The organism is Flavobacterium sp., from assembly GCF_021151785.1.
GTDB lineage: Bacteria > Bacteroidota > Bacteroidia > Flavobacteriales > Flavobacteriaceae > Flavobacterium.
In genome coordinates this window covers 1-46,660 of record NZ_JAGKWP010000004.1, presented here as the reverse complement: position 1 = coordinate 46,660, position 46,660 = coordinate 1, and the positions used below count along the sequence as shown (strand labels likewise).

Sequence of the window (46,660 nt, the reverse complement as noted above, 5' to 3'; positions counted from 1 at the left end):
AATGGGCTGTTTGGTTAGTTCATTGATGGTATTTTGGCACAAAGTATCTACTTTACCATCCCCATCAAAATCGCCAGTAATTGGTAGTTTTTTCAAATGAAAAAAAGTGTTTTTAAATCACTGTTTTTATATCTTGGGCTATTTTTATCCTTTTTATTGATGTTAAGTTGCATTCAATTGTATTTTAATGCCAATGATTTACTGGGTAAAAAAAATAGTGATTCTAATTATTGGTTAACCTTATCGAAGACCATTACACCAGATAATATTGGTAGAAAAGAATTATTGGGATTTTCATCTAGTAACATTAAAGAAATACAATCATGGAAAGGGGTAAAAAAAGTTTTTCCAATTTATTCTAATGATTTTAAAGTTTCAGCAGATGGAGGATCTTTTATTCCTTTTTATACAGACATGTATTTGGAAGCAATAGATAATGAAGCTATAGATGTAGCTGATTTATCAGAATTTCAAGTAAAAGATAATACGATACCAATTATTATCTCTAGAGAATATTTGAATCTTTACAATTATGGCTTTGCTTTGAATCAAGGATTACCACAGATTACGGAGGCTTTTGCTAAAAAAATAGAAGTCAATATTAATTTAACACTGAAGGAGAAAAATTTAAAATACAAGGGAAAATTAATTGGATTATCCGATAGAATACATTCAGTATTAGTACCTAAAACTTTTTTAGATTCTTTGAATACTACACAAGTTAAGTTTACTCATCCTGAGAAAGTTTATTCTAGGGTTTTGATAAAAGTGAGTGATGCTTCAGATGAAGAATTGATTAGCAAAATGAATGGAAAAGGATATGAATCTAATCAAGAATCCTTGCGTTCAGCTAAAATTAAAGGGAAGTTGTTTTTGGTACTTCAAGCCATTGCATTAATTGGATTGTTTATTTTTTTATTATGCATGTTCATGATTCTTAACACAATAAAAATTCAGTTTTTAGAACAAAAAGAATCGGTTTCAATTAAGTATACTTTAGGTTATTCTCCTAGGGCAATGGTTAATCAAATTAGTAAAAAGTTTAGTATTTATGTTTTTATTACAGTTTTACTATGTTTGATTGTTTTGTCTATTTTCCAATATTATTTTTCTAATGCAGCTATTGCTAATCAGATGTTGTCTAGCTTTATTGCTAAGGAGATTTGGTTTAGTTTAATCATTGTCCCTTTATTCGTCTATTTGGTTGTTAAAACAATTATATATAGATGGTTAATTTCATCTTGGAATTTTTAAAGAGAAAACAAAACTAAAAATAAACTGCCCAAAAAAAGATTTTATTTTTGGGCAGTTGTATAAAAGATTTAATTCTGGTTTAATTGATGACTAAGTTAATTTTTCCCCAAAGTTCATTATCAAATCCAGACATCGCAAAGTTACTTGAATCTGCGGCATCCCCCATTCGGATAATAACTAACTTTTTACTAGGAACAACATATATTTTTTGATCATTTTTGCCTAACGCACAGAACATATCAGCTGGAGCATTCGGAATCAAACTGCCGTTAAATGTTACTTGTGTTTGTGGCATATGATATGAACTTTCTCCGTTAATCCACCATAAATAACCGTAGGCTAAATTGATGTTTTGTGAAGTATGGGTTGCAGTATTAAAATAATTTGAATTAATAATTGTGGTTCCATCCCATTTTCCATTGGCTAAGGCTAATAATCCAAATCTTGCCATACTTCTAGTGTTACTCCAAAAAATGCTATTGCTGTATTGTTGTAACCACGTGCCAGTCATACCTATTTTATCTCTCAATTTTGTATTAAAATAATTAGACCACGACTGTCCTGAAGCTTGAGCTACTACATCTTGCAATTTTACATACACGTTATCGTATGCCCAACGTGTCCCTGCATCAGCTTTATAAACCAAACAACCAGGAGAAACACAGTCATTAATTGTTTCATCTGTGCTATTGTTATAAGCATCATCTAATCCTGATGTCATAGTTAATAAATGCTTGCAAGTAATTAGATTTTCCTTTGCTATCGTTTCAGAAGTCCACCCTGTTCCGATATATGTAGAAACTTTGTTATTGATGTTGATTAGTCCTTCTTGTTCTGCAATTCCAGTTACTGTTGAGGTTAATGTTTTTCCAGCACTTGCCCAATACCATGGTGTAGTTGCAGTATGTGTACCAAAATATTTTTCTAAAACAATTTTTCCATTGTGGAGTACAATAAAACTTTTACTATTTTTTAATTCTAGATAGTCGTATAACTGCTGTATATTATTAGTATTCCAACCTAAACTTTCAGGAGTTTTTGTTGCCCAATCGTCTGAGCCTATTGGTGGAAAATAAAGTGCTTCTTCTGCAGTTGAATTAGAATTTCCATTTTCATCATTGCTACAAGAAAAGGCAAGAAAAGACAAGGTTGCTAGTAGTAGATTTTTTATATTCATTTGTCATTTGTTTTTCTCTTAGACAGCATTTATTTATGAAGGTTTAATAAGAATTACATTTTTTTAGCCTCTTCCCAAAACACATCCATTTCAGCTAATGTCATTTCGCTTAATGGTTTTCCAATTTCTGTTGCTTTTGATTCTAAATATTGAAAACGCTTTATGAATTTTTTATTGGTTCGTTCTAATGCATTTTCTGGATTTATTTTTAGAAAACGCGCATAATTAATCATAGAAAAAAGTACATCTCCAAATTCAGCTTCAATTTGGTCATAGTTATTAAGTTGAACTTCTGTTTGAAATTCATTTAATTCTTCTAGGACTTTTTCCCATACTTGTTCTGGTTTTTCCCAATCAAAACCTACTCCTTTGACCTTTTCTTGGATGCGACTTGCTTTTACTAGTGCGGGTAAACTTTTTGGAACACCTTCTAAAACAGATTTTTTGCCTTCTTTTAGCTTTAACTTTTCCCAGTTTTGCTTGACTTCTTCTTCGTTATTTATAACTACATCACCATAAATATGAGGATGTCTTTCAATTAATTTGTCACAAATTCCATTGGCTACCTGAGCAATATCAAAGGCACCTATTTCACTTCCTATTTTGGAGTAGAATACGATATGAAGTAATAAATCACCCAGTTCGTTTTTAATTTCATTTAAATCTTGATCTAAAATAGCATCGCCTAATTCATAGGTTTCTTCAATAGTTAAGTGACGTAAACTTTCTAAAGTTTGTTTTTTATCCCAAGGACATTTTTCGCGTAAATCGTCCATGATATCTAAGAGCCTGCTAAAAGCAACTAATTGTTGTTCTCTTGAATAATGCATAAAAAGAAGTTTTGGTTGAAATCAAATGTAGATAATTTATGTGTATATACAAAAAAAACCCCGCAATAGCGGGGTTTTTTGGTTATTTAAAATTCTTTTATTAGAATTTATATGTTAAACCAAATTTAGCAGTTGTAAAGAAATTATCAAATACATTTACATTTGCATTAAATTCTGATACATTCTTAGCACCATCCCATTTTGTAGAGTTGTAAGATAAGATGTCAGTTAATCCAAAGTTAATAGCAAAACTTTCTGAAACGAAATAGTTAATTCCTAAACTAGCACCAGCATTGAATCCAGAATATTTAGCATCAGCTAAACCTGCTTTACCAGAAGTCATACCTAAACCTGCTTCAGCATAAGTTTTAAATCTTTGTCCTAAATCTAAGAAATAGTAACGTCCAAATACACCTGCATCAAAGTTTGAACTTTTGTCAGTTTCAGTTCCAGCAGTTTTTTCTTTGAAAGAACCAATTCCTAATTCTACTCCTACTGCAAATTTGTCACTTAAGAAATAACCAACTTTAGGATTGAATTCAAAGTTGTTTGTTTTAACTTCAGTGTTTTTGTCATTTGTAGAGTTTAACATTAAGTTACCTTCAACAATAACATTACCTTTTGAAAAACCAAATCCTTTTGATTCTTCTTGTGCGTTAGCAAAAGTAAAAGCTACTAAAGCTACAGCAGATAATAAAACTTTTTTCATACTTAATTTAATTTTAAAGTTATGGAGCAAAGATATATTGTTTTTTCAATATAAAATACAAAAAAAACAGACTTGTTAACAATTTTTTCAACAAAAAAATGTAAGTTATTTGATTTTCAGAATGTTATAAACTAGTTGTTTTTTCTACTATTTTGTGAAAATTAACATTTTTGATAGGGGAGTTATTAACAAATTGTTGAAAACTCGTTTCTAGTTTATGTTTGCAAAGTAAGAGAAAGTTTTAATGTAGATATATTTGCCTTTTAATTAACAAAATGTCAAAACAAAAAAACACTTCATATGAAGTGTTTTTAAAGTTGTGGGCGATGAGGGGTTCGAACCCCCGACCCCCTCGGTGTAAACGAGGTGCTCTGAACCAGCTGAGCTAATCGCCCTATTTAGTATAATAATTTGTTTCATTATTACGAGTGCAAATATACAGCGGTTTTTCATATTTGCAAGCATTATTTTTAAAAAATTGTAAATTAATTTTTAAGTTGCTCGTAGTCAGAAAAATAAAATTTAATTTTTTTTTAAATTAGTTCTGCTACTACAAATGTACTTCCTCCTACATAGATAATATCTTCTTTTGATGCTGTTTTTAGTGCTGCATTTTTAGCTTTCAATACAGAAGAATACGCTTTTCCAATTAAATTGTATTTTCCAGCTTCTTTTTGAAGGATTTTTTCATCTAAGCCCCGTTGTACTTTTGGCTTGCAAAAATAATACGTTGCATTTTTAGGAAATAAAGGGAGGATACTCTTTAAATCTTTATCATTTACTACACCTAAAACAATATGCAAACGTGATGGAGTTTCTTTTTCTAATTGATGTAATACTATTTTTAAGCCATGACTGTTATGGGCAGTGTCGCAAATAACTTTTGGATTTGTTTGTAAAATTTGCCATCGGCCTTTTAAACCTGTATTAGTTACTACATTTTTTATTCCATTTTTAATGTGTTCGTTCACTATATGGAAATGTTTTTTAGCAATTTCACAAGTGGCAACAACGGTTTTTTTATTTTTTATTTGATATTCACCTTTTAATTCAGAAGGGTAATCAGGAATGTTTTCATCTTCTACAAAAATAATTTCACTTGAACCCGATTTTGCTTTTTCAATAAATACAGTTTTAGTCTCTTTAGTGTATTCACCTATCACAACTGGAATATTTGGTTTAATTATCCCTGCTTTTTCACTCGCAATTGCTTCTAAGGTGGAGCCCAAAAATTGCATATGGTCAAATCCAATGTTGGTTATTACGGATACTAAAGGAGTAATGATGTTGGTAGAATCTAATCTTCCACCCATGCCTACTTCTATTATAGCAATATCAACTTTCTTTTCTGCAAAATATTGAAAAGCTAGTCCAACAGTCATTTCAAAAAAACTTAAATGATGATTCTCAAAAAAACTTTTATTTTGCAGTACAAATTTTTGAACATAAGCTTTACTGATTTGTCTGCCATTTATGGTAATTCGTTCTCTGAAATCTTTTAGGTGCGGAGAGGTGTATAGCCCAACTTTATAACCAGCTTCCATAAATACAGATGCTAGCATACTTGAAGTAGATCCTTTCCCGTTTGTTCCTGCAACATGTATGGATTTAAATTTAGTTTCAGGATTTCCTAGATGCTTGGTTAAAGCTAGGGTATTTGTTAAATCCTTTTTGTAAGCTGCCGCTCCTACATTTTGGAACATAGGTAACTGATTATAAAGCCAATTTAAGGTTTCAGTATAAGTCATAAAGGAATATTTTTGTTTTTTAAATATGCTAAAAACAATATTTTAATAAAATTTTAGTTTTACTATTTATAGAATACTGTATCTTTAGTGCAAATTTGAATATAAATATTAACTTATTCGTTTTATGATTGGATTTTTTTTACAAGCCACAGTTGATACTTTAGCGAATGCGGCAAATCAGGTTGCCAATGCAGCAGAAACAGCCAAACCAAATACTGAAATTTCAGTTTTAGAATTTATTTTTAAAGGTGGATTTTTTATTATCCCAATTGCAATTTTATTGTTCTATACGATATATGTTATTGTAGAACGTACTATGTATATTAGTAAAACCACTAAAACTGATAATTTTTTATTGAAAGAAGTACGTACCCATTTAAATAATGGTAATATAGAATTAGCTTTAGGGGCTGCCGAACGATTGGATAATGCCAATGCAAGAGTAGTAAGGGAAGGTGTTATGACTATTGGTCGTCCTATATCTGAAATTGAATCGAATATGGAGCGCCAAGCACAAATTGAATTAGGTGAAATGGAGAAGCGACTAGGGCATTTAGGTTTAATTGCGGGTATGGCGCCTACTTTAGGTTTCGTGGGAACTATTGGTGGTGTAATTAAAATTTTCTATAGCATTTCAATTACTGAAAATATTAGTATTGGTAATATTTCTGGAGGATTGTATGAAAAAATGATTTCGTCAGGCGCGGGTCTTATTGTTGGACTTTTTGCTTATGCCGGTTACCATTTATTAAATGGAAAAATTGATCATTTTATGTTAAATGTTCAAAAGCAAGTATTAGAATTTGTAAATATTATTCAAAGACCGAACCATGGCAATTAAAAGAAATAAACGTTTTCATGCAGAAGTTCATGCGTCCTCAATGAGTGACATCATGTTCTTTTTGTTGTTGTTCTTTTTGATCATTTCCACGTTGGCCAACCCCAATGTGATTAAAATGACTTTGCCAAAATCGAAAGTAAATGAGAAAACGAATAAACAACATGTGAGTATTTCGGTAACGGAAGAAAAACAATACTTTATTGATAAACAACCTGTCGCTTTTGAAGAATTAGAAAAAGAATTGCTGGCAAAAGTAGGTAACGATAAAGAACAAACCGTTGTGGTTCGAATTCCGTTTAATTTGCAAGTGCAAGATTTGGTAGATGTCCTTCAAATTGGTGTGAAGAATAACATGAAGTTTGTTATAGCAACTAATCCGAAATAATAGAGCTTTTTTGTCTTTCTGAACTTGTTTCAAAATCAAAATCCAATTGATTCGCATATCAAATTTTAATCAAGTTCAGAAGGACAAATGATTTTTTACCCAATTTTCACCGACGTCATACTTAATGAACCGGCTACAAACTTATCATTAAACAACAGTAATTCTTCATTGTTGTTTTTCAATCCTAAGGTGTATAATAAAGGTAAATAATGATCGGGTGTGGGTATGGCTAAATTCCATGCTGTACTGTGGTTTTGATAGTTAATCAACGATTTAAAATCCCCTTCTAACATATACTTATTGAAATCAGCATGTGCTTCTTTGGCCCAATCGTAAGCGTGATTATCTTTGTTAAAATTTGCCCAATCTACCAGTCTTAAATTATGAATGATGTTGCCGCTACCTATAATTAAAATGCCTTTGTTTCGTAAGGCTTGTAGTTTTTGAGCCAATTGAAAATGTTTTTCTGGAGCTAAACCGTAATCAATACTCATTTGGATTACCGGAATATTTGCGTTTGGATACAAGTGTTTAATTACACTCCAAGCACCATGATCTAGTCCCCAATCGTGATTTAATTCTACCTCTGTAGGCAGTAAAAGTTCTTTAGTGAATTGAGCCAATTCAGGTGAACCTTTAGCCGGATATTGAACTTCGAAAAGCTCTTTTGGAAATCCACCAAAATCATGAATCGTTTGTGGTACATCCATAGCGGTGACTTTCGTTCCTTTCGTGTACCAATGTGCCGAAATACATAAAATTGCTGTTGGAGTAGGGATGGTTTTGGCGATAGTTCTAAATCCAGCTACAAACTCATTTTCTTCAATGGCATTCATAGGACTTCCATGTCCTAAAAACAAGACAGGCATTTTTTCTGTATTGGGTAATTGATCTTTATAGTCGTAAAGTTGATTTAAATTTTTCATAGCATAAAATAGTGGTGCTAAACCTAAAATTCCTAAAAATTGTTTTCTGTTCATCTGGTATCAATTTTTAATTGATATTTGTATATACAAATGTATGAATTGTTTTTTAGAAATCTGTTAAAAAGTATTAAATTTTGAGCTACTCTTTTTTTTGTTATTATGATGTTTCTGAGACAAAAGAATTTCATTTTGTTATGTGCGGGCTATAACTAATAATTTTTTAACTTTGTGCAAACAACACAACAACATGTATAAATTACTTATCCGTCCATTACTTTTCTGTTTCGATCCAGAGAAAGTGCACTATTTTACCTTTTCAGCCTTAAGAGTAATCAATAAAATTCCGATTGTTTCTTCTGTTTTTAACTCGCTTTATCAATTCGAAGATAAGCGTCTGGAACGAGAAGTTTTTGGTTTAAAGTTTAAAAATCCGGTTGGGTTAGCGGCTGGTTTTGATAAAGATGCAAAATTGTACAAAGAATTGTCAAATTTAGGTTTTGGATTTATAGAAATTGGTACATTAACCCCAAAGGCACAAGACGGAAATCCTAAAAAAAGATTGTTTCGTTTGCAAGAAGACAGCGGAATAATTAATAGAATGGGTTTTAACAACGGTGGTGTTTTAGAGGCTGTAGAGCGATTAAAGAAAAACAACGGACACGTTTTAATTGGTGGAAATATTGGTAAAAATAAAGTCACACCAAATGAAAATGCTACAGAAGATTACGTAATTTGTTTTAATGCATTATACGATTATGTTGATTATTTCGTTGTAAATGTAAGTTCGCCAAATACACCAGGTTTAAGAGAATTGCAGGATAGAGAACCGCTAACAAAATTATTACAAACCTTACAAGATTTAAATAACCAAAAAACGGTCACCCTGAGCTTGTCGAAGGGAAAACCCATTTTATTAAAAATTGCTCCCGATTTAACTAATGAGCAGTTGTTGGATATTATTGCAATTGTAAATGATACAAAAATTGCAGGAGTTATTGCTACCAATACTACATTATCTAGAGAAGGCTTGCAATCGGTTAACAAAATTGAAGCGGGTGGATTGTCTGGTAAGCCATTAACGAAACGTTCGACTGAAGTCATTCGTTTTTTAGCAGAAAAAAGTAATCATGCTTTTCCAATTATTGGAGTTGGTGGTATACATACAGCAGAAGATGCTATTGAAAAGTTAAATGCTGGGGCTAGTTTATTACAGTTGTATACTGGTTTTATTTACGAAGGGCCGCAGTTGATTAAAGATATTAATAGGAAGTTGTTAGGTTAATTTGTCAATTCGACAATTTGCCAATTGTAAATTATTAGCATATTGAAAATCGACACATTGAAAATCGACACATTTAAAATTAAATAAATGAAACTCGTATTCGCATCCAACAATAAAAACAAAATAGCTGAAATTCAGCAATTAATTGGAGATAAATTTGAAATAGTTTCTCTTCAAGACATAGGTTGTACTGAAGATATTCCTGAAACCGCAGATACTATTGAAGGAAATGCTATTTTAAAGGCTCAATATGTTTATGATAAATATGGACTGTCTTGTTTTGCTGATGATACGGGTTTAGAGATTGATGCCTTAGAAGGGGAACCCGGTGTGTATTCTGCACGTTATGCGGGCGAACAGAAAAATGCAGACGATAATATGGCTTTGGTTCTTCAAAAATTAGAACATCAATCCAATAGAAGCGCTCAATTTAAAACCGTAATAGCTCTTAATTTTGGAAGTGAGCATTTCTTGTTTGAAGGAATAGTAAAAGGAATAATAACTCCCGTAAAGAGAGGGAATGAAGGTTTTGGTTACGACCCTATTTTTCAACCAGAAGGTTTTGATGTTACTTTTGCAGAAATGTCCATGCAGCAAAAATCGACTATTAGTCATCGAGGAAAAGCTGTAGAAAAGTTAATCAATTTTTTAAAAAGAATGATGTAATTACTCTTTGTAAAGTTGAGGTAAACTCCATTTATAATAGACAGCTAACAAACGCAATGTAATAATGAAAGAGGAGGTTAAAAGATAGAGTAGGTCTTGGTTTAAATGAAATTGTTTCAGGAAAAAATACAAACATCCTCCAGCAATACAAATGGTAGCATAAATTTCTTTTCTAAAAAGTACAGGGATTTCATTGCATAAAATATCTCTAATTACTCCGCCAAAACTAGCAGTCATTGTGCCAAGAGCAATGCAAATCATAGGGTCTAAATTTTTTAATATACCCTTTTCTATACCGATAATGGTAAAAATTCCAAGTCCTATTGTGTCAAAAAGAAAAAGAGATATTCTTAAACGATCCAATTTTTTTCTAAAAAGTAAGGAAATACAAACGCCAAGTACAACAATGTAAATGTAATGGGTGTCAATCATCCAGCCAACAGGAGTTTTACCAATTAAAATATCTCTTAGCGTTCCACCTCCAAGAGCAGTTACAAAAGCAATAACAAATACGCCAAAAGCATCTAATTTTTTGCTTAGTCCTGTTAAAACACCTGAAATTGCAAAAAACAGTGTGCCAATGATATCAAGAAGATGAAACATTTTTTTATTTGCAAAATTAGGAATCATTCTTGGTTATTGTTGCGTTTAATTGTTTTATTTCTATGGTTTAATAAGAATAACGATTGATTCTTTGGAGAAAACTTTCTAATTCTCATTGTGATTAGGTTGTAAATATCTGATTATTAGGATGTAAAATGGAAATAATTGGGAATAATTAGTAAAATCCATATATTAAGCGTACCTTTGCACCCAATTTAAAAATACAGAATGAATAAATTTGAGCAATTAGGGTTAAACGAATCTTTGTTAAAAGCAATAGGTGATTTAGGATTCGAAACCCCGTCAGAAGTACAGGAGAAAGCAATCCCACTATTATTGGAAGAAGACACAGACATCGTCGCTCTTGCCCAAACAGGAACAGGAAAAACCGCAGCTTTTGGTTTTCCATTAATCCAAAAAATTGATCCTTTCAACAAACAAACACAAGCTTTAATTCTTTCTCCAACGAGAGAATTGTGTTTGCAAATTACAAACGAGATTAAATTATACTCGAAATACATTGACGGTTTATATACCGTTGCGGTTTACGGTGGTGCGAGTATTAATGATCAAGCACGTGACGTAAAGCGAGGAGCCCAAATTATTGTGGCTACTCCAGGTAGAATGCAGGATATGATTAACAGAGGTATGGTGAATATTAAAAACATCAACATCTGTGTTCTTGATGAGGCGGACGAAATGTTAAACATGGGGTTCTATGAAGATATTACAAGTATCTTATCAGACACACCAAGAGACAAAAACACATGGTTATTCTCAGCAACAATGCCACAAGAAGTAGCAAGAATTGCAAAAGAATTCATGAACAAACCACAAGAAATTACAGTTGGACACAAAAATTCAAGTTCAGCTAATATTTCACACGAATATTATTTGGTTAATGCACGTGATCGTTATGAAGCGTTGAAAAGATTGGCTGATGCGAATCCAGACATTTTCTCAGTAATATTTTGTAGAACGAAAAGAGATACACAAGCTATTTCTGAAAAATTAATTGAAGACGGATATAATGCTGCGGCTTTGCATGGAGATTTATCTCAAGCCCAACGTGATGCAGTAATGAAATCATTCCGTGGTCGTCAAATTCAAATGTTAGTAGCAACTGATGTAGCTGCCCGTGGAATTGACGTTGATAATGTAACGCACGTTATTAATTACCAATTGCCAGATGAAATTGAAACCTATACGCACCGTTCAGGTCGTACAGGTCGTGCAGGGAAATCGGGTACTTCTTTTGTGATTATTACGAAAAGTGAAATCAGAAAAATTCACGCTATTGAAAGAATCATTAAAACGAAGTTTGAAGAAAAACCAATTCCTTCTGGAATGGAAATCTGTGAAATTCAATTATTACACTTAGCTAATAAAATTAAAGATACTGAAACAGATCATGCTATTGATTCATATTTACCGGCTATCTTTGATATTTTAGGCGATTTAGATAAGGAAGAGTTAATCAAAAGAGTTGTTTCTGTTGAATTTAACCGATTCTTAAATTATTATAAAAAATCGAAAGATTTAACTCAAATTCCAGGTAAAGGAGGAGAGGTTCCTACTTCAGGTGCGGTTCGTTACTTTATTAATATTGGAGCGAGAGACGGATTTGAATGGATGGAATTGAAAGACTTCTTGAGAGATACGTTAGAAGTTGGTCGTGATGACATTTTTAAAGTAGATGTAAAAGAAGGATTCTCTTTCTTTAATACAGATGCTGAATTAGCAGATAAAGTAATGTCTGTTTTAAATAATATTCAGCATAATGGAAGAAAAATCAATGTTGAAATTTCTAAAAATGATGGTGCTAAAAACCAAAATAGAAGAGATCATGGAGGAAGAGACAGAAAACGCGAAGGTGGTTTCTCTGGTAGAAGAGAAGGCGGACGAGACGGTGGAAGTCGTGAAGGTGGCTTTAGAAGAGAAGGTAGCGCACCAAGAGGTGAAGGTCGCTCAAGAAGAGAAAGTGGTAGCGAAAGACGTTCAGATTCTAGAGATAGCGGAAGAAGAAGTGAAGGTAGAGCTGATAGAAGAACTACTGGAGGCGATTCTAAATCGATATTTGATAAAGCAAAACGTTCAAGAAGAAGTTAATAAAAAAAATCCCGATTTACTCGGGATTTTTTTATAATCTTATGTTAAGTTCAAGGCTAATTTCATATTTTTAAATACTTTTGTTAAGTAATTATGATTTAAATGAAAAACCTAGTTTATTTTTTGTTTTTAATGTTGAGTTGTGGAACATGGGCTCAAACAGATACAACAACAATTAAAATAAAAGCAAAAATTATTAATAGTTCATCTAAAAAGGAAATAGCAGGAGTTACGGTTATTAATAAGACCAAAACAATAACTACAGTTTCTGATGATCATGGTAATTTTGAAATAGTAGCAAATCTAAATGACGTATTGTTTTTTTCCCATCTGGCCTACGAACACACGAAAGTTGAAGTTTCTTCTACTTGGATGCAAGCTAAGATTAAAACTATTACATTGTTAGAAAAAGTAAATGAAATAGAACCAATTTTAATTTCACACTTGTTACTTACTGGCTATTTACAAATTGATACCAAGCTTATTCCAATAAATGAGAACAAAAGATTCAATATTGCAGGTCTTAATTTAGGCTATGAGCCAGGAATGAAAGCTCCAAAAGCTACTCAAAATTTAATTAATGCCTTAACTAATCCAGTAGATTTAGTCTATTCCTTGTTCAATACAAAGAAAAAAGACATGGATAAATTATTGGAAATTAAAAAAGATGAGAACTTTAAAAAATTACTTAGCCAGCAATCAGATAGAGAAGCTATTGCCATGTTGTTACAAATGGACAAAGCAGAAATTGCTAAAATTTTAGAAAAATGCAACTATTCTAAGGTGTTTATTGATACAGCAAGTGATTTGCAAGTTTTAGATGCTTTAGCTACGGCTTATTCTGATTATCAAGTTTTAAAAGGTAAATAATAATGTTCCAAAGATTTTTTTATATCATTTCACTTTTGTTTGTATCTGTAGTTTTTTCACAAACTTCTTATATTCCTTTTCGCGACGGAAAAAAATGGGGGTTTTGTGATACCCTTGGAAAAATAGTTGTAAAACCTTATTTGGATACGATTCATGATGTTCAATATGATTATTTTTTTAAAAATGCTGCGTTTTTAGTTGAAAAAAATAAAAAGAAATTTGTTGTAAATGAGAGCAATCAACTAGTACTTCCTGTTGTAAATGACTACGATTCAATACGACTCAAAGAATTTGATGTTACGTATATTGAAGTGTATAAAAAAGGAAAATTAGGAATTGTAAAAGATTTAAAAGAAAAAGTTCCTTGTTTGTATGACGAAGTGGTTGTTGCCGCTAATGCAAGTTATTATGTCTATATTGGTAAAAAATGTGGACTTATAAATGAGAATAAGAAGTTAGTTATACCAGTTAGATTTGATGAAATTTCACCAATAGGAGAAGAAGTAATTGCAGGTAAAAATAAGTATGGTTGGGAAGCTGTTTTAGCAGATAAGACGCAAAGATTTTATGATGCAATTCAAACTGAGGAAGGTCAAGAAATGGTTGTTGGAACTAAAGAACTTGCAGGAGGTTCATATTATTCAGACAAAGAGCTTATTCAAATTAAGGATGAATTGAGTAAAAAATTTACTTATGTTGAATTAAAAGAGTATGATGATATTGCAATTATAGGAAATTCTAAGAGTCAGTTAGGCGTATACTCTTTAGAAAAAAAGAGTGTTATTATCAATCCTCAATATGAGTTTATTGAATTTGCTGGTGAAGATAGTGAAAAGCGACTATTTAAAGTCAAGTATCAAAATAAATGGGGATTAGTAGATGAAGATAGTAAGGTGTTTTTGCCAATTCAATATGATTCAGTTGATTTTAATTCGCGTTTTAATTTATTTATTATTTCTTTGAATAATAAAGTTGGTTTTAAAATACTTAATACAATTTATCCAACCGTTGAACCAAAGTATTTAAAAATTATTAAAAAACATAGTCTACAAGTTAATGATTCTTGGAATTTTTCTTTATTACAAGTTTTGACAGAAAAGGGATATGGTTTTGTAGGGGAAAATGGTGTTGAATATTTTAAGGATTAGATTCATGATATCTATTTTCAATAGCTGTTATGTCTTTAATAGATTTTCTTGTCCAGTCTAATCGTTTATCTATTATTTCCTCCTCAGTCAATTGCCATTCAATCGAAGATTTTCTAATTCTATTGGTTAAATCTTGTATGACAATCGCAGCAGATACAGAAATATTTAAACTTTCTGTAAAACCTACCATAGGGATTTTTAAAAAACCATCGGCCTGTTGCATTACTTCTTCGGATAATCCTAATTTTTCAGTTCCAAAGAAAATAGCTGATTTTTTTGTAATGTCAAATTCATCTAGTAGGCATGAGTCGTTATGTGGTGTAGTGGCAATAATTTGATAACCTTTATTTTTTAAATCGTCAATACAATTTTGAATTGTAGAAAAGCGGTTAATATCAACCCATTTTTCAGCGCCTAAAGCAATTTCTTTGTCGATTCGTTTTCCAAAACGTTGTTCAATAATATGTAATTCTTGTATACCAAAAACTTCACAACTTCGCATTACAGCACTAGTATTATGGAGTTGATACACATCTTCCATAGCAATAGTAAGGTGTTTAGTTCGGTTTTTCAAAACGTTAAGAAACCCATTTTTTCTGTTTTCAGTGATAAAACCTTCTAAATATTCTAGTAAAGTTAATTTGTTTTTCGGCATAAATTTCGATATTTATGCAAAAGTATAGTTTATATTTTACATGAAGAAATTAGTAGTATTAACAGGTGCCGGAATGAGTGCAGAAAGCGGTATTTCAACTTTTCGAGATTCCAATGGATTATGGGAAAATCATGATATTATGGAAGTAGCATCACCACAAGGATGGAAAAAAAATCCAGCATTGGTTTTAGATTTTTACAATAAAAGAAGGGCCCAATTAAAAGAGGTTACACCAAATGATGGGCATATAATTTTAGCTGAATTAGAAACTTTTTTTGATGTACAAATCATTACACAAAATGTTGATAATTTACATGAAAGGGCAGGGAGCACGAACATATTACATTTACATGGAGAGTTAACAAAAGTACGAGGAGAGTTTTCTGAAAATGAGAGTATACATTGGGAAGAAGATGTTTTATTAGGCCATGAAAATATTAAAGGAGAACAATTACGCCCAGATATTGTTTGGTTTGGTGAACCAGTTCCTAAATTTGATGAAGCAGTTCGTATTGCAGCATCAGCAGAAATGATGTTAATTATTGGTACTTCTTTACAAGTTTATCCAGCAGCTAGTTTGATGGAATATCCTAAAGCAAATGTTCCAATTATTTACATAGATCCAAATCCTGCATTAGATAGTTTCGATAAGCAAAGAGTCCATGTAATGCCAATGAAGGCAAGTGAGGGATTAGAGCTATTGAAGCAAAATTTGCTCTCAAAAAAACAATAAAAAACTATTAGTTTAATACTATTTACTGAAGTCGATTTACTAAATTTGCACCTTCTAATAAACAACACACAAATGCAACTAACTGAATTAAATGCTATTTCACCTATTGATGGTAGATATAGAACTAAAACGATTCCATTGGCTTCCTACTTTTCGGAAGAAGCGCTAATTAAATATAGAGTTTTAGTTGAGGTCGAATATTTTATTGCTTTGTGCAAATTACCTTTGCCTCAATTATCTGAAGTTAACCCAGATTCTTTCAAAGAATTACGAGCTATATATACTAATTTTTCTACTGAAGATGCACTTTGGATTAAAGAGACAGAAAAGACAACTAATCATGATGTTAAAGCTGTAGAATATTTTATAAAGAAACAGTTTGATGTTTTAGGTTTATCAAATTATAAAGAGTTTATTCATTTCGGATTGACTTCTCAAGACATCAACAATACGGCCATACCATTATCTACTAAAGAAGCATTTGAGAATGTATATTTACCTGGTTTAGTAGCTTTAATACAAAAGTTAAAAGACCTATCAGTAGAATGGGCAGATGTTCCTATGTTAGCCAGAACTCATGGTCAGCCAGCATCACCAACTAGATTGGGTAAAGAAATTTTAGTTTTTGTAGAACGAATTGAAGAGCAAATGCGCTTGTTGTTCAATATTCCTTTTGCAGCAAAGTTTGGCGGCGCTACAGGAAATTATAACGCTCATAAAGTTGCCTACCCAACGACAGATTGGAAGGCGTTTGGAACTAAGTTTGTGGAGGAAATTCTTGGTTTGAGACATTCTTTTCCAACAACACAGATTGAGCATTACGATCATTTTGCTGCTTTTTTTGATGCTTTGAAACGAATCAATACAATTTTAATTGATTTAGATAGAGACATTTGGACATATGTTTCTATGGATTATTTTAAACAAAAGATTAAGGCAGGCGAAATAGGTTCTTCGGCTATGCCACATAAAGTCAATCCTATTGATTTTGAAAATAGTGAAGGTAATTTAGGTATGGCTAATGCTATTTTTGAATATTTGGCTGCTAAGTTACCTGTTTCTCGTTTACAAAGAGATTTAACCGATAGTACAGTTTTAAGAAACATTGGTGTACCAATTGGGCATACCATCATTGCATTTGAAGCAACATTAAAAGGATTGAATAAATTGTTGTTGAATGAGGATAAATTTGCAGAAGATTTAGATAAGAATTGGGCAGTAGTTGCAGAAGCTATTCAAACTATTTTGAGAAGAGAGGGTTATCCTAATCCTTATGAAGCTTTAAAGGATTTAACAAGAACCAATTCGGTCATCAATAGAGATTCTATACACGCCTTTATTGAAACGTTAGATATTTCAGATAAAATTAAAACGGAATTAAAACAAATTACACCAAGTAATTATTTAGGTATTTAATTTTGTAAAAAAACAGCAATATGAACCCGATGATTTTTAAAAATTATCGGGTTTTTTGTGTTATTAAGATTATGTTTCTATTTTTGATAAAATCTTTTATGAGATGCACAAAGCCCTTTCAATCTTAACTTTCTTTTTACTAGTCTCTTGTACTACTGAAAAAAAATCAACACCATTATATAAACCAGGTGTAGTTATATCATTTGATGATGATTATGTTCAAGAATGGCATGACTTAGATGTGGCAATGCAAAAATACAATTGGAAAGCTACTTTTTGTGTTTGTTACATAGATTCATTAAATCCTAAACAAATGGGTCAATTAAAAAAGTTACAGTCCAAAGGAAATGAAATAGCAGGTCATGGTTATAAGCACAAAAATGCTAGAAATTATGTTTCCAAAAAAGGATTGGCTAGTTATTTAAAAAATGAGATTATCCCAATGGAGATGTCATTTAAAAAAAATGGTTTGATTTTAAATTCTTTTGCCTATCCATTTGGAGCTAATACCCCTGGAATTGATAAGGCATTATATAAACATTTTAAGATGTTAAGAAGAACGCACAGTGCATCGAAGCGTTTAAAGGAAAATAGTTGTTTCTTTGTAGAAAACAGTAAAACGGTTACAGGTTTAGGAATCGATAATAGTTATCAACATTATGATTTAGATTATTTTTTACGTGTTTTGAATTTTGCCAAAAAGAATAATAGAATTGTAGTTTTGTATGCGCATAAACCTGTACAAAAAGTTACAGGGACTTATCAAGTTGATTATAAAACGATTGAAACAATATGTAAATATGTAAAAGAGAATAATATGCAGTTTTATACACTTTCAGAATTACATCAATTTTTACCTGTAAATATAAAGTAGTTGTATGATTATAAAAAAACGACCAAGAAATTCTTGGTCGTTTAAAATGAAATATTATTGTTATTTCGAAAGGTTTTTCATTTCTTTCTCAATCATATCATAGAATTGATCAATTTTTGGCATAATGATAATTCTTGTTCTTCTATTTTTAGCACGATTCTCCACAGTATCATTATCAGCTAAAGGGATAAAATAACTTCTTCCTGCAGGAATTAATTGTTTTGGATTAACACCTAAATCGTTTTGTAGTACGCGTACAATTGAAGTGGCTCTTTTAACAGATAAATCCCAATTGTCTAATAATACAGTGTTTTTAATTGGCACATTATCAGTGTGACCTTCCACCATACATTCAAAGTCTGGTTTACTATTGATTACTTTTGCTACTTTACCTAAAACTTCTTTAGCACGAGTCCCTACTTCATAACTGCCAGATTTGAAAAGTAAATTATCAGCAATTGAAATCATTACAACGCCTTTTTCAACGTTAATTTTAATGTCTGGATCATCAATACCCACCTCACGTTTTAAACTAGTTACTAAAGCTAAAGTAACACTGTCTTTTTTGGTTAACGCATCTTGTAGACGAGAAATTTTTAAATCTTTTTCTTTTAAACTTTCAAGTGATTTTTCAAGATTTTGAGCTCCTTTTGTAGTCAAAACAGTCAACTCTTTAGAACTGTTTATTAAATCAGAGTTGTTTTTCTTTAAATAATCTACCTGATTGCTTAAAGCGTCCTTTTCAGCTAAACAGGCATTTAATTTTACCGTTGCTGAATTCAATAAATCTTGAGTTTCTTTTTGCTTTGCTTCTAATTCTGCATATTTCTTTTTAGAAATACATGATGTTAAAAGAAAAGGTACGGTTGCGGCTAATACTACAATTCTCTTCATAATAAATATGTTTTTTACAAAGTTACCTAGAAAAAATCATACCAAAGTGAGTATAAAAGTGAATTTTTAGTTAAAAATATTTTGTTTTTTATATTACGCTTTGATTTTTAATTAGTTGGAAACCCTTTTTCAATATTCGTGAATGTTTTTCTTTTCATAATAAAGTAGCTCCATACGATAGATTTGGAATGGTAGTAGTCTTTCTTTTGTGAAGTTCCTCTTTTTTTTAAGTAGGTAATGAGGCGTTTATAAAAACCAAAATGAGCTTCAATGATTGCCCAAGTATGTTTAAATTTTCCTTGTAACATAAATTGAATTCCTGCTATGCCATCAAGACATAATCGAACAAAAATTCTTTTAAATAAGGTACCTTTAGGCAAATTTTTTGTTAACATTAGAAGTGAATTTCGAAAATTGAGATATGTTTTTTTAGGATTCGCTTCATTCAATGTAGCACCACCTACGTGATACACAATTGAAGTGGGGCAATATTTTGCTCTATAACCCAAGTTATATGCTCGCCAACATAAATCAATTTCTTCTTGGTGAGCAAAAAAACCATCATCAAATCCATGTAAATTTTGAAAGACCTCTTTTCTAATAAAAAAGCAAGCCCCAGTAGCCCAAAAGACTTCTGTTTCTTGGTTATATTGGCCTAAATCTTTTTCTAATGTATCAAATATTCTGCCTCTACAATAAGGATAGCCAAATTTATCGATAAATCCGCCTGCAGCACCTGCATATTCAAAATATTCTTTTCTTTTGAAATCCATTAATTTGGGTTGAATGATACCAATATCGGGTTGGTTTTCAAAAATAGTAATTACGGATTTTAACCAATTTTGAGTTACTTCAATATCAGAGTTTACGAGTGCGTAGTAAGGTTCGTCTATTTGTTTTAGCGCTTCGTTATAGCCTTTTGCATAGCCATAATTTCCTTTGTTTTGAATGATTTTTATGGATGGAAATTCGTTTTTAACCACTTCAACTGATCCATCAGTTGAGGCATTGTCTGCTACATAAACTTCCGCTTCTGGAGAATATTTTATTACAGCGGGTAAAAACTGACGTAATAACTCTGCTCCATTCCAATTTAAGATAACTACAGCTATTTTTTTCAATTGACTCATTTTAAAGGTTTGTATACGGGTAATGACTGTAAAAAGGTATACTGTTCATTTTTGAAATCCATTTGACAAAAATAATGATTTAAACCATTAGTAACCATTAAATAATGGGCTTGTAAAATGAAATTATATCGGGCAATTTGGTCAAACGTTTGCTGATTAATAGTGACTTCTGGGGCTTTACATTCAACAATAATAGCAATATGGCCATTAGGTTGAAAAACTACAATATCATAGCGTTTATTCATTCCGTTGATTTTAACAATTTTCTCTACATTAATTAGCGAAATAGGATAATTCAATTCCTGAATTAAATACTGAATTGTGTGTTGACGTACCCATTCTTCAGGTGTTAAGACCAAAAATTTTTTTCTAATAGCATCAAAAATATAGACTTTATTTTCACTATTTTTGAACCGAAAGGAATAGTTGTTAAAATTCAATGTTTGCATTAAGCAAAAATACTAATTTCTATACTTTCACCAACTTAAAAACGGATAACTGTCCATAAATATGATCGATGTAAAAAATATTACGAACGAAATTAAAAGTAGAAATTTTAAGCCTATTTATTTTTTATGTGGGGAAGAGCCGTATTACATTGATAGAATTTCAGAGTTTATTGAAAAAACGGTTCTTACAGAAGATGAAAAAGCGTTCAACCAAGTAATATTGTATGGGAGAGACACGTCTATTGAAGAGATTGTTTCTACAGCAAAACGTTTCCCTATTATGGCCGACTATCAGGTTGTTATTGTTAAAGAAGCTCAAAATTTAAATCGAACTATTGATGCGCTTCAAGCTTATGCTGAACAACCACAACCAACGACTATTTTGGTTTTAGCCTATCGAGATAAACCTGATGGAAGAAAAAAAGTATTTAAAGTTATTAAAGAGAAGCATGTTTATTTTGAGAGTAAAAAATTATATGATAACCAAATTCCAGATTGGATTTCAAAAGTTTTAAAAGGTAAAAAATATGCCATTGAACCCAAAGCCGCTTTGATGCTAGCTGAATTTTTGGGAACAGATTTGGCTAAAATTGCTAATGAATTAGACAAACTTCAAATTATTTTTCCACAAGGACATACATTTACTCCAAAAGATATTGAAGTGAATATCGGTTTTAGTAAGGACTATAATGTTTTTGAATTAAAATCAGCATTAGCAATTAGAAATCAAGAGAAAGCTTATGAGATTATATATCATTTTGCACAAAATCCAAAGGACAATCCAATTGTTGTTATCACAGGTCAACTATTTAGTTTTTTTTCGCAACTGTTACAATTTCACGGTTTGAAAGATAGGTCTAATAAACGAGAAGTTGCAGCTAAAATAGGTGTTAACCCTTATTTTGTAGATGAATATTTTACAGCAGCAAGAAATTATCCAATGCGAAAAGTTAGTCAAATTATACAAGTACTAAGAGATATAGATGTAAAAAGTAAGGGAGTAGGAGCTGGCTCAATGAAAGAAGATGATTTGTTAAAAGAATTGGTATATAAAATCTTCAATTGATAGAGAAACAAGCATAAAAACAATGTCATTAATTAGAAAATTTTTTATTCAGTTTTAAATTGATTCAATTTTTATTTTTTTATTTAGTAAGAAGAGTTTTATTTATCATTTTTATTCAAAGTTGTTAGATGAGTTTCCCACTTGAGATGTAGTTTTAAAAAATAAAAATTACGATATTTGTTGCCCTTTTAAAGGACTCAAATCTAATCTATTGAATTATGGGAATGAATAAAAATACCGTTTTAGCAATTGCAACTTTTATCATGATACTAATGGGCTTATTGTTAATTGGCTTAGGTGTTTACCGGTATGCTGATGTAGCAGGTTGGGGATTTAGTGCTGTTGGCGTTGGTTTCTTTGCTATTGCTTGGGTGTTTAATGCACTTAAAGGTCGAGTGTAAATTAATAATGAATTAAAAAAAATAATTATATCTCATGTCAGACGATAAGAAAGTTATATTTTCAATGTCTAGGGTAAGTAAAACTTATTCTAGTTCAAACAAAACGGTTTTAAAAGATATTTATTTAAGTTTCTTTTATGGAGCTAAAATCGGTATTTTAGGTTTAAATGGAGCTGGTAAATCTTCTTTGTTAAAAATTATTGCGGGGGTTGACAAAAATTATCAAGGTGATGTTGTTTTTGCCCCAGGTTATACAGTAGGTTATTTAGAGCAAGAACCACAATTAGACGAATCAAAAACGGTAATTGAAGTAGTTCGTGAAGGAGCTGCTGAAATTTTTTCGTTATTAGAAGAATTTAATAAAATTAATGATGATTTTGGTCTGCCAGAAGTATATGAAGATGCGGATAAAATGCAAAAACTAATGGATCGCCAAGCGGAATTACAAGACCGAATTGATGCTTGTGGCGCTTGGGAAATTGATACCAAATTAGAAATTGCGATGGATGCATTGAGAACTCCTGAGGCGGATACACCCATTTCGGTTTTATCGGGTGGTGAAAAACGTCGTGTGGCTTTGTGTCGTTTATTATTGCAACAACCAGATGTTTTACTTTTAGATGAGCCTACTAACCATTTAGATGCTGAATCGGTACTTTGGTTAGAGCAACATCTACAACAATATGCAGGAACAGTCATTGCAGTGACACACGACCGTTATTTCCTTGATAATGTTGCAGGCTGGATTCTTGAATTAGATAGAGGTGAAGGTATTCCTTGGAAGGGGAATTATTCTTCTTGGTTAGATCAAAAATCAAAACGTTTAGAGCAAGAAGAAAAGCAAGCCTCTAAAAGAAGAAAAACATTAGAACGTGAGTTAGATTGGGTTCGACAAGGCGCAAAAGGACGTCAGGCTAAGCAAAAAGCTCGTTTACAAAATTATGACAAGCTACTAAATGAAGATCAAAAAGAATTAGATGAAAAATTAGAAATTTACATTCCAAATGGTCCACGTTTAGGAACTAATGTGATTGAAGCTAAGCATGTTGCAAAAGCTTTTGGTGATAAATTATTATATGATGATTTAAATTTTGTTTTACCTCAGGCTGGAATTGTAGGTATTATCGGTCCAAATGGTGCTGGAAAATCTACTATTTTCAGAATGATTATGGGTGAAGAGCAACCAGATTCTGGAACTTTTACCATTGGTGATACTGTTAAAATAGCCTATGTAGATCAGTCACATAAAAATATTGATGTTAATAAATCTATTTGGGAAAATTTTTGTGATGGTCAAGAGTTAATCATGATGGGTGGACGTCAAGTAAATTCAAGAGCCTATTTATCAAGGTTCAATTTTGGTGGAAGTGATCAAAATAAAAAAGTTGCAACATTGTCTGGGGGTGAGCGCAACCGCTTACATTTAGCAATGACTTTGAAAGAAGAAGGAAATGTTTTGTTGTTAGATGAACCAACAAATGATTTAGATATTAATACATTACGTGCTTTAGAAGAAGGATTAGAGAATTTTGCTGGATGTGCTGTGATTATTTCTCACGATAGATGGTTCTTAGACCGTGTTTGTACTCACATATTAGCTTTTGAAGGTGATTCTCAAGTGTATTTCTTTGAGGGAAGCTTCTCTGAGTATGAAGAAAATAAACGTAAACGACTTGGAAAAGAAGTTACCCCAACTCGAATTAAATACAAAAAATTAATAAGATAAATTATCAATAAGAAAGCCTTAATTAACAAAATAATTGAGGCTTTTTTTAATGTTTCACCTATTCTAGTTTTACATTTGAGTATAAGTAATTATTGCTATTGCAACTAAAGAGAGAAATAACCCTACATAATTCCATCGATTTACTTTTTCTTTAAATGCAATAATCCCAATTATACTTCCTAACACAATTACCCCCATATTCATACTAGCAAATACGGTTGAAGGCGTTGAAGATAGTACTTGATGTGCTTTTATGTAGAAGGAAATATTTCCAAAATTCAGAATACCAACACCAATTCCCCACCAAATATTCATGGGATGAAATGATTCTTTTCCTTTTAATAAATAATAGATAGAAATGAATATCGAAACAACTAAAGCACCTGGAAATACATATAATAGGATTTCTGTAAATTCTAATTCTTTTAAACTAGCAATTTTTTTAAATAAGATATCTATAATTCCAAAGCCAAATAAAACAAACGCTAAAAAAAACCATTTGTTTCTTTTAGCATATTCACCATCATTTTTACGGTAAAAAGTTAAGAATATGGCAAGAAATGCTGTGCCAATTCCTAACCATTTATAGGTTCCAAAGTTTTCATTCGCAATAAAATATGAAAATAAAAGAGATAAAAATAGAGACATCCGTTGCGCAATATCAGTTTTTACAATGCCACTGTATTTGATAGCCTTAGCTTGAAAAATAAAAATTATGGGTAACAAAAAACTTAAAAGTAGTATGATTGCTATGGTATTTGAACTGGTAAGCGTTTTTACTTCAGGTTGATAAACAAAATATGTGAGTAATGTGGCAATTACATAATTAAAGGTAATGATTTGGAAAAAACTATAAGGTTTCTTTTTGGCTAATTTTAATATAACTCCAACAAATACGCTACAAAAAACGCTAAGTAATACGTAAAGCATGCTCTTTTATTTTGTGTAAAATTACAAAAAAAAGCACCGATTTCTCAGTGCTTTTGTCTTGATTATTTTTGATTTTCAATCCATTTTCTAGCATTAACGAAAGCCTCAATCCAAGGAGAAACTTCATCTTTTTGCTCACGTTCAGGATAATAAGCCCAATTCCATGGGAAAATAGAACGCTCAATGTGTGGCATCATTACCAAGTGTCTACCTGTGGTATCGCACATCATGGCGGTGTTAAAGTCAGAACCATTAGGATTTGCTGGATATCCTTCATAAGCATATTTACCTACAATATTGTATTTTTCTTCCGTATAAGGTAACTTAAATTTACCTTCTCCATGAGAAATCCAAACACCTAGAGTCAAACCTTCTAAAGAAGACAACATAACCGAATTATTTTTCTGAATTTTTACAGAAGTAAATCCGCTTTCGTGTTTGTTTGATGTATTGTGATGCATTTTACCATGGATTTCATGTTCCGGATTAATTAATTCCAATTCCATTAATAATTGACATCCATTACATATACCTACAGATAAAGTATCTTCTCTTTTGAAGAAGTTTTGTAAAGCGGTGTTCGCTTTTTCATTATATAAGAAAGCACCAGCCCAACCTTTAGCCGAACCTAATACATCTGAGTTCGAAAAACCACCAACGGCACCAATAAATTGAATGTCTTCTAGCGTTTCACGACCCGAAATTAAGTCGGTCATATGTACATCTTTTACATCAAAACCAGCTAAGTACATCGCATTGGCCATTTCGCGTTCCGAATTACTTCCTTTTTCACGAATAATAGCAGCTTTTGGTCTAGAACCAACAGGAGCAATGTCACCCTGAGCTTGTCGAAGGGTTCCATCAAAACTGGCAGGGAATGTAAATGCTAACGGTTGATTTTTATAATTAGCAAAACGTGCCTCAGCCATTCCGTTTTTAGATTGTTTAGTATCTAATAAGTATGAGGTTTTAAACCAAGTATCTCTTGTTTCTGAGACAGAAAAATTAAACTGGTCCGCTCCATTTTTAATAGTAACTACATCGCCTTCTTCAACGCTTCCAATTTTAAATATTTCAATTTCATTATTTTTAAATGCAGCTTCAACTTCTTCATTTGCTTGGAAAACAACGGCAATATTTTCGTTAAATAACGTTTTTACAGTGTCTGATTCTCCTAAAACAGATAAATCATAATGAGCACCAACACCAACTTCAGCAAAAGATAGTTCTAATAAAGTTGTGATTAATCCACCGCTACCAACATCGTGTCCGGCATTAATTTTTCGTTCTTTGATTAAGTCTTGTAAGGTATTAAATGCCTTTTTGAAAAATTCAGCATTTTTGATTGTTGGCACTTCAGAACCAACTTTATTTAATATTTGATAAAAAGAACTTCCTCCTAATTTAAATGCATCTTGTGATAGATTTAAATAATAGATAGCTCCTCCGTTTCTTTTTAAAACAGGTTCTACTACTTTAGTGATATTGCTGCAATTTCCTATAGCCGAAATAATTACAGTTCCTGGAGCAATTACTTCTTCATTAGGATATTTTTGTTTCATTGACAAGGAATCTTTTCCTGTAGGAATATTGATGCCTAACTCAATAGCAAAATCGGAACACCCTTTCACCGCTTGGTATAAACGAGCGTCTTCACCCTCATTTTTACAAGCCCACATCCAATTCGCAGATAAGGAAACGGATTGTAAACCATTTTTAATTGGAGCCCAAACTAAGTTAGATAAAGCTTCACCAATTGAATTTCTGGAACCCGCAACTGGGTCAACTAATGCAGAAATAGGCGAGTGCCCAATCGAAGTCGCAATTCCTTCTTTCCCTTTAAAATCTAACGCCATAACTCCGACATTATTTAAAGGAAGTTGCAACGGACCTGCACATTGTTGCTTTGCCACGCGTCCGCCTACACAACGGTCTACTTTGTTGGTTAACCAATCTTTACAAGCCACAGCTTCTAATTGTAAAACCTGATTTAAGTAAGTTGGGATTTCTTTAGCAGAATATTCCGGGTTGGAATACGTACGATTTACGTTTTTATCAGTCATGATCGTTTTTGGAGAACTTCCAAAGAAATCTTCTAGAGCATAATCCATAGGTTTTGCACCAGTCGTTTTTGATTCGAAGGTAAAACGATGATCATTAGTAACATCTCCAACAGTATACATAGGAGAACGTTCTCTTTCTGCAATTCGTTGTAAAGTTTCTATATCTTTTTCGCCAATAACTAATCCCATTCTTTCTTGCGATTCGTTACCGATGATTTCTTTAGCTGAAAGGGTAGGGTCACCCACTGGTAATTTATCTAAATCGATAAGTCCGCCTGTTGCTTCAACTAATTCTGATAAGCAATTTAAGTGCCCACCTGCACCATGATCGTGAATAGAAACAATAGGATTGTTATCACTCTCAACTAAACCACGAATGGCATTAGCAGCACGTTTTTGCATTTCAGGATTGGAACGTTGTATGGCGTTTAATTCAATACCAGAACCAAAAGCACCAGTATCTGCAGAGGATACGGCAGCACCACCCATTCCAATTCTATAATTTTCACCACCTAAGATAACAATTTTGTCACCCGCTTGTGGCTCGTGTTTTTTGGCTTGCTCTAATTTTCCATAACCCACACCGCCTGCTTGCATGATAACTTTATCAAATCCAAGTTTGCGAGCCTCTTCTTCATGTTCGAAAGTTAAAATAGAACCTGTAATTAAAGGTTGCCCGAATTTATTACCAAAATCAGAAGCCCCGTTGGATGCTTTAATTAAAATATCCATTGGTGTTTGATACAACCATTTTCTTTCTTCCATTCCTTTTTCCCATGGACGTTCCTCGTTTAAACGTGAATAAGAAGTCATGTAAACCGCAGTTCCCGCTAAGGGTAACGATCCTTGTCCACCAGCTAAACGGTCGCGAATTTCTCCTCCAGAACCTGTAGCTGCTCCGTTAAAAGGTTCTACAGTAGTAGGGAAATTATGTGTTTCAGCTTTTAAGGATAAAACCGACTCAAATTCTTTTTCTTGGTAGAAATCAGGTTTGTCCGCGCTTTTTGGTGCAAATTGTGTGACTTTCGGACCTTTTACAAAAGCTACGTTATCTTTATATGCTGAAACAATATCGTTTGGATTCGTTTCTGATGTTTTCTTGATTAACTTGAATAGGGAAGTAGGTTGTTCTTCACCATCAATCACAAAAGTACCGTTGAAAATTTTGTGACGGCAGTGTTCCGAATTGGCTTGTGAGAAAGCAAAAATTTCTGAATCCGTTAGTTTTCTTCCTAGTTTAGAAGAAAGATTATTTAAATACTCTACTTCTTCAGGACTTAAAGCCAAACCTTCAGTTTTGTTGTAAGCATCAATATCCTCAATTTCTAAAATAGGCTCTGGTTGGATATTAATAGTATAAATGTCTTGATTTAATTCCGAATACTTTTGAGATAACATCGGATCAAAATCGGTAAAATCGGTTGTTACTTTTTGAAATTCTTCAATACGAATAATTCCTTCAATACCCATATTTTGAGTAATTTCAACAGCGTTAGTACTCCAAGGCGTTACCATAGCGGCACGGGGTCCAACAAAAAAATCCGATACTACGGATTTTTCAATTTTATGTGCGTTGCCAAAAAGCCAGTTTAATTTGTTGATTGTTTCTGTCGATAATTCGTTTTTTGCTTGTACAGCAAATACCGTATTGGATTGGTTTCCAAAGAAATGAATCATGTTGTGTGTTGTTTTGTATCATTATCAACCAAAATTTATTAGGCTGTAATGAGGTGTTGTTGTTTAGATTTGCAAATTTAATTAATTTACCTAAAAATCCCAATTTACGGAACAAATTTATAGGCACCTATATCAGAAGGATTTGTTCTTGAAAGACCTGTTATGTCATCAAATCCAGAATATGTAAAATTTGCATTTCCGATAGCGGCTGAGTTGGTTTGAATTTTAAAGTTGTTTTTATTTGTATTTTTAAAGTAAGGTAAATTAGAATTAGAGTTTGAAGCAAGAATACAATTTGAGTAGCTTGGGTTTGTAGAAAATTGGTACAATGGTTTATTGATATATTGATTATTAAAATCTACAAATTTGATTAAACAATTTGTAAATTGGTAGTTAAAGGTAGTAGTATTGTTTTTTTCTAATGCTAAGCTCATGTTTGAAGAACCATAAAAAATACAATTTTTAAAATTCGCTTGTTCCAAAATATAACTGCTACTTCCGTCATAATCATCTAATACTAAACAAGTTTGATTTGGTGAACCCCAATAATTTGCAAAAGTGCAATGTGTAAAATCATATTTACCTCCAAATGTGCAAGCTAAACTCGCCTGACCACAATTGTTAACTACTACGTTTTTACCTGTCATTTTACCTGTTCTGGCTAAAATTCCAACATTGGCACAATTATAAATTTGTACATTGGTCATATTAATAGTTGGAGTAGGAGTGCCATCGTTTCCTGAAATAAGCATGCCAACCGTGGCGTTTTTTATTGTAATATTTTCTAAGGAATTATTTTTACTTCCTGGTAAAAACCAAACAGTTCCCCATTGCCCAGGAACATCAGTATACACAGGCTCTAATCGATCGCCTTCAAAAATAACTTGATTTTCTAAAGCTTCCGTTGAAGAAATACCTCCATTGACATCTAAACTAGCATTTTCTGCTACAATTAATCCAGAATTTGCATGAAAATGAACGCGTGCACCTGGATCAATGACTAAAGTTTCATTTTCAGGGATTTTTGCATAACCATAAATTACATAAGGTTTAGTATTTGTCCAATGTAGCTCGTCTCCATTAGTTACGTCAGTGTGGCTTAAATTTGTACCAGTAATCGTCACAGGATTACCATCTCCATCAACACCTAATTGAATTTGTTCATAGGTATAATTGTTAGGACTTCCACTTCTTTCTGGATAAATAAATACGGCGTCTTGAATTAAAGTGACTAACTCCACTTTTTGAAAATTTGTAAAATCGCCAAATTGAATTTGATCAGTATATAAAAAATCAGTCGGATTAGCGTCTGCAACATCTGAAGTTACTTCTATAAAAACATACAAACTGTCATTAGCTAAAAGTTCCACATTGTCAAACTCTTTTCCTGGCATTCCATCCACCATTAATCGGTAATTAGAAGCCTGACCTTTTCCTAATCTAACTTTTGGAATTGAAATGTTTTTATTCGTAGTATTATACACTTTCAAAGTATACGTACTTGAACCAATATTTGTAAATACTGTATCTAGATATACGGTTTCTTTTGAAAATCTTAAGTTACCAATATTGGATTCAAACTCCATTTCTGAACGGCATGAAGTTAAAAAAATACTAAAAAAAGCTATAATAAGAAATACTATGTAACGCATAATGTAAATTTGAACTGTGTAAATATAACGATAAAACTGAAAAATTAATATGTAGGTATTGAAAAATACAACATCATTGAAATAGACAGTTTTAATTTTTAGTACAACTAAATTTGTAACTTTGTTAAAAAAAGAAACTATGATTATTCCTAAAGATGAAATGTTGAAATTATGTGCTGACTACTCAAAAAACACATTAATGGAAACATTGGAAATAGAATATATTGACGCAGGTGATGATTTTTTAACAGCCAAAATGCCTGTTAATCCACGAGTACATCAACCAATGGGTTTGTTGCATGGAGGAGCTTCTGTAGCCCTAGCGGAAAGTGTTGGAAGCGCTGCTTCTTTAATGTTTATTAATCCTGAAAAACAAGAAGTAAGGGGTATTGAAATTAGTGCTAATCACGTGCGAGCCAAACGGGAAGGTACAGTGTTTTGTACGGCCAAAATTATCCACAAAGGCGCGAGTATTCATTTATGGGAAATAAAAATTGTTGATGAACAAGACCGATTAATCTCAATGTGTAAATTGACCAATATGGTTTTATCTAGAAAAGAACGATAATGTTACTGTTAGAAAAGGCTTCTTATTATTTTTCCAAAAAACTACCTTTTGCACTTTTTGTAAAACCAAATCAAGTTCAACTTAATGGAGTTTTTCAAAGTACAGATGAATTAGTTGAATTTTCAGGACAAAAAGGCTTTGTATTTTCGGGTTTTTATAATACCAAAGATGTAGTGTTGCCGTTTGATTCTTGTGAAGTAATTCAAGAAAATTGGAGCTATGAAAAACAATACCAAGAAAGAATTTCTTTTTCTGATTCAGAGGGTGTTGAGTTTAAAAACTTGGTGCAAAAAGGAATAAATGCTATTGTTGAAAATCAATTTGAAAAGGTCGTTTTATCCAGAAAGATAGAAATTCCAAACGATGCCATAGATAGTATAGAATCCTTTAAGAATCTTGTAAATACTTATTCTTCAGCTTTTAGATATTTGTTTTATCATCCTCAAATTGGATTATGGATGGGAGCAACCCCAGAACAGTTGGTTAAAATTAAGAATGGGGAATTTTATACAATGGCATTAGCCGGAACTCAGCCCTACTCTGAACATATTGTTTGGGGTGAAAAAGAAATAAAGGAGCAAGAGTTGGTGACCGATTTTATCAAAAATCAAATCGAAGATAAAGTGAATACTATTAAAATTTCTGATGCTATAACACATCGAGCCGGTAGTATCGTTCATCTTAAAACAGATATTTCAGGTAGTATTAAATCTTCAATTCAACCATTAGATTTGGTAAAAGCCTTGCATCCAACTTCTGCGGTGTGTGGTATGCCTTTACAGCAAGCCCGAAGTTTTATTTTAGAACATGAAGGCTATGATAGGAAATATTATTCAGGATATTTAGGCGAATGGAAGGGGATGGAGAACTCAGATTTATTTGTAAATTTGAGATGTTGTGAATTTTTAGAGAATGCTGTTGCTGTTTATGTTGGTTGTGGGATTACAAAAGATAGCATTCCTGAACACGAATTTATAGAAACCTCTAATAAGTCAAGAACGATTGTATCGATTTTGGTTAGGGGTTAACTTTTAAACTTTAATAATACAAGTAATTGGAAATGAAATTAGATATTTTAGCTTTTGGTGCTCACCCAGATGATGTAGAATTGGGTTGCTCTGGAACGATTGCAAAAGAAGTTTCACTTGGAAAGAAGGTAGGAATTGTAGATTTAACTCGAGGAGAGCTTGGTACACGAGGTTCTAAAGAAATTCGCGATCAAGAGGCTATGGCTGCGGCTACTATTTTAGGTGTTCAGATTAGAGAAAATTTGAATTTCAGAGATGGTTTCTTCATAAATGATGAGCAACATCAACTTGAGATCATTAAAAAGATACGTAAATACCAACCTGAAATTGTATTATGTAATGCCATTGATGACCGTCATATCGATCATGGAAAAGGAAGTAAATTAGTAAGTGATGCTTGTTTTTTGTCGGGTTTAACTAAAATTGAAACGGAATTAGATGGAAAAAAACAAGAGGCATGGCGTCCTAAATTAGTTTATCATTATATTCAATGGAAAAATTTGGAACCCGATTTTGTAGTTGATATCACTGGATTTATAGATCAAAAAATGCAATCGGTTTTGGCTTATGGTTCTCAGTTTTTTGATCCTAATTCTAACGAACCTGAAACGCCAATAACCTCAAAAAACTTTTTAGATAGCATAAAATACCGCGCTCAAGACCTAGGAAGACTAGTAAATGTTGAATTTGCAGAAGGATTTACTGTGGAAAGATATTTGACTGTCAATTCGTTATCAGATTTGAAGTGATTTTTTTTAAAAAAGTTTTGCAAAGTACAATAATTGCTATATATTTGCACTCGTAAAAATGGTGATTGTAGCTCAGTTGGTTAGAGCGTCGGATTGTGGTTCCGAAGGTCGTGGGTTCGAGACCCATCATTCACCCTTAAGTCCTGAGAAATCAGGACTTTTTTTGTTTATGTACTTTTCTATTACATCATTTTGATAGAATGTTTTATCTTAGCTTAAATTGTTTTCATAAATGGCAAATTGGCAATCTTATATCAAAGAATATCAAAATTATTTGAAGTTAGAACGTGGTCTATCAAAAAATACTATTGAAAACTATACATTTGATATAGATAAATTAGTTTTGTTTTTGACTACTCATAAAATCGATGCTACACCTTTAACTATCCAAGAGGAAGAAATACAAGCGTTTATATATCAAATTGCCTCCCAACTTAATGCGCGTTCACAAACCCGAATAATTTCTGGATTAAAAAGTTTTTTCAATTATTTAGTATTTGAGGATTATCGTTCGAATACTCCAATGGAGTTAATTGAGGTTCCAAAGGTAGGAAGAAAATTGCCGGATACGCTTTCGACTGAAGAAATTGATTTTTTAATTGGAGCAATAGATTTAAGTACACCTGAAGGGGAACGAAATAAAGCAATGTTGGAAACTTTATATAGTTGTGGTTTACGGGTTTCAGAATTAATTTCTTTAAAAATTTCTGATTTGTTTTTTGAAGAAGGTTTTATAAAAGTTACAGGAAAAGGAAATAAACAACGTTTTGTGCCCATAAGTTCTTCAACTCAAAAATACATTGAAACATATAAAGATTTAATTAGAAATCATATTTCCATTCAAAAAGGATTTGAAGATACTTTATTTTTAAATAGGAGAGGAAAACAATTAACTAGAGCAATGGTTTTTACAATTATAAAAGATTTAGCTCTTAAAATTAACCTCAAAAAAACAATAAGTCCGCATACCTTTAGGCATTCATTTGCTACACATTTGCTTGAAAATGGAGCGGATTTACGTGCTATTCAATTGATGTTAGGGCATGAATCTATTACTACTACAGAGGTTTACATGCATTTGGATCGTAAGCATCTTGCTCAAGTAATGGAGGTATATCATCCTAGAGGAAAAAAAAGGTTTTAAATTTTATTTAGTTTTTCAGCGGCTGCATATAAAGTTTCTTCTGTTTTGGCAAAACAAAATCGCAACATGTGCCGATCTGTATGATCACTATAAAAAACAGATATTGGTATGGCAGCTACACTATGTTTTTGAATTAACTCTTTAGCAAAATCCAAGTCTTTTTTTGTTGATATTCTGCTGTAATTTACTATTTGAAAATAGGTGCCTTCACAAGGTAATAAGTCAAATTTACTATCTTTCATTAATTCTTGAAACAGATTTCTTTTTTGTTGATACATTTTTGAAATTGCTTCAAAATCAACAAGTTCTAAATATTCCGAGATGACATGTTGAGAGAAACTATTCACACTGAAAACTTGAAATTGATGTACTTTTTTTATCTCATTCATTAGTTGTGCTGGGGCAATAAGGTATCCTATTTTCCAACCTGTAACATGTAGTGATTTTCCAAATGAAGAAGCGATAATAGTTCGGTCAATTAATTTTGGACGTGTATTAAATGAAATATGAGGTTGTGAAAATGTTATATACTCATACACTTCGTCTCCTAAAAGCATTACATGAGGATGTTTTTCTAAAATAGTTTCCAGTTGTTCGAAATCAGTTTTTGTCCAAACTTTTCCTGTAGGATTGTGCGGGTTATTTATAATGATTAATTTGGTTTTAGAAGTAATAGCTTTTTCAATTTTATTAAAATCAGGAGTATAATCTTCTCTTAGTGAAACCCGTATAGGCTTGCCACCAGCTACTAATATTGATGGTTCATAACTATCATAGCTTGGATCCAATATCACAACTTCATCACCATTTGAAATGAAAGTATTAATTGTCGTGAAAATTCCTTGTGTGGCACCCGCAGTTATTATTATTTCTGATGAGAAGTTTATTTTTCGATTGTACTTTTTTTCTGTTTGCCAAGCTATTTTTTCTAATAATGATGGTACACCAGCCATTGGTGCATATTGATGGATGTTTTGTTTTATTAGGCGACTTGAAATTTCTAATAATTGATTATCCTCTGGAAAATTAGGAAATCCTTGAGAAAGATTAATAGCTTGGTAATCATTCGCTAACTGCGACATTACAGAAAAAATACTAGTGGTGATTTGTGGTAATTTTGACATGCAATAAAGATACAACTATTTATAATGTAGTGTAAAAAATAAACCAGCTTTTATAGGCTGGTTTATCATTTTTAGAAGATGTAAAATTACTTAACAATTAATTTTTGAATTTGTTTCTTACTGTTTTTTACGAGATAAATACCTTTTGCCCAATTTTTAGTATTAATAGTTAAAGCATTTTTCTCTTCAAGAATGAGTTTTCCTGTAAAATCAAAAATTTGTATATCCGAAGGTCTATTGAAATATACGACACCGTTTGATTCTGTGGGGTTAGGGAATAAATTAAACGTTGCTTCTTGAGATGTAAAATTAGGTACATCTAGTGTATTTGTAGCCACTTCAAATATTGTTATGGTACCACTAATCTCATTAGCAATTAAAATATAAGGAATTCCAGTAGGGCTATTTGTTGCAGAGATATAAGTGATTCCTTCAGGGCCATTATCTCCCCCGTAAGCTGAAGTATTTCTACTATTTTTATAATCTACAAAAGTAACATTATCAGGGTCGGTAATGTTATAAACCATGACACCGCCTACACGCTCAAGAGAAATAAAAGCAAAAGTTTGCCCCCCTATATTAGCAAGCGTTATTCCTTCTGGTTCAGGACCTTTTGCTCTACTTCTATTTTTTAAAGAATTACTTTCGTGATCAGAATTGAATAGAGAAGGATATTGTGTTGCTGTATATCTTTCAAAGTCATCACCACTATCAAAAACAATTTGTTTTGTATTTGTATTAAATATGGAGAATGAACGTGAACCTAAACAGAAAACAGATTCATATGCTGTGTCTGCATCTAGATTTCCATTTATATTAGTTACTCTAAATCTTCCTAAGTTATGATTTTGTTTTAAAATGCTTGCTTGAGGGAAGATAAATGTGTCAAGATTATATGTACTTGCACCAACTGTAGTTCTCTCAGTAAAACTACCATATTCTTTTTCGTCACCTTCATTTGCAGTTACAATATATGTTGTTCCGTTAATGGTATAATTAGCTAATGCATCAGGAATGTAGTAAGCTTGCATAGGCCAGTTAGCAATGAGAATTTGACCATTGTTGTCAGAAACATCAAAACCATTTCCAGGTAAACTTATGTCTTTTGTACCTAGGGCCCAAATATCAGAAATGGTGTTATTTGTTAGGTTAATTTCTGCAATAGCATTATTCTCCTGAAGTGTTACCCAAGCTTTTTGAGAGTCAGCACTTATTGTAATATATTCTGGTTCTAAATCTTGTGATAATGTACTAGTTGATTTTATTTTTCGTACGCCAGATGCTAGTAAAGGTGTTTCAACTGCATTGTAAGATGTAAAGTTGAGTGTTGTTACTTGGCTTTGTGAAATTCCAGTAATACCATTAGATATATCAATAATGCTAATGGAACCTTCTGGATCAATAGAATAGTCAGTGTTTGGTTGTCCTTCATTTGCTGTTAAAACCTTTGTGCCATCGGGAGAAAAAGTAATCATGTCAGGAAGTGCCCCCACAGTAACTTGCTTTAAAAAGACACCATTTGTATTGAAAAAAACAACCGAACCAGCTTGCGTTTCATCTGCATTTGGTGAAGCCACAGCAACAATTCCATTTTTTACAGCAACGCTTGTTACGCCTCCGTACACATTCATATTGATTGATGAAATTAAGGTTGGTGAAGCAGGATTGCTAAAGTTTATAATATCCAAGTATCCAGCAACAGCACTTGTGGTAAAAAGCCGTTGTGTTGCAGGGTCGTGTACCACAATTTCGCAAGTACTTGTATTACTTCCTGATGGATCAAAGCTACCTAAATAATTTAATTCTATTTGTTCTGAAGCAATTGGCGCCTGACTGTCGTTATCAATAATATAGATAGTAGAATTTGGAATTCCAGAAACAGTTAGTCCAATTGGGTTTTCTAGGCTTATGACTACATATTCTGCATGTTGTTCAGCTATGGTATCGTCAATAATTGTAATAGGTATATTTAGTGTTGAACCACTTGAATTATTTAAGTTGATAGTTTGTGTTGAAATAGAAAGATCATTAGCGTCAGCCGTACTAAAAGGAGCTGTTTTTACAATAATATCAATACTACTTGTAGCTGGATTAGTTATGTTGAGTACTAAATTTATAGTACCATCACTTTCTTGAGTAGTAACGAAATTTGATGCTAAAGATATACTTGTATTTGCTGTTGTGAAGCTGCTTGACTGCAACGTAGAAATCGCATTATTGCTCTCGTCTTCCACACTATTTGCTAGTAAAGCAATATAATACGTTTGATTATTTGATAGAATACTATTAGGTATTATCGTTATGACATTATTATCAAAAGTAGCGTCAAACGGAATCAAATTGCCAGAAGCATTATTCAATCTTAATTCTACTAGTGCATCAACATTTGTACTATTTATAGCTGAGTCATTGAGTAATCTAACATTTTCATTAAAGCTAATAGTAGGTTGAATAGATGTAGCTACGTTTGAAGCTAAAGGGGCAGGATTGAAAGTAGGAATAGGAGCTAAGTTATCTAAACCAGAACTAGGTTGCCCCTCTACAGTAAAATTATCAAATCTATTATTACCCACTATGCCACCTAAGCCTTGGGAAAAAGTTACTTTTAGTTTAAAATTTGGATTATTGTTCGCTCCTGAAATTGTAGAAAAATCAAGAGAAGCAAGTGCCGGATCTCCATTATTTGGCGTAATTGAAATATAATCAATAAAATCTGTTCCATTAATGCTATAAGCCCATTGTTGTATACCCGCACCAGAGCTTGATCGGCGTGTAGCAAATTTTATGATGATATTTTGATAACCTGTTGTTGGAATGTTAAACTGTAATGCTCCACCAATGGGATCATTAAAACGTAAATGACTACCGGAAACATCTCCATTTCTTGCATTTAAATTTTGAAGATTAAAATTTTGGCCAGTACCACCTGAAGCATCTATTGTGCTAATACCACCAGCTATAGCATTTAGTGCGCATCCTGAAATTAGAGAAACATTTGGAGAAGTTAAATTTGCAACGGAACTATTATTATTGAAATTCCAATAGTGCAATAAAGTTTGTGAAAAAACAGATGTACTGCAATGCAAAACGAGAACGAAAAGTAACTTAAAGATGTAATTCTTGAACATAGTTGTGTGTTTATATATTGCGTACAAAAATCCTTGTTAGATTTAAGATTACTGTGAATAGAACACTAAATCTGTTTTATGAGAAAATTATCAAATTGTTAGATGTTTTTTTTAAATTAATATATTAGTGAAATTGTATTGATTTCAATTTTTCAATTTGTTTACATTAAGGTTGTTTATCTTTGTTGAAAAAGATATTTTGAGAATAATTATTTTAACCCCAATGGAAATAGAGCGTGATAAAGTGTTAGCGGCTTTAGCACGAATAGAAAACAAAAAACACAAGTATGAAATATTTGTTTCAGGAATTGGAAGGGAAAGTACCGCTAAGAGTATGATGAATTTACCAGAACATGATGTTTGTATCTTGATGGGATTTGGTGCAATAGTTGGTAAAGTATCAAATTTACCTGAATCATTGCATTTGGGTAAACCAGTTGAGATAACAGAGGCCTCAATCTATGGTTATGAAGGAGGATTGTTTGAAAATGGCGCTCCAATTACGACAAGAGCTCATTTAAACTTACCTTGTTTACATTCTTTAACATCTGATAAATTTGTTAGAACAACAGATTTACCAGAAAAAATAGTGGTAAACATGGAAGATTATACTTTTATGTATTTAAAAAAACCACAAGATTTTATTGTTCGTATCATTTCTGATTTTTTACCTCACGAAACGGAGATTGATTTTTTTGAAGAAGTGAAGAGAATTGACTTTTTTGTAGCTCTTAATGAGATAAATATGAATTTAGAATAGGCAATTTTTATTAAAAATTATGTCATTAATAAAGAAGCCGTTTCTTAATAGAAACGGCGACTTTTCAAACAAACTAAACCAAAACATTGCTACTAGAAAGCATACTGGTTTTCAGTAATTAATTTTGCAGCAATTTTTTCTCTTAAAGCCACTACATTTGGCATATTTACATATTTTGTATAACGACGTAATCCCATTAACATCATACGTTGCTCGTCTCCTTCAGCAAAAGAAACAATTCCTTCTTTTCCTTTTTGAGATACAATATCAACTGCATGATATAAATATAACTGCGCCATCGCAATTTGTTCTTGTGCTTGAGATTCACCTACTTTTTTAGCTAATTTTTCAACTCTCAAAATAGTACTTTCAGCCATGTAAATTTCAATTAACATATCTGCAGCTGCCATTAATAATTGTTGGTGTGACTCTAAGTCTGGTCCAAATTTTTGAACAGCAGCCCCTGCCACCATTAAGAATGCTTTTTTCAATTTAGCAATCATTTCTTTTTCTTCAGCAAATAATTCGGTGTAATCTGGTGTGTCAAATGAAGGAATTCCCATTAATTCTTCAGCAACTGCCATTGCAGGTCCTAATAAATCTACATGACCTTTCATTGCTTTTTTAACTAGCATCCCTACAGATAACATACGATTAATTTCGTTAGTTCCTTCGTAAATTCTAGCGATACGAGCATCTCTCCATGCAGATTCCATAGGAGTATCTTCTGAGAATCCCATACCTCCAAAAATTTGGATACCTTCATCGGTACAATTTTGCACGTCTTCTGAAACAGCAACTTTTAAGATAGAACATTCAATAGCAAATTCTTCTACCCCTTTTAATTCAGCTTCTTGGTGTGTATTTCCTTCAGCAATTCTCGATTCAATTCTTTCTTGGATACTACCTGCTGCTCTGTATGAAGCACTTTCACCAGCATAAGTATTGGTTGCCATTTCAGCTAATTTAGCTTGAATTGCTCCAAAATTAGCAATAGGTGTTTTAAATTGTACTCTTTCATTAGCATACTTAACTGCACCAGTTACGGTACGTCTTTGCGCTTCTAAACATGCTGCTGCTAATTTAATACGGCCAACATTAAGTGCGTTCATGGCAATTTTGAATCCTTCACCACGACCAGCTAACATATTTTCTACAGGTACTTTAGTTTCATTAAAGAATACCTGACGTGTAGAACTTGCACGGATACCTAATTTGTGTTCTTCTTCACCTAAAGTAATACCATTGTTATTGTTCGGATCGTATTCAACAATAAATCCAGTGATATTTTTATCATCTTCGATTCTTGCAAAAACAATCATTAAATTACAGAATCCTGCATTAGATATCCACATTTTTTGACCAGAGATTAAATAATGTGTTCCGTCTGCAGAAAGTACCGCTTTAGTTTTACCTGAATTAGCATCTGATCCTGCGCCCGGTTCCGTTAAACAATATGAACCAAACCATTCACCCGAAGCTAATTTTGGTACATATTTTAATTTTTGTTCTTCTGTACCATATAAAGTAATAGGCATAGTACCAATACCTGTATGTGCTCCAAATGCAGTTGAAAAAGAACCTGTAGCTCCAGAGATATAGTCACATACTAACATAGTATTGATGAATCCCATTCCTAAACCTCCGTAAGCCTCTGGAACAGCTACACCTAAAAACCCAAGTTCACCTGCTTTACGCATACACTCTTCAGTATAAGCATAATCTTTCTTTTCAAATTTATCTTTATGAGGCCATAATTCTTTATCAACGAATTCTTTTACAGAATCACGCATCATAATTTGTTCTTCATTAAAATCTTCTGGTGTGAAAATGTCTTCACATTTTGTTTCTTTTACTAGGAATTGTCCTCCTCTTGTGATATCTTTCATACTATTTTGTTTAAGTTGGTTATTAAATTAATTCGAAAATTCCAGCAGCTCCTTGTCCAGTTCCTACACACATAGAAACCATTCCATATTTAGCACCTCTAATTTTCATTTCATCAAATAATTGTACAGATAATTTAGCACCAGTACAGCCTAGAGGGTGGCCTAAAGCAATAGCTCCTCCATTAACATTTATGATTTCAGGATTTAAATTTAACTCTCTAATAACGGCTAACGATTGTGCAGCAAAAGCTTCATTCAACTCTATTAGATCAATTTGATTTTGATTTAATTTGGCTTGAGCTAAGGCTTTAGGAATAGCTTTTACAGGTCCAATTCCCATGATTCTTGGTTCAACACCAGAAGCGGCATAGCTTACCATACGAGCAATAGGTTGTAAGTTTAATTCTTTAACCATTTCTTCGCTCATAACCATTACAAAAGCAGCACCATCACTCATTTGAGAAGAATTCCCCGCTGTAACACTTCCATCAGCAGCAAATACAGGTTTTAATCCTGATAAAGCTTCAATAGAAGTACCTGCTCTTGGACCTTCATCTTTTGCAACAGTATATGATTTCGTTTCTTTTTTACCCTTTTCGTTAATAAATGTTTGTTCAACAGTAATAGGAACTATTTGGTTATCAAATTTGCCTTCAGCCTGAGCTTTTAAAGCTTTCATGTGCGATTGATAAGCAAATTCATCTTGATCTGCACGAGATACATTAAATTGATTAGCAACTGCTTCTGCAGTTAAACCCATTCCCCAATAATAATCTTCATGTCCGGCAGCAGCCACCTTATAATCAGGGGTCGGTTTATAACCACCCATTGGTATATAACTCATGCTTTCAGCACCACCTGCAATAATACAATCTGCCATTCCTGATTGAATTTTAGCTGTTGCCATTGCAATAGTTTCTAATCCAGAAGCACAATATCTGTTTACGGTTACTCCCGGTACATCATTTACTTTTAATCCCATTAATGAAATTAAACGACCTACATTTAAACCTTGTTCGGCTTCAGGCATGGCGTTTCCAACCATAACATCGTCAATTCGAGCTTTATCAAACTCCGGTAATTGCGACATCATAAATTCGATTGTTTCAGCAGCCAATTCATCTGGTCTTTTGAAACGGAACAATCCTTTTGGTGCTTTTCCAACGGCTGTTCGATATCCTTTAACAATATATGCTGTTTTCATTTTTAGTTTCTTAGTGGTTTTCCTTTAGTTAACATAAATTGGATTCTTTCCAAAGTTTTTCTCTCTGCGGTTAATGACAAGAAAGCTTCGCGCTCAAGGTCTAATAAATATTGTTCAGACACTAATGTGGATTCAGATAAATCACCTCCAGCCATTACATAAGCTAACTTATTAGCAATTTTTTTATCGTGTTCAGAAATATATTTACCAGCCTCCATTTGGTCTGTACCAACTAAGAACATACCTAAAGCTTGTTTTCCTAATACTTTAATATCTTTTCTAGCGGTAGGTTGTGTGTAGCCTTGTTCGGCCATTTGAAGTGCCACTTGTTTTGCAGTTGCAATTTGACGGTCTCTATTGACAACAACAATATCTTTATGTTTTTGTAAGATACCTAAATCATAAGCTTCATAAGCAGATGTAGCCACTTTAGCCATACCCACTGTTAAGAAATATTCTTGTAAAACATTCAACTCAACATCGTTTTTTCTAAAGGTATCCGCTGCTCTTAAAGCCATTTCTTTAGAACCACCACCACCTGGAATAAGTCCAACACCAAATTCAACTAATCCAATGTATGTTTCTGCTGCAGCTACTGCTTTGTCTGCATGCATAGTTAATTCACATCCACCACCTAATGTCATACCATGTGGGGCAGCAATTACAGGAATAGAAGAATAACGACAACGCATCATTGTGTTTTGGAACATTTTAATGGCTGCATTTAACTCGTCGTATTCTTGTTCAACAGCCATCATGAAAATCATGGCTAAATTAGCTCCTACAGAGTAATTGGTTCCTTGGTTTCCTATTACTAAACCATTGTATTCTTTTTCAGCAATATCAATAGCTTTGTTAATTCCTTGTAAAACTCCAGCGCCTATTGAATTCATTTTTGAAGTGAATTCTAAATTGATGATACCATCTCCTAAATCGGTTATAATACTATCGCTGTTGTTCCAGATTTTTTTATTCTCTCTTATATTATTTAGAATGATAAAGGCATCTTGTCTTGGAATTTTTTCTGCGGATTTTGAAGGAATAGCGTAGAAGTAAGTAGCGCCATCTTTTACTGAATAAAAAGAAGTAGTTCCAGTAGCTAACATTTCATTAACCCAAGTCGCTGGTTCATAACCTTCGGCTTTCATAATTTCAATTCCTTTTTCAACCCCAATAGCATCCCAAATTTCAAATGGACCATTTTCCCATCCAAATCCAGCTTTCATAGCATCGTCAATTTTATAGAATGCGTCTGTAATTTCAGGAATTCTATTAGAGCAATAAGCGAACATAGCCGCAAAATTCTTTCTGTAGAAATCACCTGCCTTGTCTTTTCCTTTTACTAAAACTTTGAATCTATCGATTGGTTTGTCGATTGTTTTTGTTAATTCTAAAGTTTGGAAAGAAGCTTTTTTATTCGGACGGTATTCTAAAGTATCTAAATCTAATGATAAGATATCTTTTCCTTCTTTTTTATAAAAACCTTGGCCTGTTTTACTTCCTAACCATTTGTTTTCCATCATTTTATTGATGAAATCTGGTAATTTAAACAAATTATGTGCTTCATCAGTAGGGCAGTTTTCATAAATTCCATTGGCAACATGTACTAATGTATCCAATCCTACCACATCAACCGTTCTGAAAGTGGCTGATTTTGGTCTGCCAATAACTGGTCCGGTTAATTTATCTACTTCTTCAATGGTTAATCCCATTTCTTTAACTTGGTGGAATAAACTCATGATTCCGAAGATTCCGATTCGGTTACCAATAAATGCAGGAGTATCTTTTGCTACAACTGAAGTTTTACCTAAGAATTTTTCACCATATCCATTTAAGAAATCCAATACTTCTGTTGATGTTTTTGGACCAGGAATGATTTCGAATAATTTTAAGTAACGCGCAGGGTTAAAGAAGTGTGTACCACAGAAGTGTTGTTGAAAATCTTCACTTCTTCCTTCACTCATAAAATGAATTGGAATTCCAGAAGTATTTGATGTTACTAATGTACCTGGTTTTCTAAATTTGTCAATTTGTTCAAAAACTATTTTTTTGATGTCTAATCTTTCAACAACTACTTCAATAATCCAATCACAAGTTGCAATTAGCGCCATATCATCTGTTGTGTTTCCTGTAGTGATTCTTGAAGCAAAACTTGAATGGTAGATAGGTGATGGTTTTGATTTTAATGCAGTTGTTAAATGTTCGTTCACTAAACGGTTTCTTACAGCTTTGTTTTCAAGCGTAAGCCCCTTTTTTTCTTCAGTCTCTGTAAGCGCATTTGGAATTACGTCTAAAAGCAACACTTCCACTCCAATATTAGCAAAGTGGCAAGCGATACCGCTACCCATGATTCCAGATCCGATGACAGCAACTTTTTTGATAGTACGTTTCATCTATTTGTTTGTTTTTTATTTTAGTTAGTTAATCTTCTTTGAATATTTTTTTATCATTAATAAGATCATTAATCACTTCAGCAACTTCCATAAAATGCTGTAACTGTTCTTCAGTAACATGAGCTTTAACCGTTTCATTAAAACGCAAAACGGTTTCTTTAGATAATTCTCTTTTTTCTTTTCCTTCTTTGGTTAAATATAATAAAACGCCACGTCCATCAGAAGGATTTTTTTTTCGTGTAATTAGGCCTCTTTCTTCCATAGACTTTAAAGTTCTAGTTAAACTTGTAGCTTCCATACCCATCCTAGGGCCTAAGGATGTAGAGGGAGTCCCCTTTTCTTTATCAATACTTAATAGCGCAAAACCCGTGGCCATGGTAGCCCCATATTTTGTCGCTTCTTCATTATACATTCGCGCAACTGCTTGCCAAGTAGCACGTAAGGCATAATCAATAGTTTTATCTTTCATTTGATTTGTTTTAGTTTGTTTGATTGTTTGATTTTTCAAATATAAAAAAAAATACTATGCACGCATAGTATTTGGGTTCTTTTTTTTCAATCTTAATATTTTTTTAACATATAAATAAAAAAATCCGCTTTTCAGCGGATAATTCTTATTCGTGGTTGTATATTTTTTGATATAAATTTTTATATCTTTCTAAGATAATTTTTCTTCTTAATTTCATTGTAGGGGTTAAATGGCCAGCCTCTATAGACCAAACATCTGGTGTTAATTCAAAACGTTTTACTTGTTCCCAGTTACCGAATTTTTGGTTGTAGTGGTCTATTTCTTCTTGAATGCGTTTGATAATTAATGGATTTGCTATGATATCCTCATTTGTTTGACCTAATTTTACTTCTGGATGCTTAGTAGCCCAATCTTTTATAAAATCAAAACTTAGTTGAATGAAAGCAGCAGGCATTTTTTCACCTTCCCCAATTACCATAATTTGTTCAATAAACAGGGATTGTTTAAAGGTGTTTTCTAATAATTGTGGTGCCACATATTTTCCGCCAGATGTTTTAAACATTTCTTTTTTACGGTCAGTGATTCGTAAAAAACCATCAGAATCAAATTCTCCAATGTCTCCAGTGTGGAAATAGCCATCTTTTAAAGCTTGGTTGGTTTGTTCTTCATCTTTATAATAGCCTATCATTATATTTGGCCCTTTGCATAAGATTTCACCGTCTTCAGCAATCTTAACTTCAACACCATTTAATACTTTTCCAACGGTACCCACTCTAAAACCGTTGTTTCTCATATCATTAACAGATATTACAGGTGATGTTTCTGTCAGACCATAGCCTTCCATTACTGGAATTCCAGCAGCAGTAAAAGTTTTTGTTAATCGCTGTTGTAATGCAGCACTTCCAGATACTAATAATTTTAATTCTCCTCCTAATGCCTCTTGCCATTTTGAGAAAATTAATTTTCGGGCAATTTTTAATTGAAATTCGTAAAGAAACCCATTTTCACTGTAAGGTTTGTATTGAACACCTAAACCTGTAGCCCAAAAGAATAATTTCTTTTTGATACCAGTTAATTCATGACCTTTAGCCATAATTTTATCATATACTTTTTCTAAAAGTCTTGGTACTACTGTCATTACATTAGGATGTACTTCTTTCAAATTATCTGAAATTTTATCAATACTTTCAGCAAAATAAACAGATACACCAAAATATTGGTACAAATACAAAATCATTCTTTCAAAGATATGGCAAATAGGAAGAAAACTTAATGCTCTGTAACTTCCTGGAGTAAAAGGTACTCTTTCGGCCGACATTAAAACATCTGATACAATATTTTGATGTGTCAACATTACTCCTTTAGGTTTTCCAGTTGTACCAGAAGTGTAAATAATAGTGGCTAAATCAGTAGTAGCAATACTTTCTTTTCTAGCCTCAACTTCATTTTGGTTAGAATTATCCGCGCCTAAATCTAAAAGTTCTTTCCAATTTTTCACATTTTTAATTTCGTTGAACGAATAAATCTCAACTAAATTAGGCAAGTTCGCTTTAACAGCATTTAATTTATTATATACTTCTTCGTCTGAAACAATACAATATTTAGATTCCGAATGATTTAAAATATATTCATAGTCTTCAGCGGCAATCGTTGGATATATCGGAACTGTTTGTGCTCCTGTTTGTAAAATACCAATGTCAAAAATATGCCATTCTGTTCTGTTGTTAGAAGAAATAATGGCTACTTTATCATTTTTTTGAATGTTAAGTCTTAAGAATGCTCTTGAAATCGCATTAGCTTTGTTCAAATATTCTTCGGTTGAGGTTTTAACCCATTCGTTTCCATATTTTGTAACTAAAGCATCGGGTAAATTGTATTTTTCTAATTGATAGTATGGGAAATCAAAAAGTCTGGTAATATTTGACATAATTTTACAATTTTTTGGTTTTGCAATTTATTAAAAAAATGAATAGATAATCATAAAATTACA

The 46,660-nt window shown here is 32.4% G+C and carries 39 protein-coding genes and 2 tRNA genes; 20 read left to right on the top strand and 21 right to left on the bottom strand.

Going from position 1 to position 46,660, the window contains the following annotated elements:
• The first annotated feature begins 96 nt into the window (after positions 1 to 96).
• Positions 97 to 1,254 carry an FtsX-like permease family protein gene (locus tag QZ824_RS01045; protein ID WP_291274187.1) on the top strand — a complete coding sequence of 386 codons (1,158 nt, stop codon included), beginning with the start codon at positions 97 to 99 and terminating at the stop codon, positions 1,252 to 1,254.
• 79 nt (positions 1,255 to 1,333) lie between these two features.
• Here the strand turns inward: QZ824_RS01045 and QZ824_RS01040 are convergent, their stop codons facing one another.
• The 5 genes from QZ824_RS01040 to QZ824_RS01020 form a co-directional block, all read right to left on the bottom strand.
• Positions 1,334 to 2,431: a serine hydrolase gene (locus QZ824_RS01040; RefSeq protein WP_291274186.1), complete on the bottom strand. Its 1,098-nt coding sequence runs from the start codon at positions 2,429 to 2,431 to the stop codon at positions 1,334 to 1,336.
• A gap of 53 nt (positions 2,432 to 2,484) precedes the next feature.
• A complete protein-coding gene (mazG, locus tag QZ824_RS01035; protein WP_291274185.1) occupies positions 2,485 to 3,261 on the bottom strand; it encodes a nucleoside triphosphate pyrophosphohydrolase in 777 nt (258 codons plus the stop codon).
• A 100-nt stretch (positions 3,262 to 3,361) separates the two neighbouring features.
• Positions 3,362 to 3,970, bottom strand: coding sequence for an outer membrane beta-barrel protein (locus QZ824_RS01030; RefSeq protein ID WP_291274184.1), 609 nt, complete (start codon positions 3,968 to 3,970; stop codon positions 3,362 to 3,364).
• A 320-nt stretch (positions 3,971 to 4,290) separates the two neighbouring features.
• Positions 4,291 to 4,365 (bottom strand) — tRNA-Val (locus tag QZ824_RS01025).
• Positions 4,366 to 4,503: 138 nt separating this feature from the next.
• Entirely contained in the window at positions 4,504 to 5,718 is a 1,215-nt protein-coding gene (locus QZ824_RS01020) for a folylpolyglutamate synthase/dihydrofolate synthase family protein (protein WP_291274183.1), read from the bottom strand.
• A gap of 127 nt (positions 5,719 to 5,845) precedes the next feature.
• Between QZ824_RS01020 and QZ824_RS01015 the strand changes: the two genes are divergently transcribed.
• Together QZ824_RS01015 and QZ824_RS01010 are read left to right on the top strand one after the other, a co-directional pair.
• Entirely contained in the window at positions 5,846 to 6,559 is a 714-nt protein-coding gene (locus tag QZ824_RS01015; RefSeq protein ID WP_291274190.1) for a MotA/TolQ/ExbB proton channel family protein, read from the top strand.
• The gene (locus QZ824_RS01010) at positions 6,549 to 6,944 is read left to right on the top strand and encodes a biopolymer transporter ExbD (protein ID WP_014387869.1); all 396 of its coding nucleotides are present in this window, start codon (positions 6,549 to 6,551) and stop codon (positions 6,942 to 6,944) included. Before QZ824_RS01015 ends, QZ824_RS01010 begins: the two co-directional genes overlap by 11 nt.
• 95 nt (positions 6,945 to 7,039) lie before the next feature.
• Here the strand turns inward: QZ824_RS01010 and ygiD are convergent, their stop codons facing one another.
• On the bottom strand, positions 7,040 to 7,870 hold the full coding sequence (gene ygiD / locus QZ824_RS01005; protein ID WP_291274189.1) for a 4,5-DOPA dioxygenase extradiol: 831 nt from the start codon (positions 7,868 to 7,870) through the stop codon (positions 7,040 to 7,042).
• 247 nt (positions 7,871 to 8,117) lie between these two features.
• Between ygiD and QZ824_RS01000 the strand changes: the two genes are divergently transcribed.
• Entirely contained in the window at positions 8,118 to 9,152 is a 1,035-nt protein-coding gene (locus QZ824_RS01000) for a quinone-dependent dihydroorotate dehydrogenase (RefSeq protein ID WP_291274182.1), read from the top strand.
• 87 nt (positions 9,153 to 9,239) lie between these two features.
• Complete coding sequence (locus tag QZ824_RS00995) at positions 9,240 to 9,818, top strand: non-canonical purine NTP diphosphatase (protein ID WP_291274181.1); 579 nt, start codon at positions 9,240 to 9,242, stop codon at positions 9,816 to 9,818.
• On the opposite strand, the gene QZ824_RS00990 is transcribed toward QZ824_RS00995, so the two are convergent.
• Positions 9,819 to 10,421, bottom strand: coding sequence for a trimeric intracellular cation channel family protein (locus QZ824_RS00990; protein ID WP_291274188.1), 603 nt, complete (start codon positions 10,419 to 10,421; stop codon positions 9,819 to 9,821). It abuts the gene before it with no gap.
• A gap of 228 nt (positions 10,422 to 10,649) precedes the next feature.
• Here QZ824_RS00990 and QZ824_RS00985 point away from each other — a divergent pair, with 228 nt between their 5' ends.
• The 3 genes from QZ824_RS00985 (at position 10,650) to QZ824_RS00975 (ending at position 14,548) form a co-directional block, all read left to right on the top strand.
• Positions 10,650 to 12,530, top strand: a complete 1,881-nt coding sequence (locus QZ824_RS00985; RefSeq protein ID WP_291274180.1) for a DEAD/DEAH box helicase — start codon at positions 10,650 to 10,652, stop codon at positions 12,528 to 12,530.
• Positions 12,531 to 12,632: 102 nt separating this feature from the next.
• Entirely contained in the window at positions 12,633 to 13,400 is a 768-nt protein-coding gene (locus QZ824_RS00980) for a carboxypeptidase-like regulatory domain-containing protein (protein WP_291274179.1), read from the top strand.
• 2 nt (positions 13,401 to 13,402) lie between these two features.
• A complete protein-coding gene (locus QZ824_RS00975) occupies positions 13,403 to 14,548 on the top strand; it encodes a WG repeat-containing protein (RefSeq protein WP_291274178.1) in 1,146 nt (381 codons plus the stop codon).
• On the opposite strand, the gene QZ824_RS00970 is transcribed toward QZ824_RS00975, so the two are convergent.
• Positions 14,538 to 15,203: an RNA methyltransferase gene (locus tag QZ824_RS00970; protein ID WP_291274177.1), complete on the bottom strand. Its 666-nt coding sequence runs from the start codon at positions 15,201 to 15,203 to the stop codon at positions 14,538 to 14,540. The two genes, QZ824_RS00975 and QZ824_RS00970, sit on opposite strands and share 11 nt — an antisense overlap.
• Positions 15,204 to 15,243: 40 nt before the next feature.
• On the opposite strand from QZ824_RS00970, the gene QZ824_RS00965 reads away from it, so the two are divergent.
• The 3 genes from QZ824_RS00965 (at position 15,244) to QZ824_RS00955 (ending at position 18,226) form a co-directional block, all read left to right on the top strand.
• On the top strand, positions 15,244 to 15,936 hold the full coding sequence (locus QZ824_RS00965) for an NAD-dependent deacylase (RefSeq protein ID WP_291274176.1): 693 nt from the start codon (positions 15,244 to 15,246) through the stop codon (positions 15,934 to 15,936).
• 72 nt (positions 15,937 to 16,008) lie between these two features.
• Complete coding sequence (gene purB, locus QZ824_RS00960) at positions 16,009 to 17,352, top strand: adenylosuccinate lyase (protein WP_291274175.1); 1,344 nt, start codon at positions 16,009 to 16,011, stop codon at positions 17,350 to 17,352.
• 103 nt (positions 17,353 to 17,455) lie between these two features.
• Positions 17,456 to 18,226: a polysaccharide deacetylase family protein gene (locus tag QZ824_RS00955; RefSeq protein ID WP_291274174.1), complete on the top strand. Its 771-nt coding sequence runs from the start codon at positions 17,456 to 17,458 to the stop codon at positions 18,224 to 18,226.
• Positions 18,227 to 18,286: 60 nt separating this feature from the next.
• On the opposite strand, the gene QZ824_RS00950 is transcribed toward QZ824_RS00955, so the two are convergent.
• The 3 genes from QZ824_RS00950 to QZ824_RS00940 form a co-directional block, all read right to left on the bottom strand.
• The gene (locus QZ824_RS00950) at positions 18,287 to 19,120 is read right to left on the bottom strand and encodes an OmpA family protein (protein ID WP_291274173.1); all 834 of its coding nucleotides are present in this window, start codon (positions 19,118 to 19,120) and stop codon (positions 18,287 to 18,289) included.
• A 107-nt stretch (positions 19,121 to 19,227) separates the two neighbouring features.
• On the bottom strand, positions 19,228 to 20,250 hold the full coding sequence (locus tag QZ824_RS00945) for a glycosyltransferase family 2 protein (RefSeq protein WP_291274172.1): 1,023 nt from the start codon (positions 20,248 to 20,250) through the stop codon (positions 19,228 to 19,230).
• Positions 20,247 to 20,699 carry a type I restriction enzyme HsdR N-terminal domain-containing protein gene (locus QZ824_RS00940; protein ID WP_291274171.1) on the bottom strand — a complete coding sequence of 151 codons (453 nt, stop codon included), beginning with the start codon at positions 20,697 to 20,699 and terminating at the stop codon, positions 20,247 to 20,249. The genes QZ824_RS00945 and QZ824_RS00940 overlap by 4 nt, the downstream gene beginning before the upstream one ends.
• A 61-nt stretch (positions 20,700 to 20,760) precedes the next feature.
• Between QZ824_RS00940 and holA the strand changes: the two genes are divergently transcribed.
• From holA to ettA, 3 genes are all read left to right on the top strand, one after another.
• The gene (gene holA, locus QZ824_RS00935; RefSeq protein WP_291274170.1) at positions 20,761 to 21,765 is read left to right on the top strand and encodes a DNA polymerase III subunit delta; all 1,005 of its coding nucleotides are present in this window, start codon (positions 20,761 to 20,763) and stop codon (positions 21,763 to 21,765) included.
• 218 nt (positions 21,766 to 21,983) lie between these two features.
• Positions 21,984 to 22,166 carry a CAL67264 family membrane protein gene (locus tag QZ824_RS00930; RefSeq protein WP_291274169.1) on the top strand — a complete coding sequence of 61 codons (183 nt, stop codon included), beginning with the start codon at positions 21,984 to 21,986 and terminating at the stop codon, positions 22,164 to 22,166.
• A gap of 34 nt (positions 22,167 to 22,200) precedes the next feature.
• Complete coding sequence (gene ettA, locus QZ824_RS00925) at positions 22,201 to 23,892, top strand: energy-dependent translational throttle protein EttA (RefSeq protein ID WP_291274168.1); 1,692 nt, start codon at positions 22,201 to 22,203, stop codon at positions 23,890 to 23,892.
• Positions 23,893 to 23,961: 69 nt separating this feature from the next.
• Here the strand turns inward: ettA and QZ824_RS00920 are convergent, their stop codons facing one another.
• The 3 genes from QZ824_RS00920 to QZ824_RS00910 all read right to left on the bottom strand — a co-directional run bounded on the left by QZ824_RS00920 (position 23,962) and on the right by QZ824_RS00910 (position 30,214).
• Entirely contained in the window at positions 23,962 to 24,822 is an 861-nt protein-coding gene (locus QZ824_RS00920) for a DMT family transporter (RefSeq protein WP_291274167.1), read from the bottom strand.
• 62 nt (positions 24,823 to 24,884) lie between these two features.
• Positions 24,885 to 28,562: a phosphoribosylformylglycinamidine synthase gene (gene purL, locus QZ824_RS00915; protein WP_291274166.1), complete on the bottom strand. Its 3,678-nt coding sequence runs from the start codon at positions 28,560 to 28,562 to the stop codon at positions 24,885 to 24,887.
• Positions 28,563 to 28,666: 104 nt separating this feature from the next.
• Entirely contained in the window at positions 28,667 to 30,214 is a 1,548-nt protein-coding gene (locus QZ824_RS00910; RefSeq protein ID WP_291274165.1) for a hypothetical protein, read from the bottom strand.
• Between the two features lie 139 nt (positions 30,215 to 30,353).
• Between QZ824_RS00910 and QZ824_RS00905 the strand changes: the two genes are divergently transcribed.
• The 5 genes from QZ824_RS00905 (at position 30,354) to xerD (ending at position 33,703) form a co-directional block, all read left to right on the top strand.
• Entirely contained in the window at positions 30,354 to 30,782 is a 429-nt protein-coding gene (locus QZ824_RS00905; RefSeq protein WP_291274164.1) for a hotdog fold thioesterase, read from the top strand.
• Positions 30,782 to 31,810 carry a chorismate-binding protein gene (locus QZ824_RS00900; RefSeq protein ID WP_291274163.1) on the top strand — a complete coding sequence of 343 codons (1,029 nt, stop codon included), beginning with the start codon at positions 30,782 to 30,784 and terminating at the stop codon, positions 31,808 to 31,810. The genes QZ824_RS00905 and QZ824_RS00900 overlap by 1 nt, the downstream gene beginning before the upstream one ends.
• 32 nt (positions 31,811 to 31,842) lie before the next feature.
• Positions 31,843 to 32,559 carry a bacillithiol biosynthesis deacetylase BshB1 gene (bshB1, locus tag QZ824_RS00895; RefSeq protein WP_291274162.1) on the top strand — a complete coding sequence of 239 codons (717 nt, stop codon included), beginning with the start codon at positions 31,843 to 31,845 and terminating at the stop codon, positions 32,557 to 32,559.
• 60 nt (positions 32,560 to 32,619) lie between these two features.
• Positions 32,620 to 32,695: transfer RNA gene (locus QZ824_RS00890), tRNA-His, on the top strand.
• 96 nt (positions 32,696 to 32,791) lie between these two features.
• Positions 32,792 to 33,703 carry a site-specific tyrosine recombinase XerD gene (gene xerD / locus QZ824_RS00885; RefSeq protein ID WP_291274161.1) on the top strand — a complete coding sequence of 304 codons (912 nt, stop codon included), beginning with the start codon at positions 32,792 to 32,794 and terminating at the stop codon, positions 33,701 to 33,703.
• On the opposite strand, the gene QZ824_RS00880 is transcribed toward xerD, so the two are convergent.
• Both QZ824_RS00880 and QZ824_RS00875 read right to left on the bottom strand, forming a co-directional pair.
• Positions 33,700 to 34,827, bottom strand: coding sequence for a methionine aminotransferase (locus QZ824_RS00880; protein ID WP_291274160.1), 1,128 nt, complete (start codon positions 34,825 to 34,827; stop codon positions 33,700 to 33,702). The two genes, xerD and QZ824_RS00880, sit on opposite strands and share 4 nt — an antisense overlap.
• Before the next feature lie 86 nt (positions 34,828 to 34,913).
• Positions 34,914 to 37,955 (bottom strand): choice-of-anchor I family protein, encoded by a 3,042-nt coding sequence (locus QZ824_RS00875; RefSeq protein ID WP_291274159.1) that lies wholly within the window; start codon positions 37,953 to 37,955, stop codon positions 34,914 to 34,916.
• A 199-nt stretch (positions 37,956 to 38,154) separates the two neighbouring features.
• On the opposite strand from QZ824_RS00875, the gene QZ824_RS00870 reads away from it, so the two are divergent.
• Positions 38,155 to 38,715, top strand: coding sequence for a hypothetical protein (locus QZ824_RS00870; protein ID WP_291274158.1), 561 nt, complete (start codon positions 38,155 to 38,157; stop codon positions 38,713 to 38,715).
• Between the two features lie 92 nt (positions 38,716 to 38,807).
• Here the strand turns inward: QZ824_RS00870 and QZ824_RS00865 are convergent, their stop codons facing one another.
• From QZ824_RS00865 to QZ824_RS00845, 5 genes are all read right to left on the bottom strand, one after another.
• Positions 38,808 to 40,604: an acyl-CoA dehydrogenase family protein gene (locus QZ824_RS00865; protein WP_014387924.1), complete on the bottom strand. Its 1,797-nt coding sequence runs from the start codon at positions 40,602 to 40,604 to the stop codon at positions 38,808 to 38,810.
• 22 nt (positions 40,605 to 40,626) lie between these two features.
• Positions 40,627 to 41,808: an acetyl-CoA C-acyltransferase gene (locus QZ824_RS00860; RefSeq protein ID WP_291274157.1), complete on the bottom strand. Its 1,182-nt coding sequence runs from the start codon at positions 41,806 to 41,808 to the stop codon at positions 40,627 to 40,629.
• Positions 41,809 to 41,810: 2 nt separating this feature from the next.
• Entirely contained in the window at positions 41,811 to 44,201 is a 2,391-nt protein-coding gene (locus QZ824_RS00855; RefSeq protein ID WP_291274156.1) for a 3-hydroxyacyl-CoA dehydrogenase/enoyl-CoA hydratase family protein, read from the bottom strand.
• Positions 44,202 to 44,229: 28 nt separating this feature from the next.
• Positions 44,230 to 44,670 (bottom strand): MarR family transcriptional regulator, encoded by a 441-nt coding sequence (locus QZ824_RS00850; RefSeq protein WP_291274155.1) that lies wholly within the window; start codon positions 44,668 to 44,670, stop codon positions 44,230 to 44,232.
• Between the two features lie 145 nt (positions 44,671 to 44,815).
• Positions 44,816 to 46,597: a long-chain fatty acid--CoA ligase gene (locus QZ824_RS00845; protein ID WP_291274154.1), complete on the bottom strand. Its 1,782-nt coding sequence runs from the start codon at positions 46,595 to 46,597 to the stop codon at positions 44,816 to 44,818.
• Positions 46,598 to 46,660 lie beyond the last annotated feature (63 nt).

Coding starts and splice junctions, on each gene's coding strand:
- QZ824_RS01045 (WP_291274187.1), top strand. CDS start 97: ATGAAAAAAAGTGTTTTTAAATCACTGTTTTTATATCTTGGGCTATTT.
- QZ824_RS01040 (WP_291274186.1), bottom strand. CDS start 2,431: ATGAATATAAAAAATCTACTACTAGCAACCTTGTCTTTTCTTGCCTTT.
- mazG (WP_291274185.1), bottom strand. CDS start 3,261: ATGCATTATTCAAGAGAACAACAATTAGTTGCTTTTAGCAGGCTCTTA.
- QZ824_RS01030 (WP_291274184.1), bottom strand. CDS start 3,970: ATGAAAAAAGTTTTATTATCTGCTGTAGCTTTAGTAGCTTTTACTTTT.
- QZ824_RS01020 (WP_291274183.1), bottom strand. CDS start 5,718: ATGACTTATACTGAAACCTTAAATTGGCTTTATAATCAGTTACCTATG.
- QZ824_RS01010 (WP_014387869.1), top strand. CDS start 6,549: ATGGCAATTAAAAGAAATAAACGTTTTCATGCAGAAGTTCATGCGTCC.
- ygiD (WP_291274189.1), bottom strand. CDS start 7,870: ATGAAAAATTTAAATCAACTTTACGACTATAAAGATCAATTACCCAAT.
- QZ824_RS01000 (WP_291274182.1), top strand. CDS start 8,118: ATGTATAAATTACTTATCCGTCCATTACTTTTCTGTTTCGATCCAGAG.
- QZ824_RS00995 (WP_291274181.1), top strand. CDS start 9,240: ATGAAACTCGTATTCGCATCCAACAATAAAAACAAAATAGCTGAAATT.
- QZ824_RS00990 (WP_291274188.1), bottom strand. CDS start 10,421: ATGTTTCATCTTCTTGATATCATTGGCACACTGTTTTTTGCAATTTCA.
- QZ824_RS00985 (WP_291274180.1), top strand. CDS start 10,650: ATGAATAAATTTGAGCAATTAGGGTTAAACGAATCTTTGTTAAAAGCA.
- QZ824_RS00980 (WP_291274179.1), top strand. CDS start 12,633: ATGAAAAACCTAGTTTATTTTTTGTTTTTAATGTTGAGTTGTGGAACA.
- QZ824_RS00975 (WP_291274178.1), top strand. CDS start 13,403: ATGTTCCAAAGATTTTTTTATATCATTTCACTTTTGTTTGTATCTGTA.
- QZ824_RS00970 (WP_291274177.1), bottom strand. CDS start 15,203: ATGCCGAAAAACAAATTAACTTTACTAGAATATTTAGAAGGTTTTATC.
- QZ824_RS00965 (WP_291274176.1), top strand. CDS start 15,244: ATGAAGAAATTAGTAGTATTAACAGGTGCCGGAATGAGTGCAGAAAGC.
- purB (WP_291274175.1), top strand. CDS start 16,009: ATGCAACTAACTGAATTAAATGCTATTTCACCTATTGATGGTAGATAT.
- QZ824_RS00955 (WP_291274174.1), top strand. CDS start 17,456: ATGCACAAAGCCCTTTCAATCTTAACTTTCTTTTTACTAGTCTCTTGT.
- QZ824_RS00950 (WP_291274173.1), bottom strand. CDS start 19,120: ATGAAGAGAATTGTAGTATTAGCCGCAACCGTACCTTTTCTTTTAACA.
- QZ824_RS00945 (WP_291274172.1), bottom strand. CDS start 20,250: ATGAGTCAATTGAAAAAAATAGCTGTAGTTATCTTAAATTGGAATGGA.
- QZ824_RS00940 (WP_291274171.1), bottom strand. CDS start 20,699: ATGCAAACATTGAATTTTAACAACTATTCCTTTCGGTTCAAAAATAGT.
- holA (WP_291274170.1), top strand. CDS start 20,761: ATGATCGATGTAAAAAATATTACGAACGAAATTAAAAGTAGAAATTTT.
- QZ824_RS00930 (WP_291274169.1), top strand. CDS start 21,984: ATGGGAATGAATAAAAATACCGTTTTAGCAATTGCAACTTTTATCATG.
- ettA (WP_291274168.1), top strand. CDS start 22,201: ATGTCAGACGATAAGAAAGTTATATTTTCAATGTCTAGGGTAAGTAAA.
- QZ824_RS00920 (WP_291274167.1), bottom strand. CDS start 24,822: ATGCTTTACGTATTACTTAGCGTTTTTTGTAGCGTATTTGTTGGAGTT.
- purL (WP_291274166.1), bottom strand. CDS start 28,562: ATGATTCATTTCTTTGGAAACCAATCCAATACGGTATTTGCTGTACAA.
- QZ824_RS00910 (WP_291274165.1), bottom strand. CDS start 30,214: ATGCGTTACATAGTATTTCTTATTATAGCTTTTTTTAGTATTTTTTTA.
- QZ824_RS00905 (WP_291274164.1), top strand. CDS start 30,354: ATGATTATTCCTAAAGATGAAATGTTGAAATTATGTGCTGACTACTCA.
- QZ824_RS00900 (WP_291274163.1), top strand. CDS start 30,782: ATGTTACTGTTAGAAAAGGCTTCTTATTATTTTTCCAAAAAACTACCT.
- bshB1 (WP_291274162.1), top strand. CDS start 31,843: ATGAAATTAGATATTTTAGCTTTTGGTGCTCACCCAGATGATGTAGAA.
- xerD (WP_291274161.1), top strand. CDS start 32,792: ATGGCAAATTGGCAATCTTATATCAAAGAATATCAAAATTATTTGAAG.
- QZ824_RS00880 (WP_291274160.1), bottom strand. CDS start 34,827: ATGTCAAAATTACCACAAATCACCACTAGTATTTTTTCTGTAATGTCG.
- QZ824_RS00875 (WP_291274159.1), bottom strand. CDS start 37,955: ATGTTCAAGAATTACATCTTTAAGTTACTTTTCGTTCTCGTTTTGCAT.
- QZ824_RS00865 (WP_014387924.1), bottom strand. CDS start 40,604: ATGAAAGATATCACAAGAGGAGGACAATTCCTAGTAAAAGAAACAAAA.
- QZ824_RS00860 (WP_291274157.1), bottom strand. CDS start 41,808: ATGAAAACAGCATATATTGTTAAAGGATATCGAACAGCCGTTGGAAAA.
- QZ824_RS00855 (WP_291274156.1), bottom strand. CDS start 44,201: ATGAAACGTACTATCAAAAAAGTTGCTGTCATCGGATCTGGAATCATG.
- QZ824_RS00850 (WP_291274155.1), bottom strand. CDS start 44,670: ATGAAAGATAAAACTATTGATTATGCCTTACGTGCTACTTGGCAAGCA.
- QZ824_RS00845 (WP_291274154.1), bottom strand. CDS start 46,597: ATGTCAAATATTACCAGACTTTTTGATTTCCCATACTATCAATTAGAA.